Annotated in this window: 52 protein-coding genes and 1 tRNA gene (2 of these 53 cut by a window edge); 25 read left to right on the top strand and 28 right to left on the bottom strand. The window is 51.7% G+C overall.

What is annotated here, in order from left to right; all coding sequences use genetic code 11:
• A protein-coding gene (gene folE2, locus CLC93_RS05450; protein WP_095504925.1) for a GTP cyclohydrolase FolE2 crosses the window boundary here: on the top strand, positions 1–383 show its 3' portion. 544 nt of this gene lie to the left of the window's left edge; only the last 383 of its 927 coding nucleotides appear in the window; its start codon lies off the left edge, out of view; it ends in the stop codon at positions 381–383.
• 5 nt (positions 384–388) lie between these two features.
• On the opposite strand, the gene mnmL is transcribed toward folE2, so the two are convergent.
• Positions 389–1,315: a tRNA modification radical SAM protein MnmL/YtqA gene (gene mnmL, locus CLC93_RS05445; RefSeq protein WP_095505033.1), complete on the bottom strand. Its 927-nt coding sequence runs from the start codon at positions 1,313–1,315 to the stop codon at positions 389–391.
• Positions 1,316–1,645: 330 nt separating this feature from the next.
• On the opposite strand from mnmL, the gene gltB reads away from it, so the two are divergent.
• The 6 genes from gltB (at position 1,646) to CLC93_RS05415 (ending at position 9,857) form a co-directional block, all read left to right on the top strand.
• Complete coding sequence (gene gltB / locus CLC93_RS05440; RefSeq protein WP_095504924.1) at positions 1,646–6,094, top strand: glutamate synthase large subunit; 4,449 nt, start codon at positions 1,646–1,648, stop codon at positions 6,092–6,094.
• Between the two features lie 3 nt (positions 6,095–6,097).
• Entirely contained in the window at positions 6,098–7,519 is a 1,422-nt protein-coding gene (locus CLC93_RS05435; RefSeq protein ID WP_095504923.1) for an FAD-dependent oxidoreductase, read from the top strand.
• Positions 7,520–7,667: 148 nt separating this feature from the next.
• On the top strand, positions 7,668–7,916 hold the full coding sequence (locus CLC93_RS05430; RefSeq protein ID WP_095504922.1) for a GlsB/YeaQ/YmgE family stress response membrane protein: 249 nt from the start codon (positions 7,668–7,670) through the stop codon (positions 7,914–7,916).
• Between the two features lie 97 nt (positions 7,917–8,013).
• Positions 8,014–8,709, top strand: coding sequence for a 5'-methylthioadenosine/S-adenosylhomocysteine nucleosidase (mtnN, locus tag CLC93_RS05425; protein ID WP_095504921.1), 696 nt, complete (start codon positions 8,014–8,016; stop codon positions 8,707–8,709).
• A 28-nt stretch (positions 8,710–8,737) separates the two neighbouring features.
• On the top strand, positions 8,738–9,361 hold the full coding sequence (locus CLC93_RS05420) for a trimeric intracellular cation channel family protein (protein WP_095505032.1): 624 nt from the start codon (positions 8,738–8,740) through the stop codon (positions 9,359–9,361).
• Positions 9,362–9,374: 13 nt separating this feature from the next.
• Positions 9,375–9,857 (top strand): ester cyclase, encoded by a 483-nt coding sequence (locus CLC93_RS05415; protein WP_095504920.1) that lies wholly within the window; start codon positions 9,375–9,377, stop codon positions 9,855–9,857.
• A gap of 31 nt (positions 9,858–9,888) precedes the next feature.
• Here CLC93_RS05415 and CLC93_RS05410 read toward each other — a convergent pair whose 3' ends face one another.
• The 4 genes from CLC93_RS05410 to CLC93_RS05395 form a co-directional block, all read right to left on the bottom strand.
• Entirely contained in the window at positions 9,889–10,629 is a 741-nt protein-coding gene (locus tag CLC93_RS05410; protein ID WP_169902832.1) for a glycosyltransferase family 25 protein, read from the bottom strand.
• 135 nt (positions 10,630–10,764) lie between these two features.
• Entirely contained in the window at positions 10,765–11,037 is a 273-nt protein-coding gene (locus CLC93_RS05405; protein ID WP_095504918.1) for a DUF1289 domain-containing protein, read from the bottom strand.
• A 39-nt stretch (positions 11,038–11,076) separates the two neighbouring features.
• On the bottom strand, positions 11,077–11,583 hold the full coding sequence (locus tag CLC93_RS05400; RefSeq protein ID WP_095504917.1) for a YqhA family protein: 507 nt from the start codon (positions 11,581–11,583) through the stop codon (positions 11,077–11,079).
• Positions 11,584–11,595: 12 nt separating this feature from the next.
• The gene (locus tag CLC93_RS05395) at positions 11,596–12,399 is read right to left on the bottom strand and encodes a crotonase/enoyl-CoA hydratase family protein (RefSeq protein ID WP_095504916.1); all 804 of its coding nucleotides are present in this window, start codon (positions 12,397–12,399) and stop codon (positions 11,596–11,598) included.
• A 147-nt stretch (positions 12,400–12,546) separates the two neighbouring features.
• Here CLC93_RS05395 and CLC93_RS05390 point away from each other — a divergent pair, with 147 nt between their 5' ends.
• Both CLC93_RS05390 and CLC93_RS05385 read left to right on the top strand, forming a co-directional pair.
• Positions 12,547–13,560 carry a response regulator gene (locus tag CLC93_RS05390; RefSeq protein ID WP_095504915.1) on the top strand — a complete coding sequence of 338 codons (1,014 nt, stop codon included), beginning with the start codon at positions 12,547–12,549 and terminating at the stop codon, positions 13,558–13,560.
• On the top strand, positions 13,557–14,528 hold the full coding sequence (locus CLC93_RS05385; RefSeq protein ID WP_095504914.1) for a GGDEF domain-containing protein: 972 nt from the start codon (positions 13,557–13,559) through the stop codon (positions 14,526–14,528). Before CLC93_RS05390 ends, CLC93_RS05385 begins: the two co-directional genes overlap by 4 nt.
• Here CLC93_RS05385 and rraB read toward each other — a convergent pair.
• The 8 genes from rraB to nudF all read right to left on the bottom strand — a co-directional run bounded on the left by rraB (position 14,525) and on the right by nudF (position 22,499).
• Positions 14,525–14,902 (bottom strand): ribonuclease E inhibitor RraB, encoded by a 378-nt coding sequence (gene rraB / locus CLC93_RS05380; protein ID WP_095504913.1) that lies wholly within the window; start codon positions 14,900–14,902, stop codon positions 14,525–14,527. The genes CLC93_RS05385 and rraB overlap by 4 nt on opposite strands.
• 21 nt (positions 14,903–14,923) lie before the next feature.
• Positions 14,924–15,652 (bottom strand): 1-acylglycerol-3-phosphate O-acyltransferase, encoded by a 729-nt coding sequence (locus CLC93_RS05375; protein WP_095504912.1) that lies wholly within the window; start codon positions 15,650–15,652, stop codon positions 14,924–14,926.
• A gap of 147 nt (positions 15,653–15,799) precedes the next feature.
• Positions 15,800–18,055, bottom strand: coding sequence for a DNA topoisomerase IV subunit A (parC, locus tag CLC93_RS05370; protein ID WP_095504911.1), 2,256 nt, complete (start codon positions 18,053–18,055; stop codon positions 15,800–15,802).
• Between the two features lie 26 nt (positions 18,056–18,081).
• Complete coding sequence (parE, locus tag CLC93_RS05365; RefSeq protein WP_095504910.1) at positions 18,082–19,971, bottom strand: DNA topoisomerase IV subunit B; 1,890 nt, start codon at positions 19,969–19,971, stop codon at positions 18,082–18,084.
• 62 nt (positions 19,972–20,033) lie between these two features.
• Positions 20,034–20,606, bottom strand: a complete 573-nt coding sequence (locus CLC93_RS05360) for a YqiA/YcfP family alpha/beta fold hydrolase (RefSeq protein WP_095504909.1) — start codon at positions 20,604–20,606, stop codon at positions 20,034–20,036.
• 11 nt (positions 20,607–20,617) lie between these two features.
• Entirely contained in the window at positions 20,618–21,439 is an 822-nt protein-coding gene (gene cpdA, locus CLC93_RS05355; protein WP_169902830.1) for a 3',5'-cyclic-AMP phosphodiesterase, read from the bottom strand.
• Positions 21,440–21,468: 29 nt separating this feature from the next.
• Positions 21,469–21,879: a DUF1249 domain-containing protein gene (locus CLC93_RS05350; protein ID WP_169902827.1), complete on the bottom strand. Its 411-nt coding sequence runs from the start codon at positions 21,877–21,879 to the stop codon at positions 21,469–21,471.
• Positions 21,876–22,499 carry an ADP-ribose diphosphatase gene (gene nudF, locus CLC93_RS05345; protein WP_141237346.1) on the bottom strand — a complete coding sequence of 208 codons (624 nt, stop codon included), beginning with the start codon at positions 22,497–22,499 and terminating at the stop codon, positions 21,876–21,878. Before nudF ends, CLC93_RS05350 begins: the two co-directional genes overlap by 4 nt.
• Before the next feature lie 276 nt (positions 22,500–22,775).
• On the opposite strand from nudF, the gene tolC reads away from it, so the two are divergent.
• Complete coding sequence (gene tolC / locus CLC93_RS05340; RefSeq protein ID WP_095504907.1) at positions 22,776–24,092, top strand: outer membrane channel protein TolC; 1,317 nt, start codon at positions 22,776–22,778, stop codon at positions 24,090–24,092.
• Positions 24,093–24,165: 73 nt separating this feature from the next.
• Here the strand turns inward: tolC and CLC93_RS05335 are convergent, their stop codons facing one another.
• From CLC93_RS05335 to CLC93_RS05320, 4 genes are all read right to left on the bottom strand, one after another.
• Complete coding sequence (locus CLC93_RS05335; RefSeq protein ID WP_095504906.1) at positions 24,166–24,912, bottom strand: TIGR04219 family outer membrane beta-barrel protein; 747 nt, start codon at positions 24,910–24,912, stop codon at positions 24,166–24,168.
• Positions 24,913–24,948: 36 nt separating this feature from the next.
• The gene (locus tag CLC93_RS05330; protein WP_169902825.1) at positions 24,949–25,422 is read right to left on the bottom strand and encodes a copper chaperone PCu(A)C; all 474 of its coding nucleotides are present in this window, start codon (positions 25,420–25,422) and stop codon (positions 24,949–24,951) included.
• Positions 25,423–25,498: 76 nt separating this feature from the next.
• On the bottom strand, positions 25,499–25,708 hold the full coding sequence (locus CLC93_RS05325) for a PspC domain-containing protein (RefSeq protein WP_095504904.1): 210 nt from the start codon (positions 25,706–25,708) through the stop codon (positions 25,499–25,501).
• Positions 25,709–25,821: 113 nt separating this feature from the next.
• A complete protein-coding gene (locus CLC93_RS05320; protein WP_095504903.1) occupies positions 25,822–26,118 on the bottom strand; it encodes a hypothetical protein in 297 nt (98 codons plus the stop codon).
• A gap of 363 nt (positions 26,119–26,481) precedes the next feature.
• Here CLC93_RS05320 and putA point away from each other — a divergent pair, with 363 nt between their 5' ends.
• Complete coding sequence (gene putA, locus CLC93_RS05315) at positions 26,482–29,652, top strand: bifunctional proline dehydrogenase/L-glutamate gamma-semialdehyde dehydrogenase PutA (RefSeq protein ID WP_095504902.1); 3,171 nt, start codon at positions 26,482–26,484, stop codon at positions 29,650–29,652.
• A 77-nt stretch (positions 29,653–29,729) separates the two neighbouring features.
• On the opposite strand, the gene CLC93_RS05310 is transcribed toward putA, so the two are convergent.
• Together CLC93_RS05310 and CLC93_RS05305 are read right to left on the bottom strand one after the other, a co-directional pair.
• A complete protein-coding gene (locus CLC93_RS05310) occupies positions 29,730–30,686 on the bottom strand; it encodes a general secretion pathway protein GspB (RefSeq protein ID WP_095504901.1) in 957 nt (318 codons plus the stop codon).
• A 2-nt stretch (positions 30,687–30,688) separates the two neighbouring features.
• Positions 30,689–32,320, bottom strand: coding sequence for an ExeA family protein (locus CLC93_RS05305; RefSeq protein WP_095504900.1), 1,632 nt, complete (start codon positions 32,318–32,320; stop codon positions 30,689–30,691).
• 137 nt (positions 32,321–32,457) lie between these two features.
• Here CLC93_RS05305 and CLC93_RS05300 point away from each other — a divergent pair, with 137 nt between their 5' ends.
• Positions 32,458–33,693, top strand: a complete 1,236-nt coding sequence (locus tag CLC93_RS05300; protein ID WP_095504899.1) for a multifunctional CCA addition/repair protein — start codon at positions 32,458–32,460, stop codon at positions 33,691–33,693.
• A gap of 40 nt (positions 33,694–33,733) precedes the next feature.
• On the opposite strand, the gene CLC93_RS05295 is transcribed toward CLC93_RS05300, so the two are convergent.
• Complete coding sequence (locus CLC93_RS05295; RefSeq protein ID WP_095504898.1) at positions 33,734–34,285, bottom strand: NADPH-dependent FMN reductase; 552 nt, start codon at positions 34,283–34,285, stop codon at positions 33,734–33,736.
• 221 nt (positions 34,286–34,506) lie between these two features.
• On the opposite strand from CLC93_RS05295, the gene CLC93_RS05290 reads away from it, so the two are divergent.
• Positions 34,507–35,421: a LysR family transcriptional regulator gene (locus CLC93_RS05290; protein WP_095504897.1), complete on the top strand. Its 915-nt coding sequence runs from the start codon at positions 34,507–34,509 to the stop codon at positions 35,419–35,421.
• Positions 35,414–35,929 carry a GNAT family N-acetyltransferase gene (locus CLC93_RS05285; protein ID WP_095504896.1) on the top strand — a complete coding sequence of 172 codons (516 nt, stop codon included), beginning with the start codon at positions 35,414–35,416 and terminating at the stop codon, positions 35,927–35,929. Before CLC93_RS05290 ends, CLC93_RS05285 begins: the two co-directional genes overlap by 8 nt.
• A 57-nt stretch (positions 35,930–35,986) precedes the next feature.
• On the opposite strand, the gene CLC93_RS05280 is transcribed toward CLC93_RS05285, so the two are convergent.
• The 3 genes from CLC93_RS05280 to folB are packed head-to-tail and all read right to left on the bottom strand — an operon-like array spanning position 35,987 to position 37,653.
• The gene (locus CLC93_RS05280; RefSeq protein ID WP_095504895.1) at positions 35,987–36,784 is read right to left on the bottom strand and encodes an undecaprenyl-diphosphate phosphatase; all 798 of its coding nucleotides are present in this window, start codon (positions 36,782–36,784) and stop codon (positions 35,987–35,989) included.
• Positions 36,785–36,802: 18 nt separating this feature from the next.
• Positions 36,803–37,297: a 2-amino-4-hydroxy-6-hydroxymethyldihydropteridine diphosphokinase gene (gene folK, locus CLC93_RS05275; protein WP_425439836.1), complete on the bottom strand. Its 495-nt coding sequence runs from the start codon at positions 37,295–37,297 to the stop codon at positions 36,803–36,805.
• Positions 37,297–37,653, bottom strand: a complete 357-nt coding sequence (folB, locus tag CLC93_RS05270) for a dihydroneopterin aldolase (protein ID WP_095504894.1) — start codon at positions 37,651–37,653, stop codon at positions 37,297–37,299. The genes folK and folB overlap by 1 nt, the downstream gene beginning before the upstream one ends.
• A gap of 156 nt (positions 37,654–37,809) precedes the next feature.
• On the opposite strand from folB, the gene plsY reads away from it, so the two are divergent.
• Complete coding sequence (gene plsY, locus CLC93_RS05265) at positions 37,810–38,397, top strand: glycerol-3-phosphate 1-O-acyltransferase PlsY (protein WP_095504893.1); 588 nt, start codon at positions 37,810–37,812, stop codon at positions 38,395–38,397.
• On the opposite strand, the gene tsaD is transcribed toward plsY, so the two are convergent.
• Positions 38,383–39,405 carry a tRNA (adenosine(37)-N6)-threonylcarbamoyltransferase complex transferase subunit TsaD gene (gene tsaD, locus CLC93_RS05260; RefSeq protein WP_095504892.1) on the bottom strand — a complete coding sequence of 341 codons (1,023 nt, stop codon included), beginning with the start codon at positions 39,403–39,405 and terminating at the stop codon, positions 38,383–38,385. The two genes, plsY and tsaD, sit on opposite strands and share 15 nt — an antisense overlap.
• Before the next feature lie 203 nt (positions 39,406–39,608).
• Here tsaD and rpsU point away from each other — a divergent pair, with 203 nt between their 5' ends.
• From rpsU to CLC93_RS05230, 6 genes are all read left to right on the top strand, one after another.
• On the top strand, positions 39,609–39,824 hold the full coding sequence (gene rpsU / locus CLC93_RS05255) for a 30S ribosomal protein S21 (protein ID WP_095498010.1): 216 nt from the start codon (positions 39,609–39,611) through the stop codon (positions 39,822–39,824).
• Positions 39,825–39,830: 6 nt separating this feature from the next.
• Positions 39,831–40,274, top strand: coding sequence for a GatB/YqeY domain-containing protein (locus CLC93_RS05250; RefSeq protein WP_095504891.1), 444 nt, complete (start codon positions 39,831–39,833; stop codon positions 40,272–40,274).
• Positions 40,275–40,428: 154 nt separating this feature from the next.
• Entirely contained in the window at positions 40,429–42,159 is a 1,731-nt protein-coding gene (gene dnaG, locus CLC93_RS05245) for a DNA primase (protein ID WP_095505028.1), read from the top strand.
• A 143-nt stretch (positions 42,160–42,302) separates the two neighbouring features.
• A complete protein-coding gene (gene rpoD, locus CLC93_RS05240; RefSeq protein WP_095504890.1) occupies positions 42,303–44,135 on the top strand; it encodes an RNA polymerase sigma factor RpoD in 1,833 nt (610 codons plus the stop codon).
• Between the two features lie 171 nt (positions 44,136–44,306).
• On the top strand, positions 44,307–45,014 hold the full coding sequence (locus CLC93_RS05235) for a DUF5020 family protein (protein WP_095504889.1): 708 nt from the start codon (positions 44,307–44,309) through the stop codon (positions 45,012–45,014).
• A gap of 252 nt (positions 45,015–45,266) precedes the next feature.
• Positions 45,267–45,343, top strand: a tRNA-Ile gene (locus CLC93_RS05230).
• A gap of 52 nt (positions 45,344–45,395) precedes the next feature.
• On the opposite strand, the gene ppk1 is transcribed toward CLC93_RS05230, so the two are convergent.
• The 3 genes from ppk1 to CLC93_RS05215 form a co-directional block, all read right to left on the bottom strand.
• A complete protein-coding gene (gene ppk1 / locus CLC93_RS05225) occupies positions 45,396–47,480 on the bottom strand; it encodes a polyphosphate kinase 1 (protein ID WP_095504888.1) in 2,085 nt (694 codons plus the stop codon).
• 171 nt (positions 47,481–47,651) lie between these two features.
• Complete coding sequence (locus CLC93_RS05220; RefSeq protein ID WP_095504887.1) at positions 47,652–49,385, bottom strand: hypothetical protein; 1,734 nt, start codon at positions 49,383–49,385, stop codon at positions 47,652–47,654.
• 89 nt (positions 49,386–49,474) lie between these two features.
• Entirely contained in the window at positions 49,475–51,118 is a 1,644-nt protein-coding gene (locus CLC93_RS05215; RefSeq protein WP_141237345.1) for a tetratricopeptide repeat protein, read from the bottom strand.
• A 315-nt stretch (positions 51,119–51,433) separates the two neighbouring features.
• Between CLC93_RS05215 and CLC93_RS05210 the strand changes: the two genes are divergently transcribed.
• Entirely contained in the window at positions 51,434–51,781 is a 348-nt protein-coding gene (locus CLC93_RS05210) for a hypothetical protein (protein ID WP_095504885.1), read from the top strand.
• Here the strand turns inward: CLC93_RS05210 and CLC93_RS05205 are convergent.
• Complete coding sequence (locus CLC93_RS05205) at positions 51,732–52,664, bottom strand: ROK family protein (RefSeq protein ID WP_095505027.1); 933 nt, start codon at positions 52,662–52,664, stop codon at positions 51,732–51,734. The two genes, CLC93_RS05210 and CLC93_RS05205, sit on opposite strands and share 50 nt — an antisense overlap.
• A 203-nt stretch (positions 52,665–52,867) precedes the next feature.
• On the opposite strand from CLC93_RS05205, the gene CLC93_RS05200 reads away from it, so the two are divergent.
• From CLC93_RS05200 to CLC93_RS05190, 3 genes are all read left to right on the top strand, one after another.
• Entirely contained in the window at positions 52,868–53,884 is a 1,017-nt protein-coding gene (locus tag CLC93_RS05200) for an HD-GYP domain-containing protein (protein WP_095504884.1), read from the top strand.
• 126 nt (positions 53,885–54,010) lie between these two features.
• Positions 54,011–55,327 carry an AAA-like domain-containing protein gene (locus tag CLC93_RS05195; RefSeq protein WP_095504883.1) on the top strand — a complete coding sequence of 439 codons (1,317 nt, stop codon included), beginning with the start codon at positions 54,011–54,013 and terminating at the stop codon, positions 55,325–55,327.
• A 4-nt stretch (positions 55,328–55,331) separates the two neighbouring features.
• Positions 55,332–57,671 carry the 5' portion of an AAA-like domain-containing protein gene (locus tag CLC93_RS05190; RefSeq protein WP_095504882.1) on the top strand. 1,041 nt of this gene lie beyond the right edge of the window, so only the first 2,340 of its 3,381 coding nucleotides appear in the window; it begins with the start codon at positions 55,332–55,334; its stop codon lies off the right edge, out of view.

Genomic DNA, 57,671 nt, shown 5'->3' with positions numbered 1-57,671 from the left:
TTGACACTATATCCCAGTGGCTTGGCAGTACCGACGGTATTGTGGCCACCCCGCACTCGCAACGCTCAATTGCCGACATTAAGGTGAAACTGGGCCAAGATTGCAAAGAGTTGCCTTTGGTTGCACTGATTGAGCGCGTAGAAGGCGCGCTACAAACTCCGGTTCAAGCCGCAGTTAAACGCGAAGACGAGCAAGAGTTTGCCCTTCTGAATGGCCAAAATCTGATGTTTGTGGAAGACGCCAGTCGTCGCCTCAAACACGCGTTGACGCAAGACCCTCAACTGAGTGATTTCTGGCTGATGGTCAATCACTTAGAGTCGCTGCACGCTCACGACGCGGTAAGTGTGGTGGTCAAAGGCATCGAAGGCGGCTACCGCCCCTAGACCATTTAAAAATGCAATTGCTGGTTGGCTAGGGCGCTGCCCTGGCCGCCGTGCTGCTGTAGCTCCTCTAGTACTGCATTTAACCCAGTCCATCGGTCCCCAGCCCAATCCGGAGCCAATAGCACCGGCGGTTTGGCGTAAGCTGTGACCCTGTGATACACCACCTGCTTGGGCGTGTGCCTTATCAAACTGGCGGCGCTGCTGGCATAGTGCTGCAGTGATGGCGGCTCGAGCCGCTCGGCTCGCCAAGCTTTGGCCATAGTACTGCCGTCCACCACGTGCAGCGGATGTAGCTTAATTCCCTCAACACCCACCTCGAGAATGTCGCTCAAACTTTGCTGGTAATCCTGGCTCGACTCCCCCGGCAATCCCAAAATCAAATGGCAACAGACTTTTAGTCCTCTCTGATGAGCACGCTTGCAGGCGTCTTGGTAAGCGTCGAAGCCATGGCCGCGATTGATGCGCTTCAAGGTTTTGTCATTACTGGTCTGCAAACCCAGTTCCAACCAGATTTCATATCCTTGTGCTTGATACTGAGACAGAAGGTCGAGCACTTCGTCGCTAACACAATCCGGACGGGTGCCGATGCACAGCCCGTCTACCAGCCCGGTATCAATCGCCTCTTGGTAGCGCGCCTTTAACACCTGAATTTCATCGTAAGTAGAGGTGTAGGCTTGAAAATACGCCAAGTAGCGCTTGGCGTTGCGAATTTTAATCGCCGCACCTTTGGTTAGCTGTTGGGCGATACCCAATTGACTGGCGTGATTGGGACTAAAAGACGCCACGTTACAAAAGGTACAGCCACCCACCCCCAGTCGACCATCGCGATTGGGACAATCAAAACCGGCGTCGATAGTCAGCTTTTGCAAGCGCTGGCCAAAGCGCGATTGGCAATAATTACCTAGAGTGTGAACGTATTTGTCGAGTCCCATGGCGCGCTCTGATCCGCAAAAGAGCGCCATCCTACCGGCCCTTGGTGGCATCGTCTGTGTGGTAGATCAAGCTTTGTGTAGCCAGCAAAAGGCAACCGGGTGCATATTCAGGCACCAGCAATGCATACTGGTCGACACCTTGAATGCGAATCACGATTGTTAACACCTCTATCAAAATGCACGCAAATCGCCGCCTGCCTTGAAAATTTTACAGTTTGCCAAGGATTGATTTTTGACGCACCAAACAGTAATTTTAGATGTTCGGGTGAATACCTATGAAATCGACGGGAAGTTCCCGCTAGCCGTAATGTAACAAGGGAGGACTCGGACATGGGATTAACTCGCCCTCAGTTTGAACGTGAAAACTGTGGCTTTGGACTAATGGCCCAAATGGATGGGGAACCGAGCCACAAGATAGTTAAGACCGCCATTTCTGCGCTGGATAGAATGAAGCACAGGGGTGGAATCTCAGCCGACGGTAAAACCGGTGACGGCTGCGGCTTACTGCTACAAAAACCCGACAGTTTCTTCAGAACTCTGGCCGACGAACTCGGTTGGAGCCTGAGTCGTAAATACGCGGTCGGCATGATTTTCCTGTCGACCGATCCCGTGCTGGCCGATGTCGAACGCCAGGCGATCGAATACAGTCTGAGCAAAGAAACCCTAACTGTGGTTGGCTGGCGTGAAGTGCCCGTTGACCAGGATGTGCTTGGCGATGTGGCAAAAGCGAGCTTGCCAAACATTCAGCAAGTCTTTATCAATGCGCCTATGGGCTGGCGCTCGCGCGATCTGGAACGCCGCCTGTACATGGCCCGTCGTCGCGTCGAAAAACAGCTCTCCGAGCACAGTGACTTTTACATCGCCAGTTTGTCATCCACCATGGTGGTGTATAAAGGCTTAACCCTGCCGGCAGACTTACCGCGTTTTTACCAAGACTTGGGCGACTCGCGTTTGCGCAGCGCCATTTGTTTGTTCCACCAGCGCTTCTCCACCAATACTCAGCCGAAGTGGCCGCTGGCGCAGCCGTTTCGCTATTTGGCCCACAATGGTGAAATCAACACCATCACGTCCAATCGTCTGTGGGCGCGCGCACGAGCCTATAAATTCAACTCGCCGCTGATGCCGGACCTGCAAGATGCAGCGCCGTTCGTTAATCAAAGCGGTTCCGATTCGTCATCACTGGACAACATGCTAGAGCTGTTGTTGGTTGCAGGTATGGACTTGTATCGCGCCATGCGTTTGCTGATCCCACCAGCATGGCAGTCCAACCCCGAGATGGACGATGAACTCAAAGCCTTCTACGACTTTAACTCGATGCACATGGAGCCTTGGGATGGGCCTGCTGGTATCGTATTTACCAATGGTAAGCACGTGGCCTGTACTGTGGATCGCAACGGTCTGCGTCCATCGCGCTATGTGATCACTAAAGACCGCATTCTCACCCTGGCCTCTGAAGTGGGTATTTGGGATTACAGCAACGAAGATGTGGTTGAGAAAGGCCGGGTTGGCCCAGGTGAGCTGTTGGTGCTAGACACCACCACGGGTAAATTATCCGCCTCGTTTGAAATCGATGACGATCTTAAACGCCGCCACCCCTACAAAGAGTGGATGCGCAACAACAGCCTGCGTCTAACACCTGCCGAAGCCATACCGGATGACCAACAGGGCAATTCGGAAATGGTCTCCGACCAACTGGCTCACTATCAGAAGAAGTTCAACTTCAGCCAAGAAGAGCTCAACCAAGTGGTTTGGGTATTGGCCAGCAAAGGCGAAGAAGCAGTTGGATCTATGGGGGATGACACCCCAATGGCGGTGCTGTCGCGCAAGCAGCGTAACATTTACGACTACTTCCGTCAGATGTTTGCTCAGGTGACCAACCCGCCGATTGACCCGCTGCGTGAAAAACACGTGATGAGTCTGGCCACTTGTATTGGTAAAGAGCAGAACCTGCTCAACGAAACTACCGGTGGCGCTAATCGTGTGATGTTTGACTCTCCGATTTTGCTGTACTCGGACTTCAACCAGCTGATGAGTCTGGATGTATCCGTGTACCGCGCCAATACGATTAACCTCAATTACGATCCTGCCGAAGGTCTTAAAGCGGCCATTGAGCGAGTTACCGATGAGGCCGAGCGCTTGGCTCGCACCGGTACCACTTTGATTGTGCTAAGCGATCGCGGCATCGAAGCGGACCGCCTAACCATACCTGCAGCGATGGCCACAGGTGCGGTGCAACAGCGTTTGATCGACGCCCAATTGCGCTGCGATTCAAACATAGTGGTAGAAACCGCCTCGGCGCGAGACCCGCACCACTTTGCAGTACTGCTCGGGTTTGGTGCCACCGCTGTGTATCCGTATCTGGTGTACGAATCAATCGATGCCATGTCGCAAAAAGTGGACTCTCAGCAGCCACTGATCGAGTTGCTACTGAACTACCGCAATGGCATTAACAAAGGTCTGCGAAAAATCATGTCTAAGATGGGCATTAGTACCATCGCCAGCTACCGCTCCAGCCAATTGTTTGAGGCCATAGGTCTTAGCGATGAGGTGGTGTCATTGTGCTTCAAAGGCGTGGTCAGTCGCATCGGTGGCGCGGATTTTGGCGATTTAGAACAAGACCAAATCAAGCTGCATCGCCAAGCCTACAACCCCAACAAGGGACTGGCTCAGGGTGGTCTGCTCAAGTACGTAGATAAGGGCGAGTACCACTGCTACAACCCAGATGTGATTCAATACCTGCAGCAAAGTCTGAATCAGGGTAATTACGACGCTTATCAGAAGTTTGCCAAATTGGTGGACGAGCGACCTACTGCCACTTTGCGCGACTTAATGGCGCTGCAGTTTGCCGAAACACCACTTCCAGTCGAGCAAGTGGACGCCGATAGCAAGCTCTACAAGCGCTTTGATACCGCCGCCATGAGTATTGGTGCTCTCAGCCCAGAAGCTCACGAGGCACTGGCGGTGGCCATGAACCGTTTAGGCGGTCGCTCTAACTCTGGCGAAGGTGGTGAAGATCCTCGCCGCTTTAACAACGAAGGTAATTCGGCCATCAAGCAAGTGGCCTCGGGTCGCTTTGGGGTGACAGCTCACTACTTGGTTAACGCCGAAGTGATTCAGATTAAGGTGGCGCAAGGGGCCAAGCCTGGCGAAGGTGGTCAGCTGCCAGGACATAAGGTCTCAGCCGAGATTGCCGCATTGCGCCACTCGCGCCCAGGGGTGACACTGATTTCACCACCACCCCATCACGACATTTATTCCATCGAAGATTTGGCTCAGCTGATTTTCGACTTAAAACAGATCAATCCAAAAGCGCTGGTCTCGGTGAAACTGGTGTCTGAACCTGGCATTGGCACCATTGCCACCGGTGTAGCCAAGGCCTACGCCGACTTGATTACCGTATCCGGTTACGACGGCGGTACTGGCGCGTCACCACTGACCTCAGTGAAATACGCCGGTAGCCCGTGGGAGCTGGGTCTGGCGGAAGTTCACCAGTCATTGGTGGAAAACGGCTTGCGCCACAAAGTGCGTTTGCAAGTGGACGGCGGTTTGAAAACCGGTTTGGACGTAGTCAAAGCGGCCATGCTTGGTGCCGAGTCCTTTGGCTTTGGTACCGCGCCTATGGTGGCCTTGGGCTGTAAATACTTGCGTATTTGCCACCTAAACAACTGTGCCACTGGGGTCGCGACTCAAGACCAAACCTTGCGTGATAAGCACTTCCACGGTCTGCCTGAAAAAGTGATGAACTACTTCAAGTTCGTCGCTGAAGATGTACGACAGTGGATGGCCAAAGTCGGCATTGCCGAGTTTGACCAATTAGTGGGCCGCAGCGATTTGCTCAAAGCTCTACCTGGTAGCACCTCGCGTCAGCAGAAATTGGTGCTGGACGACATCCTGTATCAACCGCAATTGCCACAAGGCAGCTCACTGACCTGCACCGACACCAATGTTCCCGCCGATCCAGGTTTGATGAATCAAGAGTTGGTTAATTTGGCGAAAGACGCCGTGCAAAACAGCGACAGTGGGCGCTGGCAGCTACCAATTCACAACACCGACCGCTCGGTAGGCGCCGGCCTGTCTGGCTACATTGCCCAAGTCCACGGTCGCGAAGGCCACCCGAACGAATTGGATTTCCACTTCTCGGGCTCCGCCGGACAGAGCTTTGGGGTTTGGAACGTCAAAGGGGTCAATCTACACCTGTGCGGCGATGCCAACGATTATGTGGGCAAAGGCATGAATGGCGGTCGCTTAGTAATCCATCCGCCGCAAGACAGCGCGTTTGCCAGTCACAAGTCGAGCATTATCGGTAACACATGTTTGTACGGTGCCACCGGTGGCAAGCTGTTTGCCGCGGGACGCGCCGGTGAGCGCTTTGCTGTGCGTAACTCAGGCGCAATTGCTGTGGTTGAAGGTGTGGGTGATAACGCCTGTGAATACATGACCGGCGGTATCGTGCTGGTACTGGGTCGTACCGGCGTCAACTTCGGTGCGGGCATGACCGGTGGTTTTGCCTACGTATTTGATAAGTTTGGTAACTTTGGCCGCCGCTGTAACCACGAGTTGGTGGATGTGGCGCCAGTGGACAGCCCGATTCAACAGCAGCATTTGCGCCAGCTGATCGAAGCCCATGTGGCAGCGACCAACAGCGAGCACGCCCAGTCGATCCTCAATGACTTTAACAACTGGCTACCGCGCTTTGTGGTGGTCAAGCCCAAAGCCATGGCGATGCAAGATTTAATGAACACAGAAACCGGCCTCAAGCTGGCGGTCAACGCGGGGTAAGCCATGAGTAACGATTTTCAATTTATGGAAGTTGAACGCGTCGATCCCAGCAAGATCGAGCTAAAGCAACGACAAAGTCAGTTCATCGAGATTTATACCGACTATCAACAGCCAGAGGTAAAACAACAGGCAGACCGTTGTCTGGATTGCGGTAACCCTTATTGCGAATGGAAGTGCCCGGTGCACAACTACATTCCCAATTGGCTGGAATTGGCTAAGCAAGGTCGCATTATCGAAGCGGCCGAGCTGTCTCATCAAACCAACTCGCTACCGGAAGTCTGTGGTCGTGTTTGTCCGCAAGACCGTCTGTGCGAAGGCGCTTGTACCCTCAACGATGAGTACGGTGCGGTCACTATTGGCAACGTCGAGAAGTACATTACCGACAAAGCCATCGAAATGGGCTGGCGCCCGGATATGTCCCAGGTGCAACAGCGCGAAGAGCGGGTGGCTGTGGTTGGTGCCGGTCCGGCGGGCCTGGCCTGTGCCGATGTGTTGATTCGCCAAGGGGTAAAACCTGTGGTGTTTGACCGTGCCCAAGAGATTGGTGGCCTTTTGACCTATGGTATTCCGGCGTTCAAGTTGGACAAGGCGGTTATTCGCACTCGCCGTCGCATCTTTGAAGAGATGGGCATAGAGTTTCGTTTAAACACTGAAATAGGTAAAGACATCAGCTTTGCCGAGCTTGAGAGTGAGTTTGATGCTGTGTTCCTAGGCATGGGTACCTACTCGGCCATGCAGGCCGGGCTTGAGGGAGAAGACGCGCAAGGTGTTATCCAAGCCCTGCCCTATTTGATTGGCAATACGCACCATCTGATGGGCACTGAAGACCAGCACAACCCCTACATTAACCTTAAGGGTAAAAAGGTGGTGGTGCTCGGTGGTGGTGATACGGCGATGGACTGTGTGCGCACCGCAGTGCGCCAAGGCGCCGAGCAAGTGATTTGTGCCTATCGTCGCGATGCGGTCAACATGCCAGGCTCTCGCCGCGAAGTGGCTAACGCTACCGAAGAAGGGGTGCAGTTTAACTTTAACCAACAGCCAGTGGCCTTTGTTACTGAAAACGGCGTGATTCGTGGTGTCACCGTGGTCAACACCGAAATGACCGAAGCCGATGCTTCAGGTCGCCAAGGCTGTCGAGCCATTGAGGGCAGCGAGCACACGCTTGAGGTTGACGCGGTTATTATTGCGTTTGGCTTCCAGCCAAGCCCGGCCGATTGGTTTACTCAACACAAAATTGAGCAAGACGCCAAAGGTCGAGTGATAGCCCCTGAACAAGGTGACTACCCCTACCAAACCGCCAATCCGAAAGTGTTTGCCGGTGGCGATATGGTCCGCGGCTCTGATTTGGTGGTGACAGCGATTGCCGAAGGGCGACACGCTGCGGAGGCCATGGTCGAGTACTTCGACGATAACCAGCCTCTTTAACTATCTCTATGTGTAAAAGCTAAGGGGCTTGCTTACAAGCCCCTTTTTTGCACAAACCTTTTTCTGAGCTCCTTTTCACAAGGGCTTCTTTCTGAGCCCAAAATTTAGTCTATCCTTATCATTCAACCACTAACTAAAGGATTGAATCATGGGCATTATTTCTTGGATTGTACTAGGTCTCATCGCTGGCGCTTTGGCTAAATGGCTAATGCCCGGCAAAGACGGCGGCGGTTGGTTTATGACCATGGTGTTAGGTATTGCCGGCGCATTTTTCGGTGGATTTGTGGGCTCCTTCGTCGGTCTTGGTACCACTGGTGGCCTATCCATTGGCAGTATTATCACCGCAACCCTAGGGGCTTTCTTGCTGCTGTTTATCTACAACAAAATAAAAAGCTGACCGAGGCAAAATGCCTGTGCTAACTCTGCCGCTCCTAATTAACTTCTGGTAAACTGCGCGCCTATTATCGTTCCAACCCAGAGTTAAGAGAGTCTTTATGAAAGTTGGCATTATTGGCGCCATGGAGCCAGAAGTCGCACTGCTTATCGAAACCGTTGAAAACCCAGTAAAACAGGTTCTAGGCGGCATTGAGTTTGTTGAAGGCCAAATCAATGGCTGTGAAGTTATCGTCACTCGCTCTGGCATTGGTAAAGTCACTGCGACCATTGCGACGACTTTATTGATTGAGCGCTTTGACCCGGACTACGTGATTAACACAGGCTCTGCCGGTGGTTTCGCCAAAGACCTGAGTATTGGCGATATTGTTATTTCAAGCGAAGTGCGTCACCACGATGTGGATGCCACCGCCTTTGGCTATGAAATCGGTCAAGTGCCACAACAACCGGCGGCCTATTTACCTGAGCCCAAGCTGGTAGACGCTGCGAAGCGAAGCATCGAAGCTCTGGGTGAAGTTAAAGCTATGGAAGGGCTTATCTGCACCGGTGATAGCTTCATTTGCGACCCTAAGCGCACTGCGGTAATGCTGGAAAACTTCCCGACCATGGCAGCCTGCGAGATGGAAGCCGCGGCCGTTGCCCAAACTTGTCATCAGTTTGGCAAGCCATTTGTGGTGATTCGCTCTCTATCAGACAATGCCAACGACGATTCTGCCGTGGATTTCGATAGCTACCTAGTCACCGCTGGTAAGCACTCAGCGCAAATGGTCATGGCCCTGTTGGCCGAGTTGAAGTAAGGCTAAGAGGTTCGCAATGAGCTGGAGTCTGAACGACTGGGTCTACCTGTTTGACTTAATTGGTGTCGCCGTATTCGCGCTCACAGGAGCGCTGGCGGCGGGCCGTCACCGCATGGATCATTTTGGCGTGCTGGTGCTAGCGGCCGTTACTGCGATTGGCGGCGGCACACTGCGCGACGTCATTCTCGGCGCGCCTGTGTTCTGGCTGACTGACTCCAACTACTTGTTAGCGATTTTCGCCACCACCTTATCAACGCTAATTCTAGCGCGCAGTCCACCAAAATTGCCAAGGTGGATCTTACCGGTGGCCGACGCGTGCGGGCTGGCGCTGTTTACCGTGATTGGCGCGCAAAAAGCCCTATCCCTTGGCGCGAGCGGCGAAAGTGCGGTGATCATGGGAGTGATAACCGGTGTGGGTGGCGGCCTGGTGCGCGACATTTTGTGCCAGCGGGTTCCGATGATCCTGCAAAGAGAAATCTACGCTTCGGCTTCTATCGTCGGAGGCGTTAGTTATACCCTGCTTTTGCACTTGCAATGGCCTGCATCCGTGGCACTATATATCGCTATGATAAGCGCATTAGGGCTGCGTTTGGCGGCGATTCGCTGGCAGCTTTCCCTACCCGCTTTTGACCTGACTAATCGAATCAAATAACGAGGTTGTTTTCTTGCGTAACTTGTTGTGCCTGCTTTGTTTTCTTATTGGTACTGCGTTTGCCGTAAGTACCCATGCAGAGGATATTCCCAAAGAGCAGAAGCTGGCGTTGGCCTATTTGGATGCCTACAACCACAGCGACTTTAGCAAACTGAACCGGTTTTATAATCGAGAAACCGTGTTTAACGATCGCACTGCAAAGCGCAAATACACAGGCCGCTACAAGATAGTCAACTTTTTGCAGCGCGCTCGCGCAGGTGTGCTTGAAACCAAAGTTCAGGTTGAGCACATGTTCAATCAAGGTTCCTTGGTGGTTATCATTGGCAGCCATTATTACCGCGGTCCTGGCGAACAGTTCGGCAAGCCGGGCAAAATGATTGAGCTGGCAATTCCTGGCGTCACCACCCTGTCGGTGGATACCGGCAGTCAGCAAATCAAAGAACACGTGGATTTACTCGATTACGAGACCATGAAAGACCAGCTAGTGACCCAATAGCTCAGGCCAACCAATTCAACCCTTTATCTAATCAGGCGTCGGGCATAGGCGAGAGCGGTGCTCGACGAATTCCCCACTCGTAATAAAGCCGCTGCACTAGTCTTGGCAAGACTCGGTTTGGGGTTTTCTTGCGGTTTTTGACTTGGTTGATTTCACTGTCAAAGCCCGCGCTAGTTACCGGCAGTGGTTCAAAACCAAACACAATGAGGTCTTTCTCAAACCAGTATTGCATGTCGGTGTCCACCGGACGGGCGATGGGCAGCGCGTGCGCCAATAACTTTTGCGCGCCTTGGCGAGAAACGAATTGGCCTGTGGTAGTTGCGTTGAGCTTACGCGCCTGAGTCAATTGGCAGTCTGTGGCTAGGTGTGTGCGTTGCAACACTGATTTTTGTCGAGAGCCACAGCTTAGCTTTATGCAGTCCCATGGGGCTTGGATTTTAGGTAGAGCGTCGATACAGCTCAGTAGGTTGTTTTGCAGCAAGGCGTCGTCTTCAAGGATTAACGCCCAGTCCCACCCCAACTCAAGCATTCGCTCCCAACAGGCGATATGGCTCATGTAGCAACCAATTTCACCGGCATTGAGGGCTTTGTGGTACTTGGCGCGATTGGCTTTGGATTGATAGATATTGGCAAGCTCGGTTTCGCTTAGCTCTTTTCCGACAACCGCTTCTACCCTTTGGTATGGCAAGCCCAATGCATCCAGTTGGCCAGAGATCGATTGCCATCTTTGCTGGTTTGCGGTCATGTTGATGACCAAAACACCCCAATTCACGCGTTCCATATTCCTTGATGTTTAGTTGAATTCAGTCCATTGAAGCGAGCTTCGCGACAATCGGCACTATTCTACTTGCCGAGCATGATAATGTCAGAAATAGTTTTGTAACAGGTGCAGTGATTCAGTTTCAACTCAGTCGTCTTCGCCCAGCCATTGGCCAAATAGGGTCATTTGAGACTGAATTGAGTCAGCACTGTTCGAGGGGCGAGTGGCCGCTAGCGAGCGGGCACGAGCGAAGCGCGACTGGCACAAACGGATCACCTGTCGTTTTTGAGTATCGCTAAATTGCAGCCAATTGAAACGCTCTTCGCGGCTACGAGCGCATCCAATGCAATAGCCCCGTTGATTGACTTTGCAGATGCCGCGACAAGGGCTTGGAATGTCAAAGAATTCGAGCTGGTCCATGTGTCATGTATAACAGATGGCTCCAGCTCGTGCGAGGGATTATGAGGTTTTTTTGCGCGATTTAGTGAGCATTAGCGCCAGTGCCACCAGCACAACCGAGACACTCATGTAGACCAAATCTAACGCACTTTCTGGCTCAATTTTGGAAAAATAGGCAAACAGCTTGATGATAAGCATCATCAGAATCACTTTACCCAGCTTAGTTTTTAGCGACTCGATGCTCGAGATGTTGAGGATCTTGCCTTCTGAGTCAGAGCCATTGGCCACCTTTAAGTTGCTGATAAACAACTCGTACAGGCCAAAAGCAAAAATCAGCAGCACAGCGCCGAGCAAGAAGGTATCGAGTATTTCGATCACCACTAGGACTAGCTCGTTGCGAATGCTCATAGTGCCGATTTCGGTGTAATCGACGATAAGATGCAGCATGTGCAGCAGGTCTTTAAGCCCTGCGACAAACACCACGAGTGCTGCTATCAAACACGAAATCACACCTAATACGACAGAGTACCGACTCGACCACAACAAGGATTCAAAAATGCGTTTCACCACGTCTTTCCTTTACCACTTTTGACGAGGCCTGAAAGCCACCTCCTTACCCTGATTTCGAGCAGCGGCGCGCTTAAAGTTACCTCCAAGGATGAGTTTTATTTGATTCCAAGTTTCCGCTGCCATTAGCCCTGACCTGGAACCAAACCACCGATTTTGATACACCCGCTTGATGGCCGCCAGCGCATCCGGTGATTTTTGTGATAGCTCTCGCGCCAATTCTAAAGCTTGTTGCATGGGCTCAGGGTGCACTTGGGTCACTAAGCCAAAATCCAATCCTTGCTCGGCGCTCAACACCTCTGAAGTCATTGTGATTAGCATTGCCTTATCTAGGGGCATAATCGCTCGCAAGCTGGTCAAACCGCTCATATCTGGCAGCAACCCCCATCTAGATTCCATAATGCTCAGCTGGGTGTCTGGGTGGGCTATGCGAAAATCTCCTCCCAACGCCAGTTGCATTCCGCCTCCCCAGCAACGGCCGTGCAGCACAAAAATCACAGGTACCGGCAGCAAGCGCCAATTGTCCACCGCGCGCTGGGCCAGATTAGCCTGACCCGGCCACCACTTGGCCAACAAGCGAAGCATGAGTTTTGGTTTATTGCCCACCGACTTTATATCCAGTCCTGAGCTAAAGTCCTCACCGTCGCCGCTAACGATAACCGCTCTGATCTCTCTATTGCGACGCAGACTAGCGGCACAGCTTGCCAAGGCTTCAAACATGGCAAAGTCCATGGCATTGCGCTTGTTTGAGCGCGCTAACCTCACCATGGCGATGCCTTCTGTGACCTCGCATTCTACTCTGGCTTCTGATGACATGAGTCTCGCTTCCTTATGGGTTTTAGCCAACTGACGCCGCCGATCAACCCTTAAGATTACACCAAGGGTAATTTCTCTGTGGCTAGACTTCGGCCAATTGCGATTTGGTGTTACAGTATCGATACAATTGATAACATACCCAATTAGATGTCAACTCAGCTACTTATTTGCGACGATTCGGCGCTCGTTAGAAAGCAAGTCGCAAAAGCCTTACCCACAGATTGGCCTGTTCAAGTCCACTTCGCTGAAAACGGCCGCCAGGCCTTACAATTGCTGAGTCAACAACCGATAGATTTGATCCTTCTTGATTTGAACATGCCAGAAATCGATGGCTATCAGGTCCTAGAAAAACTGCAAGAAGTCGGTCATCCCGCCAGCGTTTTTGTGATTTCCGCCGACATCCAAACAGGTGCTATTCAAAAAACTCAGCGCCTAGGTGCCAAAGACTTTATTCAAAAGCCGTTGAGCGCAGATCGACTTCACCAAGTCTTGTATGAGCATAAGTTTTTAGAAAGCGCACCGGTCGAATTGATTCAGCCCAAAGCGCTGTCACAAAGACTTATTTCCCAAACTGAAATCAAAGATGCCTTGGCTGAGATGAGCAACTTGGCCATGGGCCAAGCGGCGGCCTTGCTATCCAAACTGCTCGGTGCCTTTATTACCATGCCGATCCCCAAGGTTAATGTGCTCGAAGTCAGCGAATTGACCATGGCCATCCAAGCCGCTCACTACGACAATCGAGTCTCGGCCATTTGTCAGGGGTTTATGGGCAAAGGCATCGCTGGCGAGGCCTTGTTGCTGTTTCACGACGCCAGCTACACGGATATGGCCAAGCTGATGGGGCAACAACTGCAGCACGCCAACAACACTCGATTAGAGGTGTTACAGGACACGGCCAACGTGCTGATTGGCGCTATGCTCAGCGGCATTGGTGACCAATTACAGGTGCAGTTTAGCCAAAGCCACCCAGTAGTTTTGGGCCAACACGCCAATATCGGCGAACTGTTGGACTCCAATGCGTCCCGTTGGCAGCGCACTTTAGCGATTGAAATCAACTACCAGGTGCAGGACCACAACATTGAGTGCGACCTGCTACTTTTGTTTGGCGAAGGCTCATTGCGCAATTTAGCCAGCAACTTAGGCTACGAGGTGACCCAATGAACTTAGGCCAAAACGCCATGAAAGAGCTGCACTGGCTGATCGACATGGTGCAGACCTTAGAAGTCGGTCTGGTGGTGCTGGATAAGGACTATCAGGTGCATCTGTGGAACGGCTTTATGGAGAACCACTCAGGCGTCAGTTTGGCGCAAATGAAGCACCATAATTTGTTTGAGGTGATGCCCGACCTGCCGCAAGACTGGCTCAAGTCAAAAATGGAAACCGTATTTCTGCTCAAGAACCGAGCCTTTACCTCTTGGGAGCAGCGCCCCTACGTCTTTGAGTTTAAGAACTATCGTCCGATCACCGGCCAAAGTGAGTTCATGTACCAAAACATGACCATTTTTCCACTGACCTCGTTGACCGGTGAGGTCAATCACATTGGCCTTATCATCTACGATGTGTCGGATATGGCCATTAACAAGCTGCAGTTAAAACAAGCCAATTTGCAGTTACAAAAGCTCAGTCGTACCGACGACTTAACTGGACTGAACAATCGCCGTTTTTGGAGCGAACGCCTACAACACGAGTACGACCGCTTTACTCGTTATGGTGGCGCATGCAGCTTAGTATTGTTCGACGTAGACCATTTTAAGCGAGTCAACGACACCTTAGGCCACGACGCTGGCGATTACGTGCTGGCGGAATTAGGTAAGTTGGTGCAGCGAAATTTACGCGAAACGGACGTGGCGGGTCGCTATGGCGGCGAAGAGTTTGCAGTGATCCTTGAAGGAACTGATGCCGATTCGGCGCTGTATTACACCGAGCGTCTGCGCAAGTTGATTGCTCAATTGGCGTTGGAGTACCAAGGGGAAAGTCTGACGGTGACAGTGAGTTTGGGGATAGCTCAGTTAGATAGCAGTATGGACTCAACCAATCATTGGGTGCAGGCGGCCGATCGCGCCATGTACCAGGCTAAACGGCTCGGGCGCAACTGCTCGCAGGTGCACCCAAGCATCAACAAAGCTTAAGCCTCTTCGGCTTCTCCATCTGGGTCCATGAAGTAAGTACCCCAGCTGTCGTAGGCGATGCCTAGCTTTTCCGCCAGCTTCATCAATTTTTCGCAATCTTGATTAATGGCCTCTACTTGGAGTGGGCGCTCGATAATCACATCAAAACACACCAGTTGCGCGCCATCGTCCAACGCTAGCTCTTCGGCGTCGGTGACTTCATAGCCCTGCTTAAACATCTCAACCGCCGCTTTCTCCAAAGTACCGAAGTGCTGTGCAGAGAAATGGTGCTCGATGGTGTAAAGCGCATCGGGATCGGAACCATCGTCCAACAAAGCTTCGATGATTTCGCGGTTTTCGGCTTGCTGATGAGCCCAATCTTGTTCAAATGACATGTTAACGTCCTTATTGGTCAATTAGGCAGTGCCTAACATGAGTCGTTTGGCTTCGGCGCTGTTGCGCTCAAACACGGATTGCATACGCTCGCGCACCTTTTCGGCCAGCGCTCGCACGTCATCTCGAGACAAGCCTTCGGTGGCAATGGGTTTGAGCATCTCTACGATAACAACACCATTGTTCCAGCGATTCAACTTAATGTGGCTCTGGCAAGAGGCGATGACTGGCGTGATGGATACTCCCGCTTGAATGGCGGTGTGAAAGGCACCGGTTTTAAATGGCAAAATGCCGCGGCCGCGCGAACGGGTGCCTTCGGGGAAGATCCACACCGACAGCATGCGTTGTTTTATCTTGGCTGCAGTCTTCGCCATGGTTTGCATAGCTCGAGTACGATTGCCTCGGTCGATAAGAATATTGCCGGTCAGGTAATACAGCTGACCAAAGAAAGGGATCCAAGCCAGACTCTTTTTACCCAAGCTCACGGTGGCTTTAGGTACCGCTCGAGTTAAAGTGAACATATCGAAGGTATTCTGATGGTTAGCGGTAAAAATGGTCGGTCGTTCGCCCTTTTCTTCGCTACCACGCATCACCACTTTGACGCCCAGAATTGGGGCGATCCATGAACAGAGTTTAGCGAACACATGCACGTTGTTGCGATGGCGCGGACGCACCAAGCACAGCAATAGCGCAAAGACAAAACCAAATACTAATATCAAGCCCAATAACAGGGCGCGTACCACCAATAACATTAAAAGCCTCCAAACTCTGGCGGAGGCTAGTATACCAGCGTGGTTCGCTTGGCTGAAAGCGAAAATAGGGTACAAATGTAAGCACAAAGTGTGCACTTGTGGCTTATCAATGACTTAGGCGGCTTTGCGCCGCCTAAGTGTTAACCATTAATCTTCGCCGACTTGGACGCGATCAACACGCTGCAAACCTCGTGGCAACTTGGCACCACGACGACCGCGTTCACCTTGATAGTGCTCGAGATCGGCAGCTTTTAAGGTCAGTTTGCGTTTGCCCGCCCACAAGGTAACGGCACTACCGGCAGGAACAATCGCAATATGGCTCATTAGCTCTTCGCGGCTGGCCGCCGCGGCAGCCGGAATACCTATGATCTTATTGCCCTTACCTTTGGCCAATCGCGGCAAGGCCGACAGAGCGAACACCAGCATTCGGCCTTCGCTAGTCACGGCCAGTAACTGACTGTCATCTACATCCGACAGCGCTTGCGGGGTTAAGGCTTGCGCGCCTTTTGGCAAGCTCAACAAAGCCTTACCCGCTTTGTTACGGGATAGCATGTCCGAGTACTGACAAACAAAACCATAGCCCGCATCCGAGCTTAACAAGAACAGCTGCTCATCGGTGCCCATGATCAATTGCTGGATCGACTCGCCAGGGGCGATATTAAAGCGTCCCGTGATGGGCTCTCCTTGCGAGCGCGCCGACGGCAGTCCATGGGCCTCGAGCGCAAAGGCGCGACCACTGGTGTCTAAGAACACTGCCTGTTGATTGGAGCGTCCCTTGGCGCTGGCCAAGAAGCTATCACCGGACTTGTAGTTAAGCGCCGCGCCATCCACGTCGTGGCCTTTGGCACAGCGGATCCAGCCTTTCTCAGACAAGACTACGGTAACCGCTTCGCTTGGAATCAGTTCTTTTTCTGACAGAGCTTTAGACTCTGAGCGCTCGATTAGCGGTGAGCGACGCTCGTCGCCATAGCTCTCAGCGTCTTTTTGCAGTTCTTTGCGCACCAGAGTCTTGAGGCGACGTTCTGAACTGAGAATCAGCTGCAGCTTGTCGCGTTCTTCCGCCAACTCTTCTTGCTCGGCGCGAATTTTAATCTCTTCCAGTTTGGCCAACTGGCGCAATTTGATTTCGAGAATCGCCTCGGCCTGACGCTCGGACAAACCAAAACGGGCCATTAAAGCTTGCTTAGGCTGGTCTTCATTGCGAATGATTTCAATCACTTCGTCGAGGTTCAAGAAAGCGATCAGCAAACCATCGAGGATGTGTAAGCGCGCCAACACCTTGTCCAAACGGTGCTGCAAACGACGAGTGACCGTGGATAAGCGGAACTGGATCCACTCGCTTAAAATCGCCTTTAAGCCCTTCACCTGAGGACGGCCGTTAAGGCCAATCATGTTCAGGTTGATGCGATAGCTTTTTTCCAGATCCGTAGTGGCAAACAGATGCTGCATGACAGCGTCGCAATCGACACGGTTAGAGCGCGGCACAACCACCAAGCGCACTGGGTTTTCATGATCCGACTCATCGCGTAAGTCGCTGACCATAGGCAGCTTTTTCGCCTGCATTTGCGCGGCGATTTGCTCGAGGATTTTAGCGCCACTGGCTTGGTGTGGCAGCGCACTAATCACAATCTCGCCGCCTTCCACTTCATAAACCGCACGGGCTTTGACCGAGCCTTTACCGCTTTCGTAGATCTTTCTTAAATCAGACTTAGGCGTAATGATTTCCGCAGCGGTCGGATAATCCGGACCCGGGACCAATTCCATTAAGGCATCCAAGTCGGTACTTGGACGCTCTAACAGTTCACAGCAGGCCGCCGCCACTTCTCGAGCGTTATGGGGTGGAATGTCGGTGGCCATCCCCACCGCAATCCCGGTAATACCATTGAGCAGAATGTGCGGCAGGCGCGCAGGCAGTTGCAGCGGCTCTTTCATGGTGCCGTCAAAGTTCGGCCCCCAGTCCACCGTGCCTTGGCCAAGTTCGCTGAGCAACACCTCAGAGAACCGAGATAACTTGGCCTCGGTGTAACGCATCGCAGCAAACGACTTAGGATCGTCCGGTGCACCCCAGTTACCTTGACCGGCCACCAGCGGATAGCGGTAGGAAAACGGCTGCGCCATTAACACCATGGCCTCATAACAGGCACTGTCGCCATGCGGGTGGTACTTACCCAATACGTCACCCACGGTACGGGCGGACTTTTTGGCCTTGGCACTAGCACCTAAGCCCAGCTCGCTCATGGCGTAAACGATACGGCGTTGAACCGGCTTCAGGCCATCGCCGATGTGTGGCAAGGCGCGGTCCATGATCACGTACATGGAGTAATTCAGGTAGGCATCTTCGGTAAAGCGGCGTATCGGTAGCTGCTCTACTCCATCAAGGCTTAGCTCAATGGCATCGCTCATAATTGGTAGTCCTTAATCCGTTTCAGTTACGCCAGCTCGGCGATATCCCCTTTGGCCTCAAGCCAGGTCTTGCGATCACCGCTGCGTTTTTTGGCCAGCAACATGTCCATTAGGGACAGAGTCTCATCGGCGTCATCCACGGTCAGTTGCACCAAACGACGAGTATTCGGGTCCATGGTGGTTTCGCGCAATTGGCCCGGGTTCATCTCACCCAGACCTTTAAATCGAGTCACTTGGATTTTGCCCTTGCGCTTCTCGGCTTGCAGGCGGTCAAGAATTCCCTGCTTTTCGTCCTCGTCCAAGGCGTAGTAAACGTCTTTAGCGATATCGATACGATACAGAGGTGGCATGGCGACATAGATGTGGCCGTTTTCCACCAGCGCGCGGAAGTGCTTTAAGAACAGCGCGCACAACAGGGTGGCAATGTGCAGTCCATCCGAGTCCGCATCCGCCAGAATACAAATCTTGCCGTAGCGCAACTCGCTGAAATCACTGGAATCTGGGTCGCAGCCAATGGCCACCGAGATGTTGTGTACCTCTTGGGAGGCCAGTACTTGCGAGGCGTCCACCTCCCAAGTGTTTAGAATCTTACCGCGCAGCGGCATGATGGCCTGAAACTCGCGATCTCGTGCTTGCTTAGCACTACCACCGGCCGAGTCACCCTCTACCAAGAAAAGCTCTGAGCGAAGCGGCTCGCCACTGGTACAGTCGGTCAATTTACCCGGTAGTGCTGGGCCACTGGTGACACGCTTACGGGCCACCTTCTTAGCGCTGCGCAGGCGCTTTTGCGCCGAGTTAATACACAGCTCGGCGATTAATTCGGCTTGGTCCGTGTGCTCGTTTAGCCACAGACTAAAGGCATCGCGCACCACACCGCTGACAAAGGCGGCACACTGACGCGATGACAGTTTTTCTTTGGTTTGCCCGGCAAATTGCGGGTCTTGCATCTTCACTGACAAGACGTAGGAACACTTGTCCCAAATGTCATCCGGGGTGAGCTTAACCCCGCGCGGCAGCAGATTGCGGAATTCACAAAACTCGCGAATCGACTCTAGCAAGCCCTGACGCAAGCCATTGACGTGAGTACCGCCAAGCGCAGTAGGAATTAAGTTAACGTAAGATTCGGCCAGACTATCGCCGCCTTCGGGCAACCAGGTCACCGCCCAATCCACCGCTTCTTGTTTGCTAGAGAAGGCGCCGGTAAATGGCTGTTCCGGCAATTTTGGCCATTGGCCTAAGCGGTCAAGCAAGTAATCTTTGAGGCCTTCTTCAAAGCACCATTCCTGGGTCTCGCCGTTTTGCTTGTTGCTGAATTTAATGCTCAAACCAGGACAAAGCACCGCTTTGGAGCGCAGCAAGTAGGTCATTTTGCTGACCGAGAAATTAGCCGAGTCGAAATAGCTTGGGTCAGGCCAGAAGTGAACACTGGTGCCTGTGTTGCGCTTGCCACAAGTACCTACCACGGTCAGCGGCTCAACCCGATCGCCGTGCTCAAACGCCATTTGAAACACTTGAGCATCGCGACGCACGCTGACTTCCACTCGAGAAGACAATGCGTTTACCACCGAGATACCTACCCCGTGCAGACCGCCGGAAAATTCGTAGTTTTTATTGGAGAATTTACCACCGGCGTGCAGCTTGGTCAGGATCAGCTCGACTCCGGGAATGCCCTCTTCTGGGTGCACATCCACCGGCATACCACGACCATCGTCGATCACTTCCAGCGAATTGTCTTTGTGTAGGATCACTTCGATTTTGCTGGCGTGTCCTGCTAACGCTTCATCGACACTGTTATCGATGACTTCCTGACCCAAGTGATTGGGACGGGTGGTATCGGTGTACATGCCTGGTCGCCGCTTCACCGGCTCCAAACCATTGAGCACCTCAATCGCGTCAGCGGTATATTGATTGGTCATGGGACTGTCTCACGGGCCGTTTTACCCCAGCTGTGGGCAACGGCTTATCATAGATTTAAAGATTACAGCTGCAAAAATTCAGCGATGGCCGGCAAGTGCCGTTCAAATCCCACAAAACTGTGGTCGCCACCTTCTTGTACTATCAGTTGTGCACTCTGATATTTCCACAGAGCTTGGCGATAATCCAGTACCTCGTCATCGCTTTGCAACAACACCAAAAAGTTTTGTGGCTGGCGAATGACTTCAGTATCCATCGACTTAAGCTCGTCCATGTGTTCGATTTTAACTTCAAAGGTCTCGCCAGAATAGAGATTCTCTTGAATGCCGACATAGTCTGCTAACAACTCATAGGGGCGAACCGCTGGGTTTACAATGGCCGCTTTGCCACCGTATTTTTCGCTGAGATAACTGGCGAGATAGCCCCCGAGACTCGACCCCATAAAGCGCACTGTATGGCCATCAGCCATTTGGCGTTCGACCCAATCGCAAAGTTGCGCTTTAACCAGAGTTGGCTCATGGCTCAACGCGGGCACATGGATTGGCGTATTCGGAAAATGTTGTTCGAGAAACTCTCGAGTTTGTTGAGCCTTTAAAGACTGAGGGGAGCTGGCAAATCCGTGTAAATAAAGCAGCATTGATGCGCGCGTTAGTATCCTTGGGCGTCGGGGTCGGCAATGAATGCCTGCCCTGGCAGCCGATAAACCTGTGTTTCGATGCTACCATCGCGATACAAATGCAGCAAACGGAATCCCGGTTGCAAAGTGTCGAGTGCAAACGTTTGACTGTTCGGGAGAAATTGAATGCAACAGGCGGGGCTGGCCATCAGACGTATGTGTTGATGGGCTAGATCCATTTCTTGATGCACATGCCCCCAAGCCACGCCGCGCACTTTTGGCTGTTTCTCTAGCTCAGCGAGAAACTCTTGGCCATCGGCAAGCCAATGATTGTCCAGCCAGGCGCTACCGGTTTTCACTGGGTTGTGGTGTAAAAACAGCATCTGCCAGTCTTGCGTAGACGATTGGATATTGTCCAGCATTCTGCGAGTACGCGAACTTCCCAAGCGACCGCCCGGTGATTCACCTGTGGTCGAATCCAGCATATGCAGGCCCCAACCACCAATGTTCACCACTTCGGAGTGAAACACATTCGAGCCCACTAGGTGTTCTCTTAGTTTGACCAGCTCATCGTGATTGCCAGGCAAGACCATGGTTGGCTTATTCAAGCGGGCTAACGCGTCAGCACAGGCTCGGTATGACTGACTGGAATAGTCTTGGCTGACGTCACCGCTCAAGACCACAGCGTCAAAGGTATGGGATAAGGCAGCGTCAATTACCGCGTTAAAGCTATCCCAAGTATTCACCCCAAGTAAGGTTTTACTGGGCTGATCAAACAAATGAGGATCGGTTAACTGCAACAGCGTCACACGGTCGCTATTGGCTAACAAATTGTCATCTATTATCGGTATCACCAGCACGCTTTCCTGGGCTGAGGCCCAGACTAGCTTGGTGTCTGTGCGATCAGCTCGGCCAAAAATCGATTTAACTGCAGCTTTTCATCGGGCTGCAGCATATCCACATTCGGGTAATCATACACTGGCTTAATTCGCGAAAACTGTTGGCAACTTAACACTTCTGCTAATTCAGCATCGTGATACAGGCGGATCTGCATGGAAAAACGCGGCATTCCAGGCAATGCTGGTCCGAGCTGACTCAGATTTAGGGTCTCGGTATAGCGGGCCGATTGTACCAGTTTGAGTTCGAGCGGGTTGGTGGGGTGGGCTAACTCTATACTCGCAGGCTCAGGCCACTCCAACGGTAAGCGTTTAACCAACTGAAAGTAGTTGTCCCTGCAGACGTGCAAGAACTGAGGTAATTGAGGGCGGTATTTGCGGCGGGCTGAGGAGCTCATTGAGCCTCCCCTCGCAGGCGACGATGGTTGAGCTCTAACCATTGCAAACCCAGCATAGTGGCACCGTTATTGATATGCCCACTGGCCAATAGTGCAAACGCTTCCTCTCTTGCCATTGCAAACACGCGAATGTCCTCGTTTTCATCCGGTTTACCGTGCACACCCACAGCTTGGGTGGCATCGACTTCTACCCAGTATAAATGCAGTAGCTCGGAGCATCCTCCTGGGCTGGGCAGGAATTGATAGATAGGCACGGCTTGGCTTGCTTGAATCCCAGTTTCTTCATGAAGTTCGCGCAACGCCACCTGTTCGGGCGTTTGGTCGGTATCAATCATCCCGGCCACCAACTCGAGTAACCAAGGGCTAGGTGACTTGCCTGTCGCCGGTAAGCGCAACTGCTCGATGAGAACCACCTGGTCGCGAATTGGATCGTAGGGCAACACGACCACTGCATCACCGCGTTCAAAGACTTCCCTTTGAATACTGTCACTCCAGCCACCTTGAAACAATTTGTGTCTGAAGCGATAAGACTGCATTTGGAAAAAACCATCATAAAGGACTTTCTGATCCTCAATAATTAGGTCATTTTGGTCAAATCTACTGGAAAATGGCTTAGTCACTGTGACCTATCTCTCATCTTGTTGTTAGCTGGGCTACAACAGTTGTTCGGTTATAACTTCAGTCTTTAATGATGAACAAAAAAACTGTTACAATTCGCCGTTGACGTGTCTAATTAACATTTCAAGAATATGTTTGAGCTTTCGCTGTCTCAAGTTCTGCTAAAATTCAGTCGGTTAGGCTAGGATTGATAGTCAGAAGGATCGCGTGCGGTAGCGACAATTATTCTTATTGTGCCTCCCAGACAAAGAGGCCGTTTCTCTCAACAAGGGTAGCAAATGAAACTTAAACTGCGCTCATTATGTGCCTCTCTAGGCCTGATGACAATTGCCGGTACAGCTAGCGCTGACGACCTACTGCAAATCTATCAACAAGCGCTTGCCAGTGACCCCATCGTTATTCAAGCGAAAGCGGACCGCGACCGTTTGTACGAAAGCATTCGCGAAAACCGCTCGGTGCTACTACCAACCATTAGTGGCAACATTGGTTACGACAAAGCCTGGGGCGACACTCGTGGGGGCTTTTCAGGCTTCACCGGTGGCCTAACCCTTAACCAGGTAATTTACGACCACGCTGCATGGGTTGGTTTAAGCCTGGCCGAGAAGGCGGCTTCACAAGCCGACGCTACGTACGCCTCAGCGCTGCAGCAGTTAATCACCCGCGTCGCTCAAGCCTACTTTGACGTTTTGACCGCCCAAGACCGCGTAGAGTTCCTAGAAGCGGAAAAACGCGCCATCGGCCGTCAGCTTGAACAAACCAAACAGCGTTTTGCCGTGGGTCTAACCGCTATTACTGGTGTTCACGAAGCACAAGCTCAATTTGACTTGGCGACTGCCAACTTGATTACCGCAGAAAACGAGCTGGAAAACAGCTACGAGGTTTTGCGTGAAATCACTGGTATCGATCACAAAGACCTAAACGTGCTAGATACTGACCGTTTCTCAGCGGGCAAGCCGACCCCAGCGAATAGCAACGAATGGCTAACCATCGCTGAAGACTCCAACTTGTCTTTGATGGAGCGTCGTCTGGGCAAGGACATCGCCCAAGAGAACATCTCGTTAGCAAAAGCCGGTCACCTGCCGTCGGTTAACTTCCAGGCTCGCGCCACTACTGACCAGCAGCGCCGCTTCCCTACTGGCATTTCCGGTCTTGAAAGCGCCAACGACCAAAACATTGCAGTGACCATGTCGGTTCCACTGTTTGAAGGTTTCCGCGTTGATTCTCGTGTGAAACAAGCGCAGTTCAACTACGTGATTGCCAGCGAAGCCCTTGAGCAAACCCACCGCCTAGTGGTTAAAAACGTTCGCTCTAACTTCAACACAGTAAACGCTACCGTAAGCTCGATTCGCGCTTTCGAACAGTCGGTCATTTCTGCTGAGAGTGCGCTAAAAGCCACTCAGGCCGGTTTTGAAGTGGGTACTCGTACCATTGTTGAAGTGTTGAACCGTACTCGTGACTTGTTTAACGCCAAGACTCAGCTGTCAAACAGCCGTTATGCATACATCCTGTCTATCCTGCAGCTGAAAGCCGCTGCCGGTACCCTTAACGAAGACGATGTCATTGCGGTAAACAACGGTCTTCGCCCACAAAGCTAAGCCGCTTGTTTTAGCCATAAAAAACGCCAACAATTGTTGGCGTTTTTTGTGTCTGACGTCTGCTAACTAGACCTTAGAACTCCAGCTCGATACCCGCAAAGCCACCTTTAAAGTCAGCGTAGGTATTCAAAGCGCTAGCGCTGCTGTGGTCAAACTTCATGTCGCGATAACCGACACGCAGCTTGTAGTCCACGCCGGTGCCGCGGAATATCCAGCCCAAGCCGCCCGAATAATCGTAGCGACGTTGGCTACCGTCAGTCATCACGTCTACAAAACCATACAAACCAATACCAGGTACCTTAATTTGGGTGCGAGCGTAGGCGAACAGCTGGCCGTGGCTCAGGTCTCGGCTAACGCGCAGGGTTGGGCCTTCTACAGCGGGGCCGACCGCCAAGTTGCCGTGGAAGCGCTTATACGCGGCACCCAAGTCCAACTCGATGGTTTTGGTATCCAAGAATTGGTAGTAGAAGATGAAATCCGTGTTAGACAGATTGGCATCGGCGTTGTAGTTGCCGTCTATTGGCATACCACCAAACTGAAAGTCTGAATCAGGCGCATTTCCTTTGGTTTCCAGACTGTTTTCGCGAATCATGACGTTGGGGATAATCGGTAGCGGATGCTCCAACGCTACCCAAAAGCTGCCCTGGCTCTTTTGCTGAGTCTCAAACGGCTGAGCTGGAGTGCCGGCATCAGCAAATCTGATATCAGAGTCGGCGCGCCACAGGTCGCCACCCAACTTAAACTTGAATACGTCCGCTTGGGCCGCACCTGAACAAAGGGCTAAACCAACAGCAAGACTGGTCGCACGAAAGGCTTTCATAGGTTTCTCTTCGATTAGTCGTGAAAAAACACCAAATTAATGGTGATGATGGTGATGATGGTGCTCGCCAGAGTCTTTCGCGTCGATCTCTGCGCTCGCTTTGGCCTTCACAGTGTGTTGGCTACCATCAGCGAATTCTAACGTTATTGCGATTTCATCGCCCGCTGATAGCGGCTGCTTCAGCCCAATCAGCATAATGTGATTGCCACCAGGCTTCAGAGCCACGCTGGCCATAGGCTCGATAACCAAACTGGTTAGCTGCTGCATACGCATCATGCCGTTGTGCTCAACCATGGTGTGAATTTCGGTGCGTTCGGCCACGTCACTGCTCACACCAACCAGCTCCATTGGCTTATTGGTGTGATTCATCAACTGCATGTATGCGGCCGTATTGGGAGCACTTGGAGGTAAAAGGCGAACTTTTTGCTCACTGACCATCAAACCCGCTTGCGCTGAGGCTGACAAAAACAAGAGTAAAAGACTGATTGAAGAGCAAATTCTTTTTAGCATGAGTAGGCCTGTGTTGAGTTCCATTCAATGAATGGCCACAGGATACCCGATTCGCCGTCGCTGGGAAAATGTTAAATTAGCGACGACGATAGTAACGGTGCGCTGCCGGCGCTGGCATTAGGATAGCCATAACCACATACACCAAAGTTAAACTAAAGGGTTCGACTAACATGGCGCAAAGGAAAATAACGCGCATCCAAAAACGAGACCAGCCAAAGTTGTCCGCAAGGCCAGCAATTACACCGGCCAACCAAGCATCACGACGATTCTTCACTAAACCTGACATTTTCGACTCCTACTAGCCCTGAGGCTTCACTTGATACGCCAGCGCAGCCAAAACTACGAAACTAAACACTGGCGCTAAAAACAAACTGACCATAAATCCACTGGAAATCATGCTTACCACCGCGTGCTGTTGTTGACAGTCACATCACTTTGCTTTTCAGTTTTGGCTTCTTGCGCCAACTGTGGCATGTCGGTGTCGTGCTGAAAGCTGTCTAGCTGAATTTGCACTTGACGCTTTAACTCTTGTTGCGATTGAGAAATCATCTCAGAGACGCTCTTTTGCAAAGTGCTGGCAAGCTGAGTGCGAAAATCCGAAGTGTGCAATTCACTGGCATCGGCGCTGGCGCTAACCGCTGCGGTAAACATGGCGATAAAGGCGGCGGCTAAGGTGGTGGCGGTAACGGTTTTCATTTTGATGACCTTGAGTGTTGATGAATACATCTTGACTATTACAACCTGCGTGCCAGCTTTTTAGAAAACCGTATTAACCACTAATTTTCAATAGGTTACAAAAAGTAGAAACGTTCACAAAAAACACTATCCCAAGGCCAATTAGCGGAACTAACCATCACAATTAGCGCTTTTGACCACTTTTTAAATTTGTTCATTATTTGTCCTGAATTTAGCAATTGCGGAACTATATCTCCCTTTTGCAAAAAATCTGTCACCGCTCACATTTTGTGTTTATAATCCCGTGCGCAATGTCATGGTTTCGTAGCAAAACAATAATCAAAACAGCCATGGCTTCTCCCCCCAAAATTGGAAACAGTGCCCATGTTTGACGCGAAGAATGTATTAGCGGCCGACTACCAAGCCGCAGACCTCGACACTCTGTTTAGCCAAATCAGTGCCAATTATGTGGTCGATGAAGACGCTTACCTTCAGCAGTTAATCGATATGGTTCCCGGTGAACCGCAAACCATAGAAAAAGTGACTCAACGCGCTTATGAACTGGTGGAACAAGTCCGTCAGTACGAAAAGAAAGGCATCATGGTTGGCGTCGACGCTTTTTTGCAGGAATACAGTTTGGACACTCAAGAAGGCATTATCTTGATGTGTTTAGCCGAGGCGCTGCTTAGAATTCCTGACTCTGCCACCGCTGACGCCCTTATTGAAGACAAACTCAAAGGCGCCGACTGGGAGCACCACCTCAAACAAAGCGATTCAGTACTGGTGAACGCTTCGACCTGGGGTTTAATGCTGACCGGTAAGATTGTCACTTTGGACAAGAAGATCGACGGCTCACCCAATAATTTGCTCAACCGCTTGGTCAATAAGATGGGCGAGCCGGTTATCCGCAAGGCCATGTACGCTGCCATGAAGATCATGGGTAAGCAGTTTGTACTGGGTCGCGACATTGCCGAAGCCATGCACCAGTCGACCAAGAACCGTGGCTTGGGTTATACCCACTCTTACGACATGCTCGGCGAAGCCGCGCTGACCGCTGATGATGCCAAAAAATATTACAACGACTATGCCAACGCCATTCGCACCCTAGGCGAAGGTCGCTACGACGAATCGCAAGCACCGCGCCCCACCATCTCGATTAAGCTGTCCGCCCTGCACCCGCGCTACGAAGTGGCCAACGAAGACCGCGTACTGAGCGAGCTGTATGCGACTCTGGTTGAGTTGGTGGAACTGGCCCGTGGACTGAACGTGGGTATCTCGATTGACGCCGAAGAAGCAGACCGGCTCGAGCTGTCGCTTAAACTGTTTGAAAAGGTGTATCGCAGCGAAGCCGCAAAAGGCTGGGATTTGCTGGGTATTGTGGTGCAAGCCTACTCTAAGCGCTGTCTGCCAGTGCTGGTTTGGCTGGCCGAGTTGGCAAAATCCGAAGGCGATGAAATTCCACTGCGTTTAGTCAAAGGCGCTTATTGGGACAGCGAAATCAAGTGGTGCCAGGTTGGCGGTGAATCCGGCTATCCGGTCTACACCCGCAAGGCCGCCACCGATGTGTCTTACTTAGCCTGTGCTCGCTATTTGTTGTCAGAGCACACCAAAGGGGCCATCTATCCTCAATTTGCCACTCACAACGCCCAAACCGTGGCGGCGATCCAGGACATGGCTGGCGAGCGCTTGTACGAGTTTCAGCGTCTACACGGTATGGGACAAGAGTTGTACGATACTCTGCTCAAGCAGCAACCCAAGCAGCGGGTACGCATTTATGCCCCTGTCGGCGCGCACAAAGACTTGTTGCCCTACTTAGTGCGTCGCCTGTTGGAAAACGGCGCCAACACCTCGTTTGTGTACAAGCTCGTTGACCCAAATGTATCCATCGATAGTCTGATTACTCATCCGCTAACGACCCTTTTGGCGTGTAAACCCTATAGCAATAATAAAATTCCACTCCCGCCACACATTTTTGGAGACGAGCGCATGAACTCTGCCGGCGTTAACCTGAACATTGCCAGCGAAGCGACCCCATTTTTGAGCGCCTTGAACGAATACCAAACTAAGGTATGGCAAGCAGCGCCTTTGGTTGGCGGTGAGAGCGTCAGAGGCCCGGCAATGAGTGTCACCAGTCCTTACGACCGCCGTCAAATCGTTGGTGAGCTAGTCATGGCCGACGAAGCCACGGTGAAACAAGCCATCGACAACGCCACCAGCGCCTTTGAAGGCTGGAACCAGACGCCGGTTGAACGTCGCAGCGAAGTCCTGTGTCGTTTGGCAGACCTCCTTGAAGAAAACAAAGACGAGCTGATCGCCCTTTGTAGCCGCGAAGCGGGTAAGAGCGTTCAAGACGGCATCGACGAGGTTCGCGAGGCGGTGGATTTCTTGCGCTACTACGCAGCGCAAGCTCAATCTTTGATGCAGCCTGAAACCATGCCTGGACCAACGGGCGAGCACAACGAGCTGCGCTTACAAGGTCGTGGCGCGTTTGTCTGTATTAGCCCTTGGAACTTCCCATTGGCCATTTTCTTAGGCCAAGTGGCCGCGGCGCTGGCTTGTGGTAACACGGTTTTGGCTAAGCCTGCCGAACAAACCAGCTTAATAGCCTATCGCGCAGTGCAGCTGGCTCACCAAGCGGGTGTACCAGCTAACGTGCTGCAATTGCTACCGGGTACCGGCGCCACGGTTGGTGCTTGGCTCACCAGTGCCAACAAGATTGGCGGTGTGTGCTTTACCGGCTCAACCGCTACCGCGCGCTTGATTAACCAAACTTTGGCTCAACGCGACGGTGCCATCATTCCGCTGATCGCTGAAACCGGTGGTCAAAATGCGATGATTGTTGATTCCACTTCACTGCCCGAGCAAGTGGTGCAAGACGTTGTCGATTCCGCCTTCACCTCAGCAGGTCAGCGCTGTTCCGCTTGCCGCGTGATGTACGTGCAAGAAGACGTAGCGGATCGTATTGTGGATCTGCTCAAAGGGGCAATGAACGAGCTAACCATTGGTAACCCAAATGACATCAAAACCGATGTGGGCCCGGTTATCGATGAGCGCGCCCAGCAAGGATTGACTCAACACATCGAGTGGCTGCACAACCACGCCAAAGTGCTTGAGCAACTCGAACTGCCTCAAGATTGTCAGCACGGCAGCTTTATCGCGCCAATCGCTGCAGAAATCGCTCATATTGGCCAGCTAGAAAAAGAACAGTTTGGTCCGATTTTGCATCTTATTCGCTACTCGGCAGCTGACTTAAACTCGGTTATCGATGAGATCAATAGCACGGGCTACGGGCTGACTTTGGGGATTCACAGCCGCAACGAAGGCCATGCTCAGTACATTGCCAACCAAGTGAATGTGGGCAACGTTTACATCAACCGCAACCAAATTGGTGCAGTGGTGGGTGTTCAACCCTTTGGCGGTCAAGGCCTAAGTGGCACAGGTCCTAAAGCCGGTGGTCCACACTACCTGACTCGCTTTGTCACGGAGAAAACCGTGACCAACAATATTACCGCGATTGGCGGTAACGCTAGCCTGTTGATTCTCGGCGATGGCTAAGACTTAGCTGAGATGGGATACAAAACGCAGCCATTTGGCTGCGTTTTTTTGTTTAGCGACTTATTTCCAACTCGTTATTACCATCCAGCGAGGGCCCCCACTCTAAACTCGGTGCCATCAAGGTCCAATACTACGTCCTGAGGGCGAATCTCGACTATGGTCAATACCCCTTGAATGCGATCCCCTTGCTGCATCTCCCGACCATCCACGTTTAACCAGCGATTCTGCGGTTCGGACGCGTACACATGCGCGCTAATGTTAAAGCGCGGGATCTGGTCTTGGAACGCTATTGGCAGTTGGCTTGGTTTGGGTATGTCCGTTGCCTGAGGCGCATCTTTTGGCAGCGGATCGACGCTCGGATCAACCATGGGTTTCGCCAACGCTCGCTCGCTTTCAATTTGCGCCAATGCCGCTTGAAAGGCAGCGACCAGTTGCTGCGGGTCTTGGGTCTCTTCGGCCTGAGATTGGCTTGGTTGCTCGGATTGCTGTAACAACTGTTGGGCGACTTGCGAGCTAGGCTCTGCCCCTAACACCACCGAGCCATCAGCTAGCACTATCTCGGTGTCAGATTGCGATTCTGACAGTACAGGCACTGAGGGTGTTGCGGGTTGTACGCTGGTAGATGCGATATAGGTCTGCGACTGAGCTCGATTAGATGCGCTTGGAACCGGCTGAGTTTCTGGTAAAGGTACCTTTGCCGCTAAACGCCACTCTGCGCCGGTTTGTGATGCATTTGATGGCTGAATGGCAGTCTGCTCTGCTGCTGGCACTTTGACCTGTCCGTTTTTGGGCAGCGTTTTCTGACCGGCTGTGGGCACTGCTGGCTGTGACTGCACTTCAGTAGAAGTTTGCTGAACAGCAGCTCCCTGCTCCGCGGCTGGCTGACCAACGAAATACCAAACCCCAGCCCCTGTGACCAAGGCGCTAGCTACGGCGACCGCTAGTAAAGGCAACCAGGGCTTGCTCGGCTTTTCCTCTTCGATGATAGGCGCCTGACCGTTGGAGCGGTCCAGTGCTTGTTGCAGTATCGACATAGTTAGCCTGCCCTCAATCTTGGGCCGCTGCGGCTTAGGCGAAGGTTAAGCTGAACCAGGGTTTCGCGACCGGCGATACCGTCGACGCGCAATCCGTTTTCTCGCTGAAAGCCTTCCACTTGACGCTGTAACTCTTGATCAAACACGTTTTGAACTCGCGCTCGAATACCGGCCACACTGGCCAAGCTGTCTTCGAGCCACTGCACCTGCTCCCCTTGCGAGCCTGGGCCTATGGTCGCCAACGAGCGTTCAGGTTGTTGCCAAAGCAACTCAAAAGTGCCTCGAAAATGACGCTCAAACCAAGTTTGGCTGACCCAGATTTGCTGCTCGCCCAATTGCAGTAGCAACTCTTGTTCGCGAAGACTCAACAAAGCACCGTAAAATCTTTGCCCTGCTTGCTCTAGATACACCACTGCCGGGCGATCGATTTGAGCGATGGTGCGCAAATTGCCCTGCTGCTGATGGCAAGCAAGACCGTTGCGTTTGGCCGATTGGCAAGGCGTCAAACCTTGATATAGCGGTTGTTGCCAGCGCTCAAACAAAGCCGCGTAGGCCAAATCGATGTCCTGCGCCTCTTCTACCAGATGGTCTAATTCACCTTGGTTGGCTTGGCTTTGCGCCGCAGTTGTCACGGGGGCGACTGTCTGAGGCTGCGGTGCGGTTTGACTCACCGGTGTTATCGCTTGGTTTACAGGCTCACTTGGCAGTTGCGCGCTAGTTGTCGTGCTACTTTGCCACCAAACACCAGCACCGATGGCGCTTACCAATACCAAACTGGCCGCCAGCGCCCAAGGCCACTTAGCCGGCTTTTTGTCGCCAAAGTCCATACCCAATCCGAGCACTTCAGTGGCGGCGCGATCAACAATGCGTTTATCGATTTTGGCTTTTTGCTCGGCAAAACCCGCCAACAAAGCACGCTCAGCAATCAGGTTAATCAAGCGAGGTACCCCGCCCGAGTGTTTGTGTAGAGCTTTCAGCGCACTTCCCGCAAAAGGTGAACTGGCAGCCCCTGCCACTTCCAAGCGGTGCCTAACATAGCTGGCGACTTCTTTGACGTTCAGCGGCAACAAGTGATAACGGGCGGTTATTCGTTGGGCCAACTGACGCAGCTCTTGGCGGCGCAGTAAATGCTGCAGCTCAGGCTGGCCAATCAAAATCACCTGCAACAGTTTTTTGGTGTCGGTTTCCAAGTTCGTTAGCAGGCGCAGCTGTTCTAGCACTTCGGCGCGCAAATGCTGCGCTTCATCAATAATGAGTACTGTGTTTCGGCCGGCGTCGTGATTGCGCTGCAGGAACTCTGCGATGCAATCGGTAAGCTGTTTTAGACTGGGCTCGTTGGGGTACTCGATACTCAGCTCGTCACACAAGGTGGCGAGCAGCTCGCGCTCGGTCAAACTCGGATTTAAAATAAAAGCCGTATCTGTGTGCTCAGGCAGTTGCTGTAACAAGCAGCGAGACACCGTGGTCTTTCCGGTACCCACCTCTCCGGTGAGCAGAACAAAACCACCGGTCTCCCCTAATCCATAGGTAAGATGGGTCAAAGCGTCTCGATGGCGCTCGCTTAGGAACAAGTATTTCGGGTTTGGAGCTATCGAAAACGGTGCTTCGGCGACTCCGTAATAGGCCTGGTACATGCGCACAGCTTCTTATATTGAGTGAATGTTAGCTAAATTAAACTCAGCTACAGGGTATGTCAAAACGACGCGGTTAATTTGCGCCCTCGGGCACGCCCTGTGTAGACTGAGACCATATCTCAACAAGAGTAGCACGTGTGAAGACTTATCTCGTTGGGGGTGCGGTTCGCGACCAGCTGTTAGGCATTCCCTACAAAGACAAAGACTACGTGGTGGTTGGCGCCAGCGTGGAGCAAATGCTGGCTGACGGCTATCAACAAGTGGGGCGCGATTTTCCGGTATTTTTGCATCCAGAAACTCAGCAAGAGCACGCGCTCGCTCGCACCGAACGAAAGTCCGGCCAAGGCTACACCGGCTTTATTTGTGAATTTGGTCCAGACGTCACCCTTGAGCAAGACCTGATTCGCCGCGACCTCACCATCAATGCCATCGCTCAAGACGACAATGGTGAGTTATTTGACCCTTACGGCGGCCAGCAAGACATTAAAGACAAACGCCTGCGCCACGTTTCCAATGCGTTTAGCGAGGATCCGCTACGCGTCCTGCGAGTGGCGCGATTTGCTGCGCGCTTCGCACATTTGGGTTTTCGGGTTGACCCCTCCACCATGGCCTTGATGCGTTCAATGAGTGAAAGCGGTGAGCTATCCAGCTTAACCGCCGAGCGAGTCTGGCAAGAGCTTCAGGGTGGTCTGCAAGCCAAAAGCCCACGAGTGTTTTTTGAGGTACTGAGAGACTGTGGCGCGCTGCAAGTGGTTTTACCCGAAGTGGATGCCTTGTTTGGGGTTCCACAGCCCGAGCAGTGGCACCCAGAAATCGATACTGGGCTGCATACCTTACTGTGCATTGAGGCCGCCGGTCTGCTAACCGATGATTTAGCCACACGCTTTGCGGTGCTGTGCCACGACTTAGGCAAAGCGCTAACCCCTTCTGAGCACTGGCCAAAGCACCACGGTCACGGTCAACTTGGGCTTAAACCCATCAAAGGTCTATGCCAGCGCTTAAAAGCCCCCAACGAATGTCGCGATATCGCTTTACTGGTTTCGGATCAACACGGCAATGTTCACAAAGCTCGAGAGCTCAGACCCTCGACTTTGCTAAAGCTGTTCGACAAAGGGGATTTTTGGCGCAAACCGCAACGCTTGCAACAACTGCTTATTGCCTGCGAAGCGGACTCCAAGGGGCGTACTGGCTTTGAGTCTGAGCCCTATCCGCAAAAGGCTTACCTAGAGCAAGCCTTTGCGATTGCCAATCAGATTCCGGTACAAGAGGTAATAAACGCAGGCTTTAAAGGGCGGGAAATCCGCGAAGAGCTGACCCGCCGCCGCGAGCAAGCCTTATCGACCTACAAGGCTTCCCACAGCGCCGCTGGCTAACCAAAGCGCCGCTGGCTAACCACCAAACTAGACCTTTAAGCTAAGCTGCAACAGTGGTTTGCAGCGCTTGTTCTAGTTTGGCCACCGCCTCTGCCAGCTGCGCACTAAGTTCCGGATTGCTCAAACGGCCCGCTTCCACATCAAAGTTGTCGTAAAAATTTGGTACCGACAAGCTATCGACAGCAATACCCGCAAAGTATGGCATGGAGCCGGTCGCCGCTTGCAACACGCTATTTGCACCACCTGGACCTGGCGAGGTCGACAGCAGCAAGATTGGTTTGTTTTGGTAGACCTTCATGTCGATGCGCGACGTCCAGTCAAACAAGTTTTTGTAGGCTGCGGTGTAAGAACCATTGTGCTCAGCAAATGAGATGATCAGCGCGTCGGCCTCAGTAATTTTTTGAAAAAACGCCTGGGCTTGTTGTGGCTGGCCCAGTTGCTGTTCGCGCTCAGGGCTGTAAATCGGCATCTCGTAGTCGTTGAGATCCAACAGCTCGATTTCGGCGTCGTCGACTAGGCTGGCGGCATGAGCAGCTAATTGACGGTTGATGGACTGGTTTGAGTTTGTAGCGCCAAATACGACAAGTTTCATAATCTTTCTCCCAAAATCTTAAGCTTGGTTAAAGGCGTCTAGGCCAAAATAAGCAATTAATTCAAAAAGGTTGTTGTCTGGGTTGCCAATAAAGTACCAAGAAGCGTTTGAGTGCTGCACGATACTGGTCTTCCCTCGTACCTTGTTGACACCAGCTTAGATTGATTCTCAATATTAATTAATGGTCTAATCGTCAAATGATTATCAACTAATAGTTAATAATGAGCTTGAAATCACTGCAACTACTGGATGGTATGGTGCTATTTAGCGAAGTGGTTAGTCGCGGCAGTTTCACTGCTGCGGCCAATAGCCTTGGCTATTCCACGGCCTATATCAGCAAAGAAATCGGCAAGCTTGAGGACCGGCTTGGGGTGCGGCTGCTACAGCGCACGACTCGCAAACAAAGCCTCACACTCGAAGGCCAAGCCTATTTTCAACAGTGCACTCAGATCATCGCCGATGCTGAAGCCATGCAACTAGCCTTAGCGGGACAACAAGCCGAGCCCCGCGGCAAGTTGCGGATCAGCGTGCCTGTGAGCTTCGGGCTCTCCAAAGTACGTCCGATATTGGCCGAGTTTACTCAACGCTACCCCAAGGTTTCGCTCGAGCTGCACGTGGACGATCGCAAGGTCGACATGATCAGTGAGGGGTTTGACGTGGTGATCCGCGCTTCTGACAAGCTTGAGGATTCCAGCCTTATCAGTCGCCAGTTGCTGCGCTCCCGCGGAGTAACCTTGGCGGCGCCGAGTTATCTGGAACGCTTTGGGACGCCTAAACATCCAAGCGAGTTAAGCCAACACGTCACCTTTAGCTATTCCAATCTAAAAAGCCCGACGCAATGGCAGTACCACTCCCCCGATAGCCAGCCTTTCACCGTGCAGGTGAACAGTCAGGTGATTACCAATAGTCCGGAAATGGAGCTGTCTTTGTGTCTCGCGGGGCAAGGCATTACTCGAACGCCGTTATTTAACCTGCAAGACCAACTAGAAACCGGTGCTTTGGTGGAGCTGTTTCCAGAGTTTGCCACCATTCCGATTGGGGTCTATCTGGTGTACCCGTCACGCAAACACTTAGCGCCAAAAGTACGCTGTTTTATCGACTATGTGGTCGAGAAAATAGGAAATACCCATGGATAAGAGCTGTCCTAGTCCCCGCCAAGAGCTACGCTTTGAACGCTTGGCTTTGGCGGATGCCGAGTTTGTGTTTCGACTATACAACCAAGTCAGTTTTAAGCGCTTTATCGGCGACAAACACTTACACAGCATCAAAGACGCGCAAAACTATTTGGCCAAGCAGCTAATGCCACCCTACTCCAAGCATGGAATGGGTTTATACAAGGTTGTGCGTGAGCAAGACAATGAAGCCTTGGGGATCTGCGGTCTGGTTAAACGTCCGCAGCTGCCGTCGGTGGACTTGGGCTTTGGCTATTTAGACCAGCATTGCGGCAAAGGCTATGCTCACATCGCCGCCAAGGCCTGGCTTGATTTTGCGCGAGATGAGTTGCGACTCGACTCACTGCTGGCCATCACCCTTAAAGACAATCACGCCTGTTTAAAGCTGCTGACCAAATTGGGATTTAGCGACACTGGCATTAAAGATGCCGAAGTGCCTGAGTTGTTGCGCTTGTCCGTCTCTCTTAAATAAGCGCCAACAAAAACGCCGAGCATAAGCTCGGCGTTGATTCGATGACCCGTCCCGGTCTTACAACACGAACAAGTACACCAGCACTGCGCCTAGTAGCAATCGATAAATCACGAATGGCGTCATACCCATGCGCGCAATGATCTTCATGAAGAAGTGGATACACAAATAGGCAGCGACAAAACTCACCACGGCACCAAGCGCTAGCTCATTCCAAATCACGGCTTCGCCGCTTTTTACCAGCTTGGTGGTCATCAGAGTTCCGGCACCCAAGATGGTAGGAATCGACATCAAGAAGGACAAACGCGCTGCAGCGGTGCGGGTAAGTCCCAGCATTAGACCTGCAGTAATGGTGATCCCTGAGCGCGAAGTCCCCGGAATAATCGCAATCGCTTGTGCCACACCCACAAACAGCGCTTGCTTGAAGGTCAGGCTCTTTTCGTCTTGCACTTGTGGCGGGTTGCGATCCGCATACCAAAGCAGCAAACCAAACACGATAGTGGTTAGTGCAATCACCCAAGGGCCGCGTAATACAGTGCTAACCAAATCGCTAAACATCAGTCCCGCCAACACCGCAGGGATTGTGGCCAGGATGATCAGCCACGCTAGCCGTGACTCAGCGCTGTGCTTGCCGGCAAGCGAGCCAAACCAAGCGGTTAGCAGTTGTACCACATCTTTGCGAAAGTACAGCATCACGGCGGCCAAGCTGCCCACGTGAACCGATACATCGAAGGCTAAGCCTTGATCCGGCCAGCCAAATATCGCCGAAGGAAGAATTAAGTGCGCCGATGAGGAAATCGGTAAAAACTCGGTCAGGCCTTGGATAATGGCCAAAAACAGTAGCTGAATGGTATCCATGAAATCTCCGAAAAAAGGCTAGCTAGGCCAGTGAAAATCTATCTTCCACAATTTTTGTGGCTTGTTGTACGCCGCCCACAAGTCGCCATAACTGACACCGTTACGCGGGTGTACTGTGGTCGCTGCGATTTCAGCGAGAGGCCAAAGCACGAAGGCATTTTTGTCAATTTCATCGCGCGGAAGTTCAATTGGCGTATCGCAGACAACATCGTCGTAAGTCAGCAGGTCTAAGTCCAAGGTTCGCGGGCTAAATTTTTCTGCCTGCTTAACACGACCGTTATCAGCTTCAATCTGCTTAAATTGGGCAACCACCTGTTCGATAGAGTCTTGGGTGTCAGCGCCAACCACTAGATTCAAAAAGTTATCCCCATCAAAACCCACGGCTTCTGACTCATACACACTAGAGACTGTGAGCTCGCCATAGGCTTGCGCCAAAGCATCAAGGGCACAAGTAACGTGGTGCCGGGCATCGATGTTGGAACCGATGGATATGTAAATGCGATGCAAGCTCATTAGTGCCAATCACCTCGAGTGATTGCCACGCCGACGGATTTTACATTGGTAATCGCTGCCAGCTTGCGGACCTGAACTTTAACTCCCGGCGCGCCAAACTCGGTCATGATAAGCGCAGCGGTGCGCTCGGCCACGGTTTCCACTAACTCAATAGGCTGAGCGGTAATCATGGCTTCAACGGCTTTGGAAACACTGGCGTAGCACAAAGCGTGCTGGTAATCGTCAGTGGCGGCGGCTTTGCGTTGATCCCACAGGATCTCCAGATCCAGCAGCAAAGTCTGCTTTATCTCTTTCTCCCACTCCAACACCCCAATAATGGTGTCGATGCGCAAGGATTCGATGATGACTCGATCCACACAACCTCCGGTCTGGTTAAAAGGGCTCAGGTTAGATATTCTATCGCAAGGCGAGCAACTCTAGCTTTAGACATTTAAAGCTCAGGATGGCCAGCGCCCTGCGTGCAATAAGTTGCGCGCATGATATCGGGAAACGCTCAGGACAACAAACGAAACATGACCCCAATGATCGCCGCCATTATCGTTGCTGCCTACCTGTTAGGTTCGATTTCTGGCGCCGTTTTGGTGTGTCGTCTTAACGGTCTACCTGACCCTCGCACCCAAGGTTCTAAAAACCCTGGGGCTACCAATGTGCTGCGCCTCGGTGGCGGCTTTTGTGCAGCTCAAGTACTTTTGGTGGACGTGCTTAAGGGCACCATTCCTGTGTACGGCAGTTATTTCTTGCAAGTAGAGCCTGTGTGGTTGGGCGTGATTGCGATTGCCGCCTGCCTCGGTCACATTTATCCCATATTCTTCGGGTTCAAGGGCGGTAAGGGCGTGGCCACCGCGTTTGGCGCCGTGGCACCAATCAGCCCTGGATTCGCACTCTTACTGATTATCACTTGGGGATTGACCTTTTTGGTGTTCCGCTACTCTTCAGTCGCGGCGATTGTCACTGCTGTATTAGCACCTATTTATACCCACTGGCTCGACAATCGATTTACCATTCCCATGGTGATGCTATGCACCCTGATTATCGTCCGCCATCGCGCCAATATTGTGCGTTTGTGGCAGGGAGAAGAAGGTAAATTAAAGCGGCGCTAGTTCCGTTAATGGCCAGCGTGGTTTACCTTGGACTTCCAGTCCTTCTCGCTCACCCGCTTTCAAACGCTGCAATCCCGCAAATGCAATCATGGCACCATTGTCGGTGCAAAATTCGGTTCTTGGATAGTAGACCTGCCCGCCCAAATCTTTCATCAGCGCTTCTAATCCTGCGCGTAAGCGACGGTTGGCCGACACGCCACCGGCAATCACCAGGCGCTGGTAGCCGGTTTGTTTGAGCGCGCGTTTGCACTTGATGGCCAGGGTATCCACCACAGCCTCTTCAAAGGCCAGAGCGATATCCGCCTGAGTTTGTTCTGGATCACTATCGTCTTTGTTGGCGGTAATCGTATTCGCAGCAAAGGTCTTAAGCCCGCTGAAGCTGAAGTCCAGCCCTGGTCGGTCGGTCATTGGTCGCGGAAAGCGAAAACGTCCGCTGTTGCCTTTCTCTGCCATTTTGGCCAGTAGCGGACCACCCGGGTAATCCAAACCCAAAAGCTTGGCAGTTTTATCAAAGGCCTCCCCTGCGGCGTCGTCTACCGACTCGCCGAGCAGCTCGTAATCACCAATACCGCGCACCGCCACTAGCTGGGTGTGCCCACCAGACACCAGCAGCGCGACAAAGGGAAATTCTGGCGGCGTCTCTTCTAGCATGGGCGCCAGCAGGTGACCTTCCATATGATGCACGCCAAGGGCAGGTTTGCCCCAAGCAAACGCCAGGCTGCGCCCTACACAAGCGCCAACCAGCACAGCGCCAATCAGACCTGGGCCTTTTGTGTATGCCACAGCGTCAATATCATCGGCGTTCAGGCCCGCTTGAGCTATAGTTTGATTGATGAGGGGAACGATTTTACGAACGTGATCCCGCGATGCTAGCTCAGGTACCACGCCGCCATAGTCTGCGTGCAGCTTAACCTGACTGTATAAACTGTGGGCCAATAGCCCATTCTGGTCGTCATAAATGGCGATTCCAGTTTCATCACAGGAGGTTTCTATACCCAAAACACGCATTCGCATTCGCTCTCATCATTCAATAGGGGCCGCAATTCTACTCCGCCCCCCGAGCTTAGGCCAGTTTTTTAGATTACGGGCAAAGTTTGGGCTTTACAAAGCCGGCGATATCGGTTTAGAATTCCGCACCAATTTTTTGAACACTGCGTGACCACTCGATTGGTCACCTCAACGGATAAAATCCAAGGTAAGGTGAGAGGCATATGCCAATTATCAAAGTACGCGAAAACGAACCATTTGATGTAGCTCTGCGCCGTTTCAAGCGCTCTTGTGAAAAAGCAGGCATCCTGTCTGAAGTTCGTCGTCGTGAACACTACGAAAAGCCAACTACCGCTCGCAAGCGCGCTAAAGCCGCTGCTGCTAAGCGTCACTTGAAAAAGTTGGCTCGCGAAAACGCACGTCGCGTTCGCTTGTACTAATTCCCTATGTCGACTTTAGCCCAGCTTAAAGAAGCGCAAAAAGATGCCATGCGTGCCAAAGATAAGGCGCGCTTGGGTACTTTGCGTTTGGCATTGGCTGCGATTAAGCAAATCGAGGTGGATACCCGCCAAGAGTTGTCTGAAAGCGATGTCATTGCGGTATTGACCAAAATGGTCAAACAGCGCAAAGACTCTATTAGCCAATACGAAGCTGCTGGCCGTCAAGAATTGGCGGACATTGAAGCGGCTGAAATTGAAGTCATCAATGATTTCTTGCCACAACCATTGTCGCAAGATGAGTTGAACACTTTGATCGATGCGGCCATCAGCCAATCCGGAGCTTCCGGAATGGGTGATATGGGCAAAGTCATGGGAATTTTGAAACCTCAGGTGCAAGGCCGGGCTGATATGGGTGCCCTTTCGGGTGTTATCCGCTCTCGCTTAAGCTAAGGTTTCACACTGCCAGACATGAACAAGCCGTGCCCTGCACGGCTTGTTTGTTTATGGTATCGACCCAATATGTTGGGTTGAGACAAATAGTTTTCTATAAGCCACCCAGATTGAGTTAAGCTAGTGAATCGCTGCTCATTCAGCCGGGATGCCAATGCCAATTGCACGCGACTTTATTAACGATCTGCTCGCCAGAACCGACATAGTGTCTCTGGTGGATAGCCGCGTCACGCTTAAAAAAGCCGGTAAAAACTACTCCGCTTGTTGCCCTTTCCACGGCGAAAAAACGCCCTCGTTTACCGTTAGCCAAGACAAACAGTTCTATCACTGCTTCGGCTGCGGCGCTCACGGCAACGCCATTGATTTTCTGATGGAGTACGACCGCTTAGATTTTCCCGATGCGGTAGAAGAACTGGCGGGCTTACACGGCTTAGAGGTCATTAGAGAACAAGGCCACGGCGCCCCGCGCGCGCCACGCCCATCGCAAGATTTATACGAATTAATGGAGCAGGTGGGTCGCTACTACCAAGCCCAATTGCGCCACCACGCCGACCGCCAGAAGGTCATCGACTACTTAAAAGGCCGAGGCCTTAGTGGTGAGGTGGTCAAAAAGTTTCGCATCGGTTTTGCACCAGATGCCTGGGATGGGGTGCTGTCACAGCACCGCCAGTCCAAAGACGAACAAGACAAGTTAGTTGAGACCGGCGTACTGATTCAAAACGACCAAGGTCGTCGCTATGACCGTTTTCGCGATCGTTTGATGTTCCCAATTCGCGATCGCCGTGGGCGCGTGATTGGCTTTGGCGGCCGAGTGTTAGGTGATGGCACGCCTAAGTATCTGAACTCGCCGGAAACGCCGATTTTCCATAAAGGCCAAGAGCTATACGGCTTATACGAGCTCAAGCAAGCGATTCGCGACCCTCAGCAAGTGGTGGTCGTGGAAGGCTATATGGATGTGGTCGCGCTGGCTCAATACGGTATCGACTACGCGGTGGCGAGTTTAGGTACCAGTACCACTGCCGAGCAAATGCAGTTATTACAGCGCACCGCCAGCAAGGTGGTGTGTTGCTACGATGGCGATAGAGCCGGTCGCGAAGCGGCTTGGCGCGCCATGGAAACCGCGCTACCGCAACTGCGTCCTGGCGATCAGTTGGCCTTTGTGTTTCTGCCCGACGGTGAAGATCCAGATAGCTTCGTGCGCCAACAAGGTAAAGACGCCTTTGAGGCTGAGCTCGACAAAGCCACACCGTTGCACCAATTCCTATTCGATACGCTGGCGCAAAGCCATCGGGTCGAAGACGGCAGTCTTGCCAAGCGCGCGCTGACCCTGATCGAAACCGTCAAGGACAGCGTTTTACAAGAAACTCTATTAGAGAATTTAGCTTATCGATTGCGCTTAAATTCCGCCGCCGAACTCAAACGCAAGTTTGGCGTGAGCAGTCGCCCAAGCTCCCCCGCCAAAGATACAGGCGGCTTAAAGGGACGAGGCACCCCGTTGCGCTTGGCGATTGCTTTGTTAGTGCAAAATCCTGAATTGGGACTAGGGCTTAGCCCTCAACCTGTGCTAAAGCACTTAACCCTCAACGGGGTCGAATTATTTGCCGACTTACTGGAAAAAGTGCGCGAGGTGCCGTTAACCAGTGGGCAACTACTAGAATTGTATCGCGACCACCCTCAGGCGAACGTGCTTAAGCGCTTGGCGCAGTGGTCACATCAAATCGCTGCTGACAATCAGTCCGCCGAGTTTACTCGAGCCTTGTATTGGTTGAACGAGCAGTATTTAGAGCAGAAGTATCAGCAGCTTAGTAGCAAGTCTCAGCTAAGCGCTGGAGAAAAGCGCCAATTAGCGGCGTTAATAGCCCAAATGAAACAAGGGCAAGGTTAGTTTGCGGTGAATTAGTGCAAAAAAAGCTCAGGTTAAGCCTGTGCCAGCACTAGTCAAAGAAGACGCAAATGCCTATAATTGTTGGTTTGCGCAGCACCCGAGGTGCTGCTTGTCGTATGTAATTTCCGAATTGGATGGTATCTATGGATCAAACTCCACAGTCGCAATTTAAGTTGTTACTGGCCAAAGGTAAAGAGCAAGGCTATTTGACCTATGCTCAGGTGAACGATCACCTCCCTGCAGATATGGTCGACTCTGACCAGATCGAAGATATTATTCAGATGATCAATGACATGGGTATCCAGGTGTTTGAGGAAGCACCGGACAACGATACTCTGATGATGTCTGAAGATGCGACCGATGAAGATGCCGTAGAAGCGGCAGCGGCGGCCTTGGCAACGGTAGAAAGCGAACTGGGCCGAACCACAGATCCTGTGCGCATGTACATGCGTGAAATGGGTACCGTAGAGCTACTGACTCGTGAAGGCGAGATCGGTATCGCTAAGCGAATCGAAGAAGGCATTAATTCTGTACAGACCTCGGTGGCGGAATATCCGGCAGCGATCTCTTATATCCTGGACCAGTACGACAAATACGAAGCTGAAGAGCTGCGCTTGTCAGATATCATCAGTGGTTTTGTCGATCCAGATGACGACGGTACCGCCGCTCCAACCGCGACTCACGTGGGCTCTGCTTTGTCTGAAGAAGAATTGGAAGACGAAGACGACGATTCGGATGACGACGAGGAAGAAGAAGGCGATAAGGGTCCAGACCCAGAGCTGGCCAAAGAGCGCTTTGACGCCCTTCGCAAGGCTTACGAAGAAGCCAGCGCCATTATCGAAAAGAAAGGCCGCGCAGATGCCGCTTCTAAGAAAGCCATCAAGAACGTCTCGCAAGAGTTCCGCGATTTCCGCCTAGTACCAAAGCAGTTCGACGCGATTGTATCTGGTATGCGTGAAATGATGGACCGAGTGCGCACCCAAGAACGCCTGATTCTTAAGATGACCTGTGATCACGCGGGTATGCCTAAGAAGGCCTTTACTAAGGTATTCCCAGGCAACGAAACTAGCGCTGATTGGTACGAGAAAGAGATTGCCGCGGGCAAGCCACACTCAGCAGCCCTTGCCAGTTTAGAAACCGATTTAGAGCGTTGCCGCGCCAAGTTGGTTGCGGTTGAGCAAGAAACCGGTCTGGTGATTGCCAACATTAAAGACATCAACCGTCGCATGTCGATTGGCGAAGCCAAAGCTCGCCGCGCCAAGAAAGAGATGGTTGAAGCGAACTTGCGTCTGGTAATTTCTATCGCGAAGAAATACACCAACCGCGGTCTGCAGTTCTTGGACTTGATTCAGGAAGGTAACATTGGCCTGATGAAAGCGGTTGATAAGTTCGAATACCGTCGTGGTTACAAGTTCTCGACCTATGCGACTTGGTGGATTCGTCAGGCAATCACTCGCTCGATTGCTGACCAAGCCCGTACCATTCGTATTCCGGTGCACATGATTGAGACCATCAACAAGCTCAATCGCATTAGCCGTCAAATGCTTCAGGAAATGGGCCGCGAGCCAACCCCTGAAGAGTTGGCCGAGCGCATGCTGATGCCAGAAGACAAGATTCGCAAGGTGCTGAAAATCGCCAAAGAGCCAATCTCAATGGAGACCCCAATCGGGGACGACGAAGATTCGCATCTAGGTGATTTCATCGAGGATACTACCCTCGAGTTGCCAGTTGAGTCTGCTACCGGTGAAAGCCTGAAAAGTGCCACTCACGAAGTGTTGGCCGGTCTGACCGCTCGTGAAGCCAAGGTACTGCGTATGCGCTTTGGTATCGACATGAACACAGACCACACCCTTGAAGAAGTGGGCAAACAGTTTGACGTGACCCGTGAGCGTATCCGTCAGATTGAGGCTAAGGCATTGCGCAAGCTGCGTCACCCTAGCCGCTCGGAGATTTTGAAGTCCTTCTTGGACGAATAATTCCGAATCTCTCAAGCTTAATTCAAAGCCCTGTTTACACAGGGCTTTTTTGTGCCCAAAGGTTTCTTGGCACACATCAATAAAAGCCGGATTTCAACTTGCCAACAACAGGAATGTTACTTAGGATCGAGCCCGCTTAACGCTTTGTTTCACTCGTAAAGGACGCATAACATGAAAAAAGCTTTACTGGCGTTACCTCTGATAATGGCCAGCACATCGGCCAGCGCAGAACTCTATTTTCAAGATTACAGCCTTACCCTGTTGCGCGGTTACGACTACGAGTTGGGCGATCCAAAGCGCTGGGTAGGCACCTTTGAGTACGTCAACGATGCCAGCTGGGGCGATACCTTCTTCTTCGCCGACCGCTTGGTATCTGACAACGGTGATACCGAAATCTACGGTGAGTTCTCACCGCGTTTTCACTTCATGAAGGTCGACAATGGCCCGCTAAAAGCGCTGAACGTAGCCACCACCTGGGAGTTCAATACGGTCTCTAATGGCTTTAGCCAGGACAACTTCTTACTGGGTGTAGGCTCTTCTTGGAATATTCCATTCTTTCGTCACTTCGGTGCCAACGTCTACCAAAGATTTAACGACCACCGCAGTAATACGCAGCAGCTAACCCTGACCTGGGGCGTGGCCGTTCCATTCTCCAAAACAGAGATCTTGTTTGACGGATTTATGGATTGGGAGTCAGGTACAGGCAGCCACTCCAACAACCTAAACTTTACCCCGCAAATTAAAATCGACGTGGCTCCTTGGGTATCCATTCCTGGTAAGCTTTATCTGGGTTTTGAGTACGTTCACTGGAACAACAAGTTCGGCGTTAAAGGCGTCAATGAGCGCAACTGGAACGCGCTGGTGAAATATCACTTCTAAAGAGTTGATTAGCTTAGTGGTAACGGCTAAATTTTGGCCTTTCAAACGCCGTTACCCATGACAAGCTGGTAAGAGTCTCGTATACTTTGGCTCGTTTCGGCCCCTTAGCTCAGTTGGGTTTAAGGCGGTCACAAAGTGATGAGAAGTGATTTAACATCACTTCGAAAGCGTTAAACGTGAGGCCGTGGATGGCCGAACCGGAAGGCGCTTCAGGGATGAAAGCCTCATCCCTAGACAATTGAAAAGAATTTCGGCCCCTTAGCTCAGTTGGTTAGAGCACACGACTCATAATCGTTAGGTCCCCAGTTCAAGTCTGGGAGGGGCCACCATATTAAACAAAGGGTTAGCACCAGTGGCTAACCCTTTTTTGATCCAGTTTGTCTAGCTGCGCTTACTCTCTAACTTCTTCAGATAATCGTAACTGGCGATTTGCGAGCGAATTTTGCGGCGATTGCCACGTTTAACGTAAGCGTTGGTCTGCTCAGCATCCACCACTCTGGCTTTCACCGTATCCTTCCACTGAAGCTCTAGCAGGTCGACGATTCTCTGCTGTAATTGCGGATCAATAATCGGAGTACCGACCTCCACTCGATAATCCAAATTGCGCGTCATCAAATCAAAACTAGCGAGATACACTTGGCGCTGACCGCCATTGTGAAACACCATGACTCTCGGATGCTCTAGAAAACGGTCTACTACGCTAATAACCTTAATGTTTTCCGACAGGCCTTTGATACCCGCTGCTAAAGCGCACATGCCGCGGATAATCATTCGAACCTTTACTCCAGCTTGGGATGCTTGATACAAGCGCTCAATCACCGCTTTATCCACCAGATTATTGACCTTGATAACGATCTCAGCTTTTCGACGGCGTTTGGCAAACTCGATTTCCTTATCAATCATCTGTAGCACTCGCTCTCGACTGTTAATCGGCGACACGAGTAGGTTGTTAAATTCGAAGCGTCGATAGGAGCGACCAATAAAATCAAAGACCTGGCTGACTTCCTGAGTAATGCTTGGACTTTGTGTGAACAGACTAAAATCCGTGTAGATTCGCGCGGTCTTCTCGTGAAAATTACCCGTACCAATATGGGCATATCGCACCGACTCTTGTCCCTCTTGGCGAGTGATCAGGCAAAGTTTGGAGTGTACTTTTAGACTGGCCACCCCAAACTCGACTTTGGCACCACCATCGGTCAGTCGCTTGGCCCACTCTATGTTAGCCTCCTCGTCAAAGCGAGCCCTAAGCTCAACCACCACAGTCACTTCTTTGCCATTTGAGACGGCGTCTAACAGCGCTGCAATAATTCTGGAATGGCGCGCCACCCGGTAGATATTGAGCTTAATCGAGGTGACTTGTGGGTCGTAGGCCGCTTGACGAACAAACTCAGTGAAGTGACCAAAGGTGTGGTAGGGGTAATACAGCAGCACATCGCGCTCGGCTATTGCGTCAAACACGCTAGCGTGTGCTTTGAATTGGGCGGACTCCAAGCTCGGTATACTTGGATTTTCAAGATACTTGTAACCTGTGATGTTTGGAAATCCAATGAAATCTCGAAAGTTATGGTAACGACCACCTGGGATCATCGCATCGACACTGCTAAGCCCTAGCGCACTGGAAAGTTGTAATCGCATCTCTTTAGGCATAGCTCGATCGTAAACGTATCGCACCGGCTCGGACACCAAGCGCTGTTTTAAGCCCTGCGACATCTTGTTGACGATAGAGTCGTCGATATCACCTGACAACTCAAACTCCGCATCTCGAGTGAGCTTCATCGAGAACACTTGAGCCTCATCAAACTCAATCACCCCTTTAAACAACTCAGCGAGGCAATATCGAATTACATTGTCTAGTAAGATTACCGATTTACCTTGCACACCCTTTTCCTTGGGCAACAATACGAAACGATTGGTCTCATCCGCGGGCACATCAATCAAGGCGTAGCGAGTTTGATTACCTTTGCGAAGCTGGGCCACCAAATAGGTCACATCGTCCGAGATTCGCTGCGCAATCTGACTGTTGTTCTCCACCCAAATAGGCACCAACAAGGGCAAGAGTTTTCGTTTGAAATAGCGCTTAATCCAACGACCGTGGAAGTCGCTAAGTTCTGCTTCACTGATTAGGTAAATATTGCGACGGCGCAGTTCGATAAGCAGGCTTTGATAGGTGTCATCGAACTTAGCTTGTAAAGACAGCACCTTGTTTTGAATGGCCTCCATCAAAGGTTGAGCCTTAGGGTCGCCACCTTGCTCTTGATGGATCAGCAAGCGACGACGCACATCAGCGACTCGCACTCGGTAAAATTCGTCGAGATTGCTAGAGAAAATCCCGAGAAACCGCAAGCGCTCAATGACAGGTACACTATCGTCTTGGGCTTCTTGCAATACTCGCTCGTTGAAAGATAACCAACTGAGTTCTTTAGCAATAAATATGGAAGAAGGAGTTGAAGCTGAAGTGTTAGGCATTGGCTTGGTAAACCTATAGCAAGCACATAAATCCCACTAGGTTAATCCAACTGTATGACAGTTTTTTTAAACTGGGCGAACTTGCCAGTAGCGCATATCGCAAGTTCGCCAGCCAGAGTAGCAACAAGCACTCACCTTAATGGCTGTTGCGCCGAAGCGAAACTAACCGCCTTACGGCAACGCAGGTTCGAAGCTCGGTGAAGTATTAAAGCTGTTCTCTAGCTCTTGGGCTATCGACTGTTCAGTATCATGGCGGTTGAGTAAGCGCACCGAGTGAGTGAAGTCCCCTTTCATTCCCGCTTGCTGTAACAAACGCTGTAGCTCTTCAGCACACTTGCCGGCTTGCTCTACATTGGTAAAAGGCAAGTAGACCACCATTCTCGACATCCAGTGCGATTGAACAAAATCACAGTCGCGCACCAGAGTTCTAGTCAGCTCTGTGTATTTTTGCAGTTCGCCAAATTCCACCATGGGATAGCGAACTTTAATGATACACACCTGAATATTGTGCGTGCGGATCCTATCAATGAGTTCATCGATAGTCTCAGGTAGCATCTGGTCCTGCTGTTGGCTATCAGTTCGCACTCGTGCATAGCGCCAAAATGCCGTGCCGCTAACAATCGATAGCAAAACTAAAACGACCGCTAGGCCTATGGCTATTTGAAGTGCTACGTCGTCTTGTCTTAGCTTAGATGAACGCGTTTCCTCAGCGATCTCTTGTCGTGCGTCAATAAGCGCTTGGTCCTGATATTCCTCTCTCACTTGGTTGCCATGATCTATGAAACGCTCGATTTCCGCGACAGCTCGATCAATTTCGCCTTGACGAGCAAAGTGCTTAGCACGCGCAGTGTAGACTTGACTGATCAAATTAAGATCTTGTCCGTCTTGTAGGGCGTCAGCCGCCTCGTTCAGTAAATTGAGCCCCTCTTGGTTATTACCGGTCAACAACAAGGCTTCGCCAAGCAACAGCTTAGAAGCCCCAACCTGTGCACTTTGATTCTCCTGTTCAAATAACCTGAGACCATGGCGAGCGTGTATCAGTACACGGGGCAAGTCTTCCAAATAGAGGAATACTCGTGCCAAACCGTTATGAGCAAAGGCCTGATAAACCTGGCTATCTATCAGATCTACTTGGGTGGCCATCTGTTCCGCTAGCAAACGAACCTGATCCTTTTGGTTTAAAGCCATCAAGAAATGAATTCGGCTCAAAGTAAGGGTCGCGCGAGGCGTTGTGAAATCAGTGGTAGGCAATTCGATATTGTCTAGATAGCTGAGCGCTGCCTTGTAGTCTCGTGTGTAATAAAAGATATTTGCGATGCCCAGTTCAATAATGAAGCGAGATGCGTAGATAAGTGGTGATAATCGATAGTCTTGATCAACGACGATCGAACGAGCCAATTTCAGATCGTGTAATGCTTCTTGGTATCGAGACTTAGCTACCAAAAAGTTAGCTCGGGTTGTAGCCGCATAAGCCAAAGCACCAGCATCCGACAGCTCGTCAGCGATGGCTATGGCAGAATTGGAAATTTCCAACGCTTTGTCTGTGTCACCCTTGGCAGCAACTAGCTTAGCGTTACAGGCTTGAAGATAAGCTCGAATCGAAGGCTCTACGTAAGCAAGCAGGGTGTTTACCCGTGCGACCTCATTTTGAACGAGATGCGGAGTTCCCAGAACATAATTGGCCTCACACAAAAGAACCGCTCGATGAACCTGATGGAGTTTATCTTCAGCAGAATCTCCCGCAAACTGCAAGGGCGCCAATGAGGCCAGCACCTCGGAAGGTTGATCGTAAAGTGTACGAGCCGCTTGCTCGAGCTTAGGATGCGCCTGAGCCGCACCAGCCAACAGGACCAAGCCCCAAGCCACCAGCCAACCACGGCAGGCCAGCCCAAACTTCCAATTCATTTTTATTATCATGTTTCTATCGCTCTTCATTCCTTTGAAACACTATTGGCAATACCTAGTTGTGCGCTACCTAGCGTCTGACGACGAACCTACCGCGCAGCTTTTGCTTGCCCCTTATCTAGCTCAGCCAGTATATCCGTTTCTGTATCCTGAGCCGTTATTTCTCTAACGTCCACTGAGATATTCTGATCTATCCCACGTTCTAGCAACCTCTGTCGCAGTCCGCTTTGCAAAGCGATAGCGGCTTCTTGATTGGCGTGGGGGATGTATATTACCACCCTTGACAGCCAACGCGAGTAGACTAGGTCACAGTCTCTCACCGACTCACGTAAGGTCGCTATCAATCGATTCATAGTATCAAAGTCAGCCATGGGCGCTTGCACTTTGACTATGCTGGCCCGCATATTGCCGCGCTTCACCGCTGTGAGGATCTGTTTTGCATTAGTGGTCGATACGCGAAGCACGCTACGCTTTGGCCACTGCCAGAAGGTCAGCAACCCAAAAACCACCCCGGCGACTAAGGTACAGGCCAGCCAAAAAATATGGTCCGCCACCGAGTGTAATTCCAGCTCAGGAGCATTCACCAACCCTCGATTGCGCATCTCCTCTTTGCTCAGATCCGCCCTTTGACGGTCAATACTTTGTTTAATGGCATTCGTCACCGCCGCCATGGATTGCAGCGCAACCAGTGCTTTTTGTTGCTGGCCATTGGCTAGGTAGAAGTCGGCTTTTATCTGGTACAGCTGGTAGAGGGAGTCGTGCCAGTTTTTGCTGGCAAACAAACTAGCGGCTTGCTCCAGTATCGGCAGTCCTTGCTCAGCTTGATTGAGCTTTAACAAGGCCTCGCCTAAATGCAGCTGTGCCATCGCCATGGGGCGTTCAAATGCAACTTGTTCAAATAACACCATTCCCGCTCGAGCGTGCATGACCACTTTGGCATGCTCATCGAGATAGCCGTAAGCGCGCGCCAAGCCGTTGTGCACATAGCCGCGCAACAAATCACTCGGTACGCTTGCAAGATTTTGCTCTAAGTGCTGAGCGAGCTCCGACACAGAGTTGCGCCTATCCAAGGCTTTTAGAAAATGCAATCGGCTCAAGTTGAGCGAGGTCTGCGCCGAGACAGAGGCTTGAGCTGGTATCTCTATGCTGTCTAGGTACTCCAACGCTTGTTGGTAGTCACCGCTGTAGTAATGCAGGTTGGCGATGCCCAAATTAATGTCGGTGATTGATGGGTACAGTAAAGGGGACTCTTCTATATGTTGATGCTCTACTAAGGTCTTGGCGACCCCAAGGTCATGCATCGCCTCGCTGTGCAGCCCTCGCTCCACTAGCAAGTGCGCTCTGGTAGACAAAGCGTAAATCAGGGCACCATGGTTATCCGCCACATCGGCGACACTAACCGCCTCATCGGCCAAGCGGATAGCACCATCGAGATCCCCCTGAGCAGCATTACTCTTGGCCTCACAGGCGCGATAATAGGCGGTCACGTATGGTTCGATGAGACTCAAAGTGGAACGCACCGCTTCTAGCTGAGCCAAAGTTTGACCTTGTCCACCAAGAGTGTGGCTGGCCTCGCACAATAGAATCGCTCGATGAACGCGTTTAAGGGCATGCTCTTGAGTCGCTGAAGTGAACTGCAAGGGTTGCAGCTGAGCAATGGCTGCGCTAGGCCTGTCTCGCAGCGACAAGGCGATTTGCTGCAGCTCATCATTAGCGCCGGCAGGTGTCGCCACAATCAGCATACTGATAACAAGTACACTGACAGTTTGGATACAAGTGCTGGACCTTAACAAGCACTTAATAAAGCCCTGATAATGCCGACTCAAAACACACCTCTAGTAAGGGTGAAACCACCGTCAGGACTCAGCCTGCTTCACCAGAGAAACAAATAATCAGTCGCGATAATCGCTTATCGCAACCCTTAGATAAAACCAATCATGTCACACTTGAGCAACATTTGCCCACATCCAAGTTTTAACAGTCTGGTTAAGCTTGCGTTCAATATTTAAGCAGTAAAATAAACCCAAGATAAAACAACGGAGTGAATTATGAAGAAATTATCTGCTGTATTGGCCGCTTTGGTAATCACCATGTCAGGCTCTGCATTTGCCAACAACTCAGGTTCTGACCAAGAGTTAGACGAGCTGTATTTTCGCTTCGTAACTTCGTCAAAGATCGTCGACACTTGTATTGCTGAAGGAATGGCTCCTAGCAAAGCTCGCCCTATGTTTGACTGGATCGCCTATCAAGATAGCCAAGATTTGTTCGATGATCGCTCGCTACAAGACTACGAAGCGGCACAACAGGACGCCAATGAGTTTCTTGCTAAAACCGACTCACAGACGCTCAATCAATACTGTGACGAATTGACTGCCATGGTGCAGCATCCGAACTAGTTAACCAGGCGGCGCCTCGAACTCCCGAGGCGTCTCCGTGTTGGTTAGCCAGCACAGGTGTCGAGCACTCACCACCAAAGACATGTTCGGCCAGGGCTCGATTGATCGGCCCATACCACTCATCGACTTGCGATAATCCGCCACCTAAGACAATGCAATCTGGATCTATGGTGTTTATCACCACACTCAAGGCTTGTGCCACCCAAAGAGGATAGCGAGCGAACCAGGTACTGGCTAACTCGTCACCATCTTTCGCCGCGGCTACCAAGTCCTGTATCTCGTCAAAACGAACACCATTGCTTTGTTCGATTCGCCGCAGAAACCCAGGCCCAGACACAAACTGTTCGATACAGCCGCGTTTACCGCAATAACAGGCCTCGATATTCGGTGTGAGTTGTTGCCAGTTTGGCATGGCACAGTGTCCCCACTCGCCAGTGAGTCCATTGCGCCCGCCAATCACCCGTTTGGCCAACGACCAGCCTCCGCCACACCCTGTGCCTAAGATCACCCCAAACACAGATTGATACTCAGCCCCCGCGCCATCAACCGCCTCGGAAAGCGTGAAACAATTGGCATCGTTGGCCAGTGATATGGAACACTCTAAGCGATGACTTAGGTCCTGCAGCAATGAACGACCGTTAAGCCACTGGGAATTCGCGTTTTTTACTCGTATTCCATCGGCACTAATGGTGCCGGGTATGCCTATTCCAAACGCTGGGTTAAAGCCAAGGCTAGAGCACAACTGGCGATACATCGACTCGAGCTGGTTTAACACCTGTGGATAATCGCAAGGCGTTGGCGACCTCAACCGCTGAATGAACTCGCCATCGCGGCTAATTGCGACCATTTCTGTTTTGGTCCCACCTAAATCACAGCCAATCATACAGTTAGCTTTTTTCGCCACTCTTGTCCTCCCACCTGACAAGCTCAGTCCAGTACCGGTTCTACTAACCCAATGCTTTGATTATTTGTTATGCTCAACAATACGTTAACAAGCTTATCGAGCTATGCTAATTTGAGACTAGGACGTTTATTCGCCCTTGTCGCGGCTAGAAGTTTTTTTCGCATTCCAGTAAGGACGGTTCGATGGTCAACAAGCCCACCATATTGATTGTGGACGACGCCCCAGACAATATTCATATTCTGATGAATTTGTTGAAAGACGACTATAAGGTCAAAGCCGCTACCAGTGGAGCCAAAGCGCTGACTTTGCTCAATTCTGGAGACAATCCTGACTTAATTCTGCTTGACGTCATCATGCCTGAAATGGATGGCTACCAGGTCTGTCAGGAAATCAAAGCCAATCCGAAAACCTCCGATATTCCTATCATTTTCGTTACCGCCAATAATCAGGTAGAAGACGAAGAAGCCGGCTTTTCCTTGGGCGCAGTGGATTACTTGACCAAACCCGTTAGCCCCTCGATTGTGCGCGCTCGCGTACGCACCCATCTGGCCCTGCACCAACAACACCAGACTCTCGAGTCCATGGTGCTCGAGCGCACCAAAGAGTTGGAAAGCACTCGCTTAGATATCGTTCGCAAACTCGCCAGAGCAGGTGAATACAAGGACAACACCACCGGCATGCACATTGAGCGCATCGCTTGGTTTGCTCGAATTGTCGCGCGCAAAATGAATCTCTCGGAAAAATGGTGTGAGCTGTTGTTTCACGCTTCCCCCATGCACGACATTGGCAAAATCGGTATCCCGGACCGCATATTGCTCAAGCCCGGCAAGCTCGACAACGAAGAGTGGCAAGAGATGAAGCGTCACACCGAATACGGCGCCCAAATCATTGGCGACGACGGCACTCCTTTACTCAAGATGGCTCGCGAAATTGCGCTAAATCATCACGAGAAGTGGGATGGCAGCGGTTATCCCAACGGTATCTCCGGTGAAGAGATTCCACTGTCAGCGCGCATTGTGGCCATTGTCGACGTTTACGATGCGCTCACCAGTCAAAGGCCGTACAAGTCATCTTGGGATCAACAACAAACCCTAGAGCTAATTCAATCCGAGTCCGGACGGCACTTTGATCCAGAAATTGTCGATGTGTTCTTGGGCAGCATCACAGAAATTCAGAAAGTACAGACTGAATTACAGTAAGCTAATTTACCTTTTCTTAGGGAAAGCCATACAATAACGCAACAAGCCAGATTGGCATGCAACACATTTGAGCGCCGCGACAGCGGGCCTATCATCGCAACACGAGCAAGAGAAGTGACATAGTTTATGAATCACCAAGAAGCCAAAGATCTGTTGAAACACCTGCTGCCAGAAGACACCCTGAGCTTAATTAAAGTCGAGGTGTTTCGTTTGTCATGGGAAGGTAAAGGCTACAACATCATCGCCGAGGAAACCGGCTATGACCACGACTATGTGCGCAAGTCTGGCTCCATTCTTTGGCAGGAGTTGTCGGAGCTACTGGACACTTCTGTGACCAAACGCAATTTTCGGCCGCTGCTCGAGTCCCAACTGGAAAAAATTCAGCACAGCATTCAAATGGTGCCTGACTACCCAGGGGCCCCAATGGTGTTTAGCTCGCCGCACTATGTCGAGCGTACCGAAGAAGAGCAACAGGCGTACCATCAACTGCAACAACCCGGCGCACTCATTCGAGTCAAAGGGCCGCGTAAAATGGGCAAAAGCTCTTTGATGCTGCGTATGCTAGACCACGCCGATGAACTAGGGTACCGCCAGGTCACTCTCGATTTTCAAATGGCCGACAGCAGCATCCTCAAAAACCTCGACAAATTGCTGCGCTGGACCTGCCTGCAAATGACTTCTCAGCTCGGCCTTGAAGACCAACTCGAGTCCCATTGGAATGAGCTAATCGGCCCCAAACTCAGCTGCTCCAACTACATCAAAGATTACATATTGTCTCAGGTAGGCACTCTAGTGGTTGCCATCAATGAAGTGAATCTGATCTTTGATCACCAGGACGTCAGTCGAGATTTCTTGGCCTTGTTGCGCTCTTGGCACGAGGAAGCCAAGCACAACCCCAGCATGCAAAAGCTGCGTCAGTTGCTCATCTACTCCACTGAAGTGTATGTGCAGTTGGATTTAAACCTGTCGCCATTCAACGTCGGCCTGCCAATCGAGCTGCGTCCGTTTGACGACGAACAGCTATCCCGCCTGGCCACCAGCTACGGATTTAATTGGCCGGCAGATGGATCCTTGCAAAGCCCAATTCGCTTAATTCAAACCCACATTGGCGGTCACCCATACCTGACTCAATTAGTGTTCTACCGTCTGGTGACCCAAGAAGGCTTTATTGAGAGCCCGTCTGAGGCATTGGCGGAGATCCTAAAGTCTGCCAGTGCGCCCAATGGTTTGTTTAGCGACTACTTGCAGCACATCTTGGTGGCCATCATGGACAATCAAGACGCCATGTCGGCGTTTCGCAAACTGCGCAAGTCCGCCGATGCCAAACTGTCCCGCATCGAGATGTATCAGCTTGAGAGCCTTGGTGTCGTCAGACTGCGCTCGGGCCAAGCCACCACCAGCTGTAAGGTGATTGCCGATTTCTTAGCGGCGCAAATAGGCTAGTCCAATGGGCGCTTTGACCACTCGCTATCAAGTTGGCGGCAGTATCTCAGCGTCCACCAGCATTTACGTCGAGCGCCAAGCCGACAAAGAACTGATAAAGGCGCTGCAGGCGCAAGAGTTTTGCTATGTGTTCAACTCGCGCCAAATGGGTAAGTCATCGCTGCTGCTAAAGACCAAGCAGGACTTGCAAGCCCAAGGCGTCGATTGCTGCTTTATCGATGTCAGCCGTATCGGCAGTTCTGATACCACGATAGAACAGTGGTTTGGCGGCATCGTCTACGAGCTTTGTCGCGGCTTCGACCTTCTTAAAGACTTCGATCCTCTGCCCTGGTGGCGCTCCCTTGGCGGCTTACCGCCGGCGCAAAAACTGTCTGATTTCCTCGAAAAAATCCTACTGCCATCGCGGGATAGCCAAATGGTTATTTTCCTCGACGAAATTGACAGTGTGTTAAGTCTGAATTTTTCCAGTGACGACTTCTTCTCGGTAATCCGCTTTTGCTTCAATCAACGTGCCGCTAATCCAGAGTTTCGACGCTTACAATTTGCCCTGTTTGGGGTTGCCCTACCCACCGACCTAATGAGCGATAAAACTCGCTCGCCGTTTAACATCGGTCATGCCGTTGGGCTTCAGGGTTTTGGGGAGCAACAAGCGCTGGCCTTGGCAGCGGGACTGCCTTTTAGCGAGGCGCTCAACCAAGCGCTCATTCGCCGAGCACTGCATTGGAGCGGCGGGCAGCCCTTTCTCACTCAGAAAGTCTGCCAGTTAATCTCCAACCACAGTGAAACGCCACCCAAGACAGAACAGGCCTGCAGCGATTGGCTCGACACTCTTCTGGCCACCGAAGTCCTCGCGGATTGGGAAGGGCAAGACAACCCAGAGCATTTGCGCACCATTCGCGATCGCGTGCTGCTTGACGAAACCAATAGTCTGCAAAATCTCGGCTTGTATCAAAAGGTATTGGAACAGCAAGACACAGGAGTGAGCGTTGAGCGTGTTAGCGGCCATGAACGTCTGTATCTCACCGGTTTGGTAGAGATCCACAAAGGACGGATATTCCCCAGAAATCGTCTGTATACACAGGTATTTGACGCGCAATGGGTGGAATCACATCTAGCCGCGCGTCGGCCGTATCACAAGGCTTTACGCAACTGGCTTGACCGCGGCAGAAGCGCCGATGCACTGCTCAGTGGCGAAGTGTTGGCGCAATCAGTGGAGTGGGCTCGGGGTAAATCTTTAGCGGACGAGGACTATCAGTTTCTCGGTGCGAGTCAGGATGCAGAAAAACGTCAAGTTGAAGCGCTAAACCTTCGCCTCACCGAAGAAATCAGCGAACGTAAAGCAGCGCAACAGCAACTCAAAACCGCGTTAGCCGCGGTACAAGAAGCCCAAGTTGAAGCCGAGCGAGCGAACAAAGCCAAATCCGAGTTCATGGCGCGGGTGAGCCACGAAGTACGTACCCCCTTGAATGCAATTTTGGGCTTGAGCTATCTCGCCCAACAAAACAGTTCACCTGCCACCCAAAGTTACCTGGATAAAATCCATAATTCAGCCAGCTATATGTTGGGAATGATCAACGATATCGTCGATTTTAACCAGGTAGAGCAAGGCCGCCTCAGCCTGAAGTCCAAGCCTTTTAGCCTAGATACGCTCGCGGATAAACTGGTCGATGTGATTGGTTTACGCGTTCAAGCCAAAGGCTTGGAGCTCAAGCTCAACAGTCCCAACCAGCTGCTGCCCAACCTCATCGGCGATGAGCTGCGCATTGAGCAAGTGCTGATCAACCTGCTCACCAACGCCATCAAGGCCACCGAGCACGGTCAAATCACTCTCAACATTCAAGTAACCGAGCACAGTGCCAATCAACTGTTGGTGCAATTTAGCATCATAGACACAGGTCCGGGGTTGCCCACACACATTCGCGAGGCTCTGATTCACGGCAATGCCAACGAACTAGGGATGGGCTTGGGCCTTTGTCAGCGACTGGTCGCCTTGATGCACGGCGAATGGCAGGTGCGAAGCGATCCAGAGTTCGGGTCCAGCGTGGGCTTCACTTTACCGTTAACCTGCGCAGGTGAAGCGCCCAACATACAAGCGATTGATAATCTCTATTACCTAGCGCCACTGCCCAACGCCCTGCTGGAAAAACAAATTCAGCTTTTGGGCGGTAAACCTGTGGGCTCGCAAACAGGGGCCGAGGATTGGATAGTGTTTGATGGCCTGCTCACCCCAGAGCAAGACTTGTCCAAACGCGGCATTCCCTTGCTACCCGCAGGGGTCGCACAAAGCCGGCCGTTGTCAGAGTTCAATTATCCGTTGCAACTGCATTACCCGCTGAGCCTGAGC

The sequence above is a fragment of the Paraferrimonas sedimenticola genome (assembly GCF_002282855.1).
Taxonomy (GTDB): Bacteria; Pseudomonadota; Gammaproteobacteria; order Enterobacterales; family Shewanellaceae; genus Paraferrimonas; species Paraferrimonas sedimenticola.
This window is presented reverse-complemented; position numbering and strand designations above follow the sequence as displayed.

Coding starts and splice junctions, on each gene's coding strand:
- mnmL (WP_095505033.1), bottom strand. CDS start 1,315: ATGGGACTCGACAAATACGTTCACACTCTAGGTAATTATTGCCAATCG.
- gltB (WP_095504924.1), top strand. CDS start 1,646: ATGGGATTAACTCGCCCTCAGTTTGAACGTGAAAACTGTGGCTTTGGA.
- CLC93_RS05435 (WP_095504923.1), top strand. CDS start 6,098: ATGAGTAACGATTTTCAATTTATGGAAGTTGAACGCGTCGATCCCAGC.
- CLC93_RS05430 (WP_095504922.1), top strand. CDS start 7,668: ATGGGCATTATTTCTTGGATTGTACTAGGTCTCATCGCTGGCGCTTTG.
- mtnN (WP_095504921.1), top strand. CDS start 8,014: ATGAAAGTTGGCATTATTGGCGCCATGGAGCCAGAAGTCGCACTGCTT.
- CLC93_RS05405 (WP_095504918.1), bottom strand. CDS start 11,037: ATGGACCAGCTCGAATTCTTTGACATTCCAAGCCCTTGTCGCGGCATC.
- CLC93_RS05395 (WP_095504916.1), bottom strand. CDS start 12,399: ATGTCATCAGAAGCCAGAGTAGAATGCGAGGTCACAGAAGGCATCGCC.
- CLC93_RS05390 (WP_095504915.1), top strand. CDS start 12,547: ATGTCAACTCAGCTACTTATTTGCGACGATTCGGCGCTCGTTAGAAAG.
- CLC93_RS05385 (WP_095504914.1), top strand. CDS start 13,557: ATGAACTTAGGCCAAAACGCCATGAAAGAGCTGCACTGGCTGATCGAC.
- rraB (WP_095504913.1), bottom strand. CDS start 14,902: ATGTCATTTGAACAAGATTGGGCTCATCAGCAAGCCGAAAACCGCGAA.
- CLC93_RS05375 (WP_095504912.1), bottom strand. CDS start 15,652: ATGTTATTGGTGGTACGCGCCCTGTTATTGGGCTTGATATTAGTATTT.
- parC (WP_095504911.1), bottom strand. CDS start 18,055: ATGAGCGATGCCATTGAGCTAAGCCTTGATGGAGTAGAGCAGCTACCG.
- parE (WP_095504910.1), bottom strand. CDS start 19,971: ATGACCAATCAATATACCGCTGACGCGATTGAGGTGCTCAATGGTTTG.
- CLC93_RS05360 (WP_095504909.1), bottom strand. CDS start 20,606: ATGCTGCTTTATTTACACGGATTTGCCAGCTCCCCTCAGTCTTTAAAG.
- CLC93_RS05350 (WP_169902827.1), bottom strand. CDS start 21,879: ATGAGCTCCTCAGCCCGCCGCAAATACCGCCCTCAATTACCTCAGTTC.
- tolC (WP_095504907.1), top strand. CDS start 22,776: ATGAAACTTAAACTGCGCTCATTATGTGCCTCTCTAGGCCTGATGACA.
- CLC93_RS05335 (WP_095504906.1), bottom strand. CDS start 24,912: ATGAAAGCCTTTCGTGCGACCAGTCTTGCTGTTGGTTTAGCCCTTTGT.
- CLC93_RS05330 (WP_169902825.1), bottom strand. CDS start 25,422: ATGCTAAAAAGAATTTGCTCTTCAATCAGTCTTTTACTCTTGTTTTTG.
- CLC93_RS05325 (WP_095504904.1), bottom strand. CDS start 25,708: ATGTCAGGTTTAGTGAAGAATCGTCGTGATGCTTGGTTGGCCGGTGTA.
- CLC93_RS05320 (WP_095504903.1), bottom strand. CDS start 26,118: ATGAAAACCGTTACCGCCACCACCTTAGCCGCCGCCTTTATCGCCATG.
- putA (WP_095504902.1), top strand. CDS start 26,482: ATGTTTGACGCGAAGAATGTATTAGCGGCCGACTACCAAGCCGCAGAC.
- CLC93_RS05310 (WP_095504901.1), bottom strand. CDS start 30,686: ATGTCGATACTGCAACAAGCACTGGACCGCTCCAACGGTCAGGCGCCT.
- CLC93_RS05305 (WP_095504900.1), bottom strand. CDS start 32,320: ATGTACCAGGCCTATTACGGAGTCGCCGAAGCACCGTTTTCGATAGCT.
- CLC93_RS05295 (WP_095504898.1), bottom strand. CDS start 34,285: ATGAAACTTGTCGTATTTGGCGCTACAAACTCAAACCAGTCCATCAAC.
- CLC93_RS05290 (WP_095504897.1), top strand. CDS start 34,507: ATGAGCTTGAAATCACTGCAACTACTGGATGGTATGGTGCTATTTAGC.
- CLC93_RS05285 (WP_095504896.1), top strand. CDS start 35,414: ATGGATAAGAGCTGTCCTAGTCCCCGCCAAGAGCTACGCTTTGAACGC.
- CLC93_RS05280 (WP_095504895.1), bottom strand. CDS start 36,784: ATGGATACCATTCAGCTACTGTTTTTGGCCATTATCCAAGGCCTGACC.
- folK (WP_425439836.1), bottom strand. CDS start 37,297: ATGAGCTTGCATCGCATTTACATATCCATCGGTTCCAACATCGATGCC.
- plsY (WP_095504893.1), top strand. CDS start 37,810: ATGACCCCAATGATCGCCGCCATTATCGTTGCTGCCTACCTGTTAGGT.
- tsaD (WP_095504892.1), bottom strand. CDS start 39,405: ATGCGTGTTTTGGGTATAGAAACCTCCTGTGATGAAACTGGAATCGCC.
- rpsU (WP_095498010.1), top strand. CDS start 39,609: ATGCCAATTATCAAAGTACGCGAAAACGAACCATTTGATGTAGCTCTG.
- CLC93_RS05250 (WP_095504891.1), top strand. CDS start 39,831: ATGTCGACTTTAGCCCAGCTTAAAGAAGCGCAAAAAGATGCCATGCGT.
- dnaG (WP_095505028.1), top strand. CDS start 40,429: ATGCCAATTGCACGCGACTTTATTAACGATCTGCTCGCCAGAACCGAC.
- rpoD (WP_095504890.1), top strand. CDS start 42,303: ATGGATCAAACTCCACAGTCGCAATTTAAGTTGTTACTGGCCAAAGGT.
- CLC93_RS05235 (WP_095504889.1), top strand. CDS start 44,307: ATGAAAAAAGCTTTACTGGCGTTACCTCTGATAATGGCCAGCACATCG.
- ppk1 (WP_095504888.1), bottom strand. CDS start 47,480: ATGCCTAACACTTCAGCTTCAACTCCTTCTTCCATATTTATTGCTAAA.
- CLC93_RS05220 (WP_095504887.1), bottom strand. CDS start 49,385: ATGAATTGGAAGTTTGGGCTGGCCTGCCGTGGTTGGCTGGTGGCTTGG.
- CLC93_RS05210 (WP_095504885.1), top strand. CDS start 51,434: ATGAAGAAATTATCTGCTGTATTGGCCGCTTTGGTAATCACCATGTCA.
- CLC93_RS05205 (WP_095505027.1), bottom strand. CDS start 52,664: ATGATTGGCTGTGATTTAGGTGGGACCAAAACAGAAATGGTCGCAATT.
- CLC93_RS05200 (WP_095504884.1), top strand. CDS start 52,868: ATGGTCAACAAGCCCACCATATTGATTGTGGACGACGCCCCAGACAAT.
- CLC93_RS05195 (WP_095504883.1), top strand. CDS start 54,011: ATGAATCACCAAGAAGCCAAAGATCTGTTGAAACACCTGCTGCCAGAA.